General features: G+C 68.2%; 52 protein-coding genes (2 of these 52 cut by a window edge). 30 read left to right on the top strand and 22 right to left on the bottom strand.

The features are described from left to right. The 4 genes in view from tssC to tssE are tightly spaced (at most 56 nt apart) and all read left to right on the top strand, a layout consistent with a single transcriptional unit that may run on beyond the window. A protein-coding gene (tssC, locus tag HWX55_RS14190) for a type VI secretion system contractile sheath large subunit (RefSeq protein WP_244140566.1) crosses the window boundary here: on the top strand, positions 1 to 1,234 show its 3' portion. It extends 110 nt beyond the left edge of the window; the window shows 1,234 of its 1,344 coding nt (coding positions 111-1,344); its start codon lies beyond the left edge, outside the window; the stop codon is at positions 1,232 to 1,234. A gap of 56 nt (positions 1,235 to 1,290) precedes the next feature. Continuing rightward, the gene (gene tssK / locus HWX55_RS14185; RefSeq protein WP_175976130.1) at positions 1,291 to 2,658 is read left to right on the top strand and encodes a type VI secretion system baseplate subunit TssK; all 1,368 of its coding nucleotides are present in this window, start codon (positions 1,291 to 1,293) and stop codon (positions 2,656 to 2,658) included. After that, on the top strand, positions 2,655 to 3,317 hold the full coding sequence (locus HWX55_RS14180) for a DotU/TssL family secretion system protein (protein WP_175976129.1): 663 nt from the start codon (positions 2,655 to 2,657) through the stop codon (positions 3,315 to 3,317). Before tssK ends, HWX55_RS14180 begins: the two co-directional genes overlap by 4 nt. 12 nt (positions 3,318 to 3,329) lie before the next feature. After that, entirely contained in the window at positions 3,330 to 3,761 is a 432-nt protein-coding gene (tssE, locus tag HWX55_RS14175; RefSeq protein WP_175976128.1) for a type VI secretion system baseplate subunit TssE, read from the top strand. Between the two features lie 13 nt (positions 3,762 to 3,774). Here the strand turns inward: tssE and HWX55_RS14170 are convergent, their stop codons facing one another. From HWX55_RS14170 to HWX55_RS14160, 3 genes are all read right to left on the bottom strand, one after another. After that, positions 3,775 to 4,524, bottom strand: a complete 750-nt coding sequence (locus HWX55_RS14170) for an SDR family oxidoreductase (protein WP_175976127.1) — start codon at positions 4,522 to 4,524, stop codon at positions 3,775 to 3,777. A gap of 122 nt (positions 4,525 to 4,646) precedes the next feature. Then, positions 4,647 to 5,564: a LysR family transcriptional regulator gene (locus tag HWX55_RS14165; protein WP_175976126.1), complete on the bottom strand. Its 918-nt coding sequence runs from the start codon at positions 5,562 to 5,564 to the stop codon at positions 4,647 to 4,649. A gap of 144 nt (positions 5,565 to 5,708) precedes the next feature. After that, positions 5,709 to 7,001, bottom strand: a complete 1,293-nt coding sequence (locus HWX55_RS14160; protein WP_175976125.1) for an MFS transporter — start codon at positions 6,999 to 7,001, stop codon at positions 5,709 to 5,711. Between the two features lie 53 nt (positions 7,002 to 7,054). Between HWX55_RS14160 and HWX55_RS14155 the strand changes: the two genes are divergently transcribed. Next, positions 7,055 to 7,204, top strand: a complete 150-nt coding sequence (locus HWX55_RS14155; protein ID WP_175976124.1) for a hypothetical protein — start codon at positions 7,055 to 7,057, stop codon at positions 7,202 to 7,204. A gap of 102 nt (positions 7,205 to 7,306) precedes the next feature. Next, on the top strand, positions 7,307 to 8,212 hold the full coding sequence (locus tag HWX55_RS14150) for a ketopantoate reductase family protein (protein ID WP_175976123.1): 906 nt from the start codon (positions 7,307 to 7,309) through the stop codon (positions 8,210 to 8,212). Between the two features lie 169 nt (positions 8,213 to 8,381). On the opposite strand, the gene HWX55_RS14145 is transcribed toward HWX55_RS14150, so the two are convergent. From HWX55_RS14145 to HWX55_RS14130, 4 genes are all read right to left on the bottom strand, one after another. Then, a complete protein-coding gene (locus HWX55_RS14145) occupies positions 8,382 to 9,845 on the bottom strand; it encodes a catalase (RefSeq protein ID WP_175976122.1) in 1,464 nt (487 codons plus the stop codon). A gap of 210 nt (positions 9,846 to 10,055) precedes the next feature. After that, positions 10,056 to 10,898, bottom strand: coding sequence for an anti-sigma factor (locus tag HWX55_RS14140; RefSeq protein WP_244140565.1), 843 nt, complete (start codon positions 10,896 to 10,898; stop codon positions 10,056 to 10,058). A gap of 20 nt (positions 10,899 to 10,918) precedes the next feature. Next, positions 10,919 to 11,467 (bottom strand): RNA polymerase sigma factor, encoded by a 549-nt coding sequence (locus HWX55_RS14135; RefSeq protein ID WP_175976120.1) that lies wholly within the window; start codon positions 11,465 to 11,467, stop codon positions 10,919 to 10,921. A 216-nt stretch (positions 11,468 to 11,683) separates the two neighbouring features. Then, entirely contained in the window at positions 11,684 to 12,100 is a 417-nt protein-coding gene (locus HWX55_RS14130; protein ID WP_175976119.1) for an organic hydroperoxide resistance protein, read from the bottom strand. Between the two features lie 252 nt (positions 12,101 to 12,352). On the opposite strand from HWX55_RS14130, the gene HWX55_RS14125 reads away from it, so the two are divergent. After that, positions 12,353 to 13,618 (top strand): condensation domain-containing protein, encoded by a 1,266-nt coding sequence (locus HWX55_RS14125; protein ID WP_244140564.1) that lies wholly within the window; start codon positions 12,353 to 12,355, stop codon positions 13,616 to 13,618. Positions 13,619 to 13,651: 33 nt separating this feature from the next. Here HWX55_RS14125 and HWX55_RS14120 read toward each other — a convergent pair whose 3' ends face one another. From HWX55_RS14120 to HWX55_RS14105, 4 genes are all read right to left on the bottom strand, one after another. Then, positions 13,652 to 14,842, bottom strand: coding sequence for an MFS transporter (locus tag HWX55_RS14120; RefSeq protein ID WP_175976118.1), 1,191 nt, complete (start codon positions 14,840 to 14,842; stop codon positions 13,652 to 13,654). Between the two features lie 173 nt (positions 14,843 to 15,015). Next, on the bottom strand, positions 15,016 to 16,092 hold the full coding sequence (locus HWX55_RS14115) for a HAMP domain-containing sensor histidine kinase (protein WP_175976117.1): 1,077 nt from the start codon (positions 16,090 to 16,092) through the stop codon (positions 15,016 to 15,018). 142 nt (positions 16,093 to 16,234) lie between these two features. Beyond that, on the bottom strand, positions 16,235 to 16,618 hold the full coding sequence (locus tag HWX55_RS14110; RefSeq protein ID WP_175976116.1) for a response regulator: 384 nt from the start codon (positions 16,616 to 16,618) through the stop codon (positions 16,235 to 16,237). Positions 16,619 to 16,748: 130 nt separating this feature from the next. Beyond that, positions 16,749 to 17,417: a response regulator gene (locus HWX55_RS14105; RefSeq protein ID WP_050010943.1), complete on the bottom strand. Its 669-nt coding sequence runs from the start codon at positions 17,415 to 17,417 to the stop codon at positions 16,749 to 16,751. Positions 17,418 to 18,001: 584 nt separating this feature from the next. Between HWX55_RS14105 and HWX55_RS14100 the strand changes: the two genes are divergently transcribed. The 3 genes from HWX55_RS14100 to HWX55_RS14090 all read left to right on the top strand — a co-directional run bounded on the left by HWX55_RS14100 (position 18,002) and on the right by HWX55_RS14090 (position 19,505). Then, a complete protein-coding gene (locus tag HWX55_RS14100; protein ID WP_175976115.1) occupies positions 18,002 to 18,232 on the top strand; it encodes a DUF4148 domain-containing protein in 231 nt (76 codons plus the stop codon). Positions 18,233 to 18,342: 110 nt separating this feature from the next. After that, entirely contained in the window at positions 18,343 to 18,888 is a 546-nt protein-coding gene (locus tag HWX55_RS14095) for an RNA polymerase sigma factor (protein WP_050010941.1), read from the top strand. A gap of 185 nt (positions 18,889 to 19,073) precedes the next feature. Then, positions 19,074 to 19,505, top strand: coding sequence for a universal stress protein (locus HWX55_RS14090; RefSeq protein WP_175976114.1), 432 nt, complete (start codon positions 19,074 to 19,076; stop codon positions 19,503 to 19,505). 23 nt (positions 19,506 to 19,528) lie between these two features. Here HWX55_RS14090 and HWX55_RS14085 read toward each other — a convergent pair whose 3' ends face one another. From HWX55_RS14085 to HWX55_RS14075, 3 genes are all read right to left on the bottom strand, one after another. Then, complete coding sequence (locus tag HWX55_RS14085; protein WP_175976113.1) at positions 19,529 to 19,987, bottom strand: DUF3331 domain-containing protein; 459 nt, start codon at positions 19,985 to 19,987, stop codon at positions 19,529 to 19,531. A gap of 106 nt (positions 19,988 to 20,093) precedes the next feature. Then, positions 20,094 to 20,483, bottom strand: a complete 390-nt coding sequence (locus HWX55_RS14080; RefSeq protein ID WP_050010938.1) for a BON domain-containing protein — start codon at positions 20,481 to 20,483, stop codon at positions 20,094 to 20,096. Between the two features lie 338 nt (positions 20,484 to 20,821). Then, positions 20,822 to 22,204, bottom strand: coding sequence for an ATP-binding protein (locus tag HWX55_RS14075; RefSeq protein WP_175976112.1), 1,383 nt, complete (start codon positions 22,202 to 22,204; stop codon positions 20,822 to 20,824). Between the two features lie 332 nt (positions 22,205 to 22,536). Between HWX55_RS14075 and HWX55_RS14070 the strand changes: the two genes are divergently transcribed. The 7 genes from HWX55_RS14070 to HWX55_RS14040 all read left to right on the top strand — a co-directional run bounded on the left by HWX55_RS14070 (position 22,537) and on the right by HWX55_RS14040 (position 30,785). After that, on the top strand, positions 22,537 to 23,214 hold the full coding sequence (locus tag HWX55_RS14070) for a TetR family transcriptional regulator (protein ID WP_050010936.1): 678 nt from the start codon (positions 22,537 to 22,539) through the stop codon (positions 23,212 to 23,214). Positions 23,215 to 23,270: 56 nt separating this feature from the next. Continuing rightward, complete coding sequence (locus tag HWX55_RS14065) at positions 23,271 to 24,125, top strand: FAD binding domain-containing protein (RefSeq protein WP_175976111.1); 855 nt, start codon at positions 23,271 to 23,273, stop codon at positions 24,123 to 24,125. Beyond that, a complete protein-coding gene (locus tag HWX55_RS14060) occupies positions 24,106 to 26,928 on the top strand; it encodes a molybdopterin cofactor-binding domain-containing protein (protein ID WP_175976110.1) in 2,823 nt (940 codons plus the stop codon). The genes HWX55_RS14065 and HWX55_RS14060 overlap by 20 nt, the downstream gene beginning before the upstream one ends. Positions 26,929 to 26,956: 28 nt before the next feature. After that, positions 26,957 to 28,234, top strand: a complete 1,278-nt coding sequence (locus HWX55_RS14055; RefSeq protein WP_175976109.1) for an MFS transporter — start codon at positions 26,957 to 26,959, stop codon at positions 28,232 to 28,234. Positions 28,235 to 28,337: 103 nt separating this feature from the next. Further along, positions 28,338 to 29,807: a PLP-dependent aminotransferase family protein gene (locus tag HWX55_RS14050; RefSeq protein WP_175976108.1), complete on the top strand. Its 1,470-nt coding sequence runs from the start codon at positions 28,338 to 28,340 to the stop codon at positions 29,805 to 29,807. A gap of 110 nt (positions 29,808 to 29,917) precedes the next feature. Further along, positions 29,918 to 30,355 carry a carboxymuconolactone decarboxylase family protein gene (locus HWX55_RS14045; RefSeq protein ID WP_050010931.1) on the top strand — a complete coding sequence of 146 codons (438 nt, stop codon included), beginning with the start codon at positions 29,918 to 29,920 and terminating at the stop codon, positions 30,353 to 30,355. Positions 30,356 to 30,365: 10 nt separating this feature from the next. Further along, the gene (locus HWX55_RS14040) at positions 30,366 to 30,785 is read left to right on the top strand and encodes a cupin domain-containing protein (protein WP_175976107.1); all 420 of its coding nucleotides are present in this window, start codon (positions 30,366 to 30,368) and stop codon (positions 30,783 to 30,785) included. Between the two features lie 110 nt (positions 30,786 to 30,895). Here the strand turns inward: HWX55_RS14040 and HWX55_RS14035 are convergent, their stop codons facing one another. Both HWX55_RS14035 and HWX55_RS14030 read right to left on the bottom strand, forming a co-directional pair. Continuing rightward, positions 30,896 to 32,110, bottom strand: coding sequence for a porin (locus HWX55_RS14035; protein ID WP_050010924.1), 1,215 nt, complete (start codon positions 32,108 to 32,110; stop codon positions 30,896 to 30,898). Positions 32,111 to 32,590: 480 nt separating this feature from the next. Next, the gene (locus HWX55_RS14030) at positions 32,591 to 33,655 is read right to left on the bottom strand and encodes a squalene/phytoene synthase family protein (RefSeq protein ID WP_175976106.1); all 1,065 of its coding nucleotides are present in this window, start codon (positions 33,653 to 33,655) and stop codon (positions 32,591 to 32,593) included. Between the two features lie 369 nt (positions 33,656 to 34,024). On the opposite strand from HWX55_RS14030, the gene HWX55_RS14025 reads away from it, so the two are divergent. Further along, positions 34,025 to 35,170 (top strand): glycerophosphodiester phosphodiesterase, encoded by a 1,146-nt coding sequence (locus HWX55_RS14025; protein ID WP_050010922.1) that lies wholly within the window; start codon positions 34,025 to 34,027, stop codon positions 35,168 to 35,170. Positions 35,171 to 35,239: 69 nt separating this feature from the next. Here the strand turns inward: HWX55_RS14025 and HWX55_RS14020 are convergent, their stop codons facing one another. Together HWX55_RS14020 and HWX55_RS14015 are read right to left on the bottom strand one after the other, a co-directional pair. Next, positions 35,240 to 36,871, bottom strand: coding sequence for a rhodanese-related sulfurtransferase (locus tag HWX55_RS14020; protein ID WP_175976105.1), 1,632 nt, complete (start codon positions 36,869 to 36,871; stop codon positions 35,240 to 35,242). Between the two features lie 118 nt (positions 36,872 to 36,989). Then, positions 36,990 to 37,556, bottom strand: coding sequence for a cysteine dioxygenase (locus tag HWX55_RS14015; RefSeq protein ID WP_006482085.1), 567 nt, complete (start codon positions 37,554 to 37,556; stop codon positions 36,990 to 36,992). A gap of 17 nt (positions 37,557 to 37,573) precedes the next feature. Here HWX55_RS14015 and HWX55_RS14010 point away from each other — a divergent pair, with 17 nt between their 5' ends. Continuing rightward, on the top strand, positions 37,574 to 38,548 hold the full coding sequence (locus HWX55_RS14010; RefSeq protein ID WP_175976104.1) for a LysR family transcriptional regulator: 975 nt from the start codon (positions 37,574 to 37,576) through the stop codon (positions 38,546 to 38,548). Positions 38,549 to 38,618: 70 nt separating this feature from the next. Here HWX55_RS14010 and HWX55_RS14005 read toward each other — a convergent pair whose 3' ends face one another. Continuing rightward, a complete protein-coding gene (locus HWX55_RS14005) occupies positions 38,619 to 39,977 on the bottom strand; it encodes an acyl-CoA dehydrogenase family protein (RefSeq protein WP_175976103.1) in 1,359 nt (452 codons plus the stop codon). A gap of 241 nt (positions 39,978 to 40,218) precedes the next feature. Between HWX55_RS14005 and HWX55_RS14000 the strand changes: the two genes are divergently transcribed. The 8 genes from HWX55_RS14000 (at position 40,219) to HWX55_RS13965 (ending at position 48,347) form a co-directional block, all read left to right on the top strand. Continuing rightward, positions 40,219 to 41,304 carry an LLM class flavin-dependent oxidoreductase gene (locus tag HWX55_RS14000; protein ID WP_050010917.1) on the top strand — a complete coding sequence of 362 codons (1,086 nt, stop codon included), beginning with the start codon at positions 40,219 to 40,221 and terminating at the stop codon, positions 41,302 to 41,304. Between the two features lie 42 nt (positions 41,305 to 41,346). Then, positions 41,347 to 42,186: a class II aldolase/adducin family protein gene (locus HWX55_RS13995; protein ID WP_126366506.1), complete on the top strand. Its 840-nt coding sequence runs from the start codon at positions 41,347 to 41,349 to the stop codon at positions 42,184 to 42,186. Between the two features lie 33 nt (positions 42,187 to 42,219). After that, a complete protein-coding gene (locus tag HWX55_RS13990) occupies positions 42,220 to 43,254 on the top strand; it encodes an ABC transporter substrate-binding protein (protein WP_175976102.1) in 1,035 nt (344 codons plus the stop codon). A 4-nt stretch (positions 43,255 to 43,258) separates the two neighbouring features. Then, on the top strand, positions 43,259 to 44,356 hold the full coding sequence (locus HWX55_RS13985; protein WP_175976181.1) for an ABC transporter permease subunit: 1,098 nt from the start codon (positions 43,259 to 43,261) through the stop codon (positions 44,354 to 44,356). Then, complete coding sequence (locus HWX55_RS13980) at positions 44,350 to 45,171, top strand: ABC transporter ATP-binding protein (protein WP_124554183.1); 822 nt, start codon at positions 44,350 to 44,352, stop codon at positions 45,169 to 45,171. The genes HWX55_RS13985 and HWX55_RS13980 overlap by 7 nt, the downstream gene beginning before the upstream one ends. A 50-nt stretch (positions 45,172 to 45,221) precedes the next feature. Then, a complete protein-coding gene (locus HWX55_RS13975) occupies positions 45,222 to 46,406 on the top strand; it encodes a cytochrome c (RefSeq protein WP_175976101.1) in 1,185 nt (394 codons plus the stop codon). A 33-nt stretch (positions 46,407 to 46,439) separates the two neighbouring features. Then, positions 46,440 to 47,393 (top strand): ABC transporter substrate-binding protein, encoded by a 954-nt coding sequence (locus tag HWX55_RS13970; protein ID WP_175976100.1) that lies wholly within the window; start codon positions 46,440 to 46,442, stop codon positions 47,391 to 47,393. An 87-nt stretch (positions 47,394 to 47,480) separates the two neighbouring features. Further along, complete coding sequence (locus HWX55_RS13965; protein WP_175976099.1) at positions 47,481 to 48,347, top strand: MOSC N-terminal beta barrel domain-containing protein; 867 nt, start codon at positions 47,481 to 47,483, stop codon at positions 48,345 to 48,347. 55 nt (positions 48,348 to 48,402) lie between these two features. Here HWX55_RS13965 and HWX55_RS13960 read toward each other — a convergent pair whose 3' ends face one another. From HWX55_RS13960 to HWX55_RS13950, 3 genes are all read right to left on the bottom strand, one after another. Continuing rightward, complete coding sequence (locus tag HWX55_RS13960; RefSeq protein WP_175976180.1) at positions 48,403 to 49,824, bottom strand: sensor histidine kinase; 1,422 nt, start codon at positions 49,822 to 49,824, stop codon at positions 48,403 to 48,405. A gap of 151 nt (positions 49,825 to 49,975) precedes the next feature. Continuing rightward, positions 49,976 to 50,650, bottom strand: coding sequence for a response regulator (locus tag HWX55_RS13955; RefSeq protein ID WP_089489305.1), 675 nt, complete (start codon positions 50,648 to 50,650; stop codon positions 49,976 to 49,978). Positions 50,651 to 50,775: 125 nt separating this feature from the next. After that, positions 50,776 to 52,017, bottom strand: a complete 1,242-nt coding sequence (locus tag HWX55_RS13950; protein ID WP_175976098.1) for a multidrug effflux MFS transporter — start codon at positions 52,015 to 52,017, stop codon at positions 50,776 to 50,778. A gap of 102 nt (positions 52,018 to 52,119) precedes the next feature. Here HWX55_RS13950 and HWX55_RS13945 point away from each other — a divergent pair, with 102 nt between their 5' ends. The 3 genes from HWX55_RS13945 to HWX55_RS13935 all read left to right on the top strand — a co-directional run. After that, a complete protein-coding gene (locus HWX55_RS13945) occupies positions 52,120 to 53,598 on the top strand; it encodes a PLP-dependent aminotransferase family protein (RefSeq protein ID WP_175976097.1) in 1,479 nt (492 codons plus the stop codon). Positions 53,599 to 53,789: 191 nt separating this feature from the next. Continuing rightward, on the top strand, positions 53,790 to 54,890 hold the full coding sequence (locus tag HWX55_RS13940; RefSeq protein WP_124593296.1) for an ABC transporter substrate-binding protein: 1,101 nt from the start codon (positions 53,790 to 53,792) through the stop codon (positions 54,888 to 54,890). Between the two features lie 113 nt (positions 54,891 to 55,003). Continuing rightward, on the top strand, positions 55,004 to 56,717 hold the 5' portion of the coding sequence (locus tag HWX55_RS13935; RefSeq protein ID WP_089489304.1) for an iron ABC transporter permease. The gene runs 59 nt beyond the window's last position; 1,714 of the gene's 1,773 nt are visible here — the first part of the coding sequence; the start codon lies at positions 55,004 to 55,006; the stop codon falls past the right edge of the window.

The raw sequence follows: 56,717 nt of genomic DNA, 5'->3' as shown, positions 1-56,717 counted from the left end.
TGCCGTCCTGCATCATCCCGCGTTCCAGGCACTCGAATCGACCTGGCGCGGCTTGAAGTTTCTGGTGGATCGCACCGATTTTCGTCAAAACGTCAGCATCGAAGTCCTCGACGTTTCCAAGGAAGCGCTCCATCACGATTTCGACGATGCGCCCGATATCATCCAGAGCGGCTTGTTCAGGCTCACCTATGTCGGCGAGTACGACATGCCGGGCGGGCAGCCCATCGCCGCGATTATCTCGGCGTTCGAATTCGATCATCGCGCACCGGACATCGCGCTATTGCGCAATATCTCGAAAGTGGCTGCGGCGGCCCACATGCCATTTATCGGCGCAGTCTCGCCCGCTTTCTTCGACAAACCGTCGATGGAGGCAGTCACCGGCATCCGCGACCTGCCGACCTGGTTCGAGCGAGCCGAGTATCTGAAATGGAAGAACTTTCGTGAAACCGAAGATGCACGCTACGTCGCGCTGACGATGCCGCGCTTCCTCGTGCGCCTGCCGTACGGACCCGATACGACGCCCGTGCGCGTATTCAACTACACCGAGAACGTGCGGGAAGCCGGGCGAAACGCTTACCTCTGGACAAGCGCGGCCTTCGCGCTCGCAGTCAACATCATGCGCAGCTTTGTGCGTAACGGCTGGTGCGTGCAGATTCGCGGCCCGCAGGCGGGCGGCCTGATCGAGGATATTCCGATGCATCGATACGATCTCGGTGCGGGACGACTCGGCAAGATTTCCACCGAAGCGCTGATCCCCGAAACACGCGAGCACGCGTTTGCCGATATAGGACTGATTCCGCTTTCGACCACCGGAAATCACGATCAAGCGTGCTTTTTTTCCGCACACTCGGCACAGCATCCGCGCGTGTCCGACCCGCGTGGCGCATCGGCGAACAGCCGTATCAATGCCCGCCTCCCGTACGTCTTCCTGCTGTCACGCATCGCTCACTACCTGAAACTGATCCAGCGCGAGAACATCGGTACGACCCGGGACAGCCGATTGCTCGAGCTTGAATTGAACACGTGGGTCAAATCGCTCGTCACGGAAATGACTGATCCCGGCGACGATCTTCAGGCCGCCCACCCGCTGCGTGAAGCAAGCGTCTCCGTCCAGGATATTGAGGACAATCCGGGCTTCTTTCGAATCAAGCTCTTTATCGTTCCGCATTTTCAGGTGGAAGGCGTCGACATCAACCTTTCCCTGATTTCGCAAATGCCGAAGGCGAAACAGTGACATGCGCCCCATGCGCGCTTTCATGCCGCAACTTTAATTTCGAATCAGTCAACAAGATGAAGATAACCAGACCGCTGTGGGCCAAGGGGATTTTCATGACGCCGCAGCACTTCCAGCAGCAGGCGATATGGGAACAATACGCCCACGACCGAATTGCGCGCATCGCGAGTCCCGATGCATGGGGCGTGGTGCGTACGGCGCTGGACGTCCAGGCATTGAGCGTCGATCGTCTGCAGTGCACGGCCCTGTCGTTGCGGCTGCCCGACGGCACGCTGGTCGACACCGAAACCGCCGACTGGCTTCCCGCCTCGCGCAGTCTTGAAGACGTGCCTGCAGCAGTGGAAACGGTGACTGTGCTGGTCGGCCTGGCACTACTGGATGCACAGGGCGGCAACTGCATCGAACCCGGTGAAAAAACGGCACGCCCCCGTCGCGTTACGCGCGAGTACAAACAGGTCGCCGATCTGAACGGGGACGGTCAGGAAGAAATCAGCGTCGAGCGTAACGTGGTGACACTGCTGTTCGACTTCGAGCATGCTGGCGACTACGTGACCTGTGCGATCGCGCGACTCGTTCGCACGCCGCAAGGGCAATTCGAGCCTGACGCGACGTTCGTTCCGCCATGTCTGTTCCTGTCGGCAAGCGATCGGCTCATGCAGCGCGCGCAGCGTCTATCGGACATTCTGTCGGCCAAGAGTGCGAGTCTCGCAGTGCGCCGGAAAGCACGCTCGGATCAAATCGCGGATTTCGCCGTGTCCGATGTTGCGCTGTTTTGGCTGCTCCACAGCGTCAACAGCGCGTGGCCCGAACTCGCCCGCCTCGTCCAGGCGCCCGACCACCATCCCGAACGGCTGTACACGGTTCTCGCGCGGCTCGCGGGTGCACTCCTCGCGTTCTCCACGAAGGAGTCGCTCCAGTCGATTCCACTGTACGATCATCGTGCACCGGAGCCGATGTTCGCCGAACTCGAATCGCTGATTCGGACCTTGCTCGACGCCGTTATTCCGTCGCGAGTCGTACCGATTGCGCTCGAACGGGTGCGCGCGACGACGTGGCTGGGCCGAATCAATGACGAACGACTGACCGAAGGCGCGGAATACTATCTTTCGGTGCAGGCGGCCATGCCCGCGCATGCGCTCGTCGAACATGTACCGCGCCTTTGCAAGGTCGGAGCGCCGGACGAAGTCGAGCAAATCGTCAATTCGGCACTGCGGGGTATTGCATTGCGGTCGATGCCTAGAGTGCCGGCCGCGATTCCGGTCCGGGTCGAAAACCAGTACTTCGCGCTGGACAGCAATGACGACGCGTTCAAGCGGATGATCGACGCGTTCAAGCGGATGATCGACGCGCACGTGTGCCAGATCTATGTACCGGCATCGATTTCGGAGGTATCGCTTGAGCTGTATGCGGTGCTGCCATCATGAGCATGGTGACCGCCGCCACTCATCCTTTACTACCCGTTGCACTACGCGATACGGCGCGCACGGTCACCGCATTGGCCTTGGAATCCATTTCGTTTCAGGCATTGCGCGACCAATGCGACGCGCAGATCGCACAACTGCGATCGGAATTGAATTCGCGCGGCCTTTCGGATGACGTAATCGACGATGCAGTGTATGCACAATGCGCACTGCTCGACGAAGCTGCGTTGAAACACCTCACCGGCACGGCACGCGACGACTGGGAGCGCGAACCGCTTCAGGTGACGCATTTCTCTAGCAACGATGCCGGCGAGGAACTGGTACGCCGTATCCGGCACCGCTTGTGCGACGATCGACCCGCCAACGAGCTGCTCGCGATATTCGCGGCAGTGTTGTCGCTCGGCTTCGTCGGACGGTTTGCGATCAACGGCGATATCGATCGCGTGGAGCTTGTTCGCTCCATCGACGCGCAACTGGGACGCTCACACTCAGACGACGGCAATCACACGCTCGTCGCACCGATCGTCGTGAGCAATGCCGGCGCGCGACCGCCGCGCATTTCTGGGCCAATCTGGGTGGCGATGTCGTGTGTTTCGGCGGGATTCGTCTGGTTTGCGGTCGACCGGTGGTTCATCGCATCGATTGCCCGGCTCATGAATTGAAGGAGAACGACGATGTGGGTAGGCCCTGGGTTGTTCGAGCGAATCACCGGACACTTCGCAGACGGTTCGGCCGTGAGCGATTTCCCCGCGGAAGTACAGGTATTCCTGTCGGTTCGCGACAACATCGAGCGCATTCTGAACAGCCGGCGCGGCTCGCTCACCCATCTTCCGGACTATGGGCTCGATGATCTATCGGGGATATATCGACATCTGCCATCCTCCGAACACAAGCTGCAACGCGCGGTCGAAACGGCGCTGCTCGCCTACGAGCCGCGCCTGAAGAAGGTGGAAATCGAAATTCATCCACCTGAACCGGATATGCTGATCAGCTTCACGATGGCTTGCCATTTGCACCGGGAAGGCCTGGTGCGCTTCGGCACTAATTTCATGCCGGACGGTAAGACGCGCCTGCGGATGTTGCAGGCGGCACACGATCGGTACTGACCCGCCTCACCGCTCAGAGCAACCCCATCCCGCCCGACGCGATGATTTCCGCGCCGACGATGAACGCGGATTCCGGCGCGCTCAGGTGCAGCACCGTCGACGCGATTTCGTCCGGCGTGCCGAACCGGCCGATCGGCACGAGGCCCTTGATCTTGTCGGCCGTCGCGTCGAGCGTCGCCGCATCGAGCCCGAGCTTGCCGTACAGCGGCGTCTGCACGGGCCCGGGGCTCACCACGTTCACGCGCACGCCGTGCGGCAGCAGTTCCGTCGACAGCGTCTTCGCGAACGAATTGACGGCCGCCTTGCTCGCCGCGTACACCGACGAGCCGGGCATCCCGACATGCGCGTTGATCGAGCCGTTGATCACGATCGATGCGCCGCGGTTCAGCAGCGGCACCAGCGACTGGATCTGGAAATACGCGCCCTTCACGTTGGTGTTGAACACGAGATCCCACATCGCTTCGTCGCTGTCGGCGAACGGCGCGAGTTTCGCGACGCCCGCGTTGACGAACACGGCGTCGAGCCGCACGCCGGCGGCGGCGATCGCGTCGGCCAGCGCACGGGCCGACGCGACGCTGCCGGCTTCGTTGCGAATCGCAAGCGCGCCTTCGCCGAGCGTTTGGCGCGCCGCTTCCAGCGTGCCGGCGTCGCGCCCGGTGATGATGACCCGCGCGCCTTCGGCCGCGAATGCGCGGGCGGCCGCCAGGCCGATGCCGCTGTTGCCGCCCGTGACGAGGACCGTCTTTCCTTCGAAGCGTTGCATGATGTTCTCCTGTGAACCGGTGAGTTGACCGTGAACACAGGATGCGCGCGGCGCCGGGCCTTGCCGTACGACCGGCGCGACGAACATGTTCGAAAACATCGAACATGTTGGCGCGAGCGGGTTCAGCCGACGACGTCGATCCCGTCGAGCAGCCGCTGCGCGAGCCGCGGCTCGCGCAATTGCTCCAGCCACCATTGCAGCGCGCGGCCGTCGCGGTCGTCCTGCCATGCGACATACAGCAGGTTCGGCTCGCGCGGGTCGGCTGTCTGTTTCTCGACCAGTTCGCCGCGCGCGAGCAGCGACGCGACGCGCCGGCGCGGCACCCAGCCGACGCCGAGCGCATCGCGCTGCGCAAGGATCTTCGCGCGCATCGACGGCACCGCGAGCACCGCCTGCCCGCCGAGCAGCCCGTACGCGCGGCCGGCCGCGCGCCGCGACGAATCGGCGACGACGACCGATCGGTGCGCACCGATCGCGTCGCGCGTCAGCACCCCGCCCACGGACGCCAGCGGATGGCGCGGCGACACCGCGAACACCCACTCCATCGCGCCGAGTTCGAACCACTTGAGGCCCGGAATCGCCGGCGGCTCGTTGGTCGCGCCGACGACCAGATCCGCGCGGCCGTCGCGCAACGCTTCCCAGGTCCCGCCGAGCACCTCGTGCGTGAAGCGCAGCGACACGCCCGAATCGAGCGCATCGAACGCGCGGATGACCGGCAGCAGCGTATCGAACTCCAGCACCTCGTCGCTGACGATCCACAGCCGGTCCTCCCAGCCGCTCGCGACCTGCCGCACGCGCTGCGTCAGCCGGGCGACGTCGAGCGCCAGCCGCGCCGCCTCGTCGGCCAGCAATTGTCCGGCCGGCGTGAGCTGCAGCCGGTAGCCGCGACGGTCGAACAGCAGCGCGTCGAAGCGCGTTTCGAGCTGGCGCGCCGCGTGCGACACCGTCGACGGCGCCTTGCCGAGCCGCGCGGCGGCCCGCGACAGGCTGCCGGTGGCGCGGATCGCGTCGAGTAGCGCCAGTTCGTCTTCGGACAGCATGAAGTCGCTCCACGGTGAGGATGTCGTGGATCGTAAGGCACTGGCGCGCCGCGGTCCAATCGGGCGATCGCGGCTGCGCCGCCCGCCTGCCGCGAACGGTCGTCACCGCCGGATCTCCCTGTCCCTATTGCTTCGGCGCGCCGCTTACCGTGCCGGCCGCAGCATGATGCCCGTCAGCGCACCCGCCACGCACAGCGCGCCCACGTACAGTTCCGGCGCGTGCGGGTGCGATTTCAGCAGTACCGAGACGAACACCGGCGTGAGACCGCCGAACACCGCATAGGCGACGTTGTACGAGAACGATATCCCGGAAAAGCGCACGGCTGCCGGAAACGCATGGACCATCGCGACCGGAATCGCCGCGACCGCCCCGACGCAGAAACCGCATAGCGCGTAAAGCGGCAACAGCAGCGACGGATCGACGGCAAGTTGCGACGCCATCAGCCAGTACGACGCGCCGAGCATCAGGCAGCCGACGAAGATCGTGCGGCCGGTACCGAACCGTCCCGCGATCGAACCGGCGACGATGCATCCGATCGTCAGGCAGAACGTCGCGGCCGAATTGGCCTGCAGCGCAAGCGCGGGCGCGATGTGAAATTGCCTGGCGACGAGGGTCGGCGTCATCAGGATCACGACGACGATCGCGGCGGTGAGCGTCCACGTGAGGATCATCGATACCAGCACGGCCCGCCCGTGATCGCGCAGGACGGCTTTCAGCGGCACTTCGCGGGTCAGCGACCGGCTCCGCTTCATTTCGACGAAGACGGGCGTCTCGTCGAGCCAGCGTCGCAGCAACGCCGACACAATCCCGAACAGGCCGCCGACGACGAAAGGCAGTCGCCACGCATACGCGCCGATCTCCGCCGGCGAATAACGATGATTGATCGTCGACGCGATCAGCGAGCCAAGCAGGATGCCGAGCGTCAGGCCGCCGGTCAGCAGGCCGCACGCATAGCCGACATGGCGCGGCGGCACGTGTTCGGCCACGAACACCCACGCGCCAGGCACCTCGCCGCCTACCGCCGCCCCTTGCAACAGCCGGCACAGGAGCAGCAGCACGGGCGCGGCAATGCCGATGGACGCATAGGTCGGCAGCAGCCCCATCGCCAACGTCGGCAGCGCCATCATCATCACGCTCAACGTGAACATGCGCTTGCGGCCGACGAGATCGCCGAAGTGCGCGAGCACCACGCCGCCGAGCGGGCGCGCGAGATAACCCGCCGCGAAAATGCCGAACGTCTGCAGCTGGCGCAGCCAGTCGGGAATCGATGGCGGAAAGAACAATTGACCGATGACCGCCGCGAAAAACACGTAAATCACGAAATCGTAGAATTCGAGCGCGCCACCGAGCGCGGCGAGCGCGAGCGTCCGGTGATCGCGGCCGGTCAGCGGGCGATGGGATACAGCCGGAATCTGAAGCGAGTCTGGAAAGTTCATCTGGAGAAAGTCCGGGATCGGGAACCGCGCGCCAACCCGATGACGCGCTACGGATGGACAACACCCAGGCACCCCACGTCATTCCATTGCGCGTCGATTTTCCGCGGCACCCGTTCAAGGCCACGCTCGGCAACCTCCATCTGGCCTGCAGGCGGAGCAATGTCGGGCGCCGTGTCGCGAATCCGGTGCGACGCCGGGAATAAACGGCCGCCGTCGCGTGTTCCATGAGGATGGAGGGCGCACGAGCCTGCCGCTTGCGCGCCTCGCCCCTGCGTGACATGGTCACGCCTTCTCCTGGAGCAATCATGCGTTTTGCGGTTCTGGGCGCCGGCGCGGTCGGCTGCTACTTCGGCGGCATGCTGGCGCTGCACGGCCACGATGTGGTTTTCATTGGTCGTCCGTTGCACGTCGACGCGATTCGCGACCGGGGTCTGCGCGTCCAGACGCGCACGTTCGACCGGCGCGTGCCGGCCGACGCGTCGACCGACATCGACGCCGCGGCATCGGCCGACGTGGTGTTCGTGTGCGTGAAGTCCGGCGATACCGCGGAAGCCGCGCGCACGTTGAGCCGCGTGCTCGCGCCGCAAGCGATCGTGGTCAGTCTGCAGAATGGCGTCGACAACGCGGCCGTGCTGCGCGCGGAGATCGCTGGCCCTGTGATTTGCGCGGCCGTCTATGTCGCCAGCGAGATGGCCGGCCCGGGGCATCTGCTGCACCATGGCCGCGGCGATCTCGCGATCGAAGCGTCGCCGTCGAGCGAACGGCTGGCGCAGGTGCTACGGACAGCGGCCATTCCGACCCGGATCGCCGACGACGTGCACGCGGCCCTCTGGCACAAGTTCATCCTCAATTGCGCGTACAACGCGATTTCCGCGATCGTGCAGTTGCCGCTGGGCGAGATGCCGCATCGCGATGCGTTGCGCGAAACGATGCGTGCCGCCGTCGCCGAGTGCATCGCCGTCGCGGCGGCCGAAGGCGTCCATTTCGCCGACGAGCCGGCCGCGATCGTCGAGCACATCGAAGCGACGATTCCGCCGGGCCAGTATTCGTCGACGGCGCAGGATCTGGCGCGCGGCAGACCCGGCGAGATCGATCACCTGAACGGCGCGGTCGTGCGGCGCGGGCGCGCGGCAGGCATCGACACGCCAGTCAATCGGACGCTCCATCTGCTCGTGAAGATGCTGGAAGCAAAGACGGCCGCGCGTTCGTGACGGGCAGCGTTCGCGCGTGCGTCGCCGACCGCCGCGGCGGGTCGAGCGGCGCCGCGCGGCCGGCGCGGCCACCGGCGACGTGACGTCGGCTGTCGGGGCGTCGAACCGGCCCGCCAGCCGCGTTGCCGCACGCCGGCCACGGCCGAACGCGCAGCGCCGATCCCCGCCGCTATTCGCGTTCGCCAGCCAGTCGCGCGAGCGCCGCGGCGATCCCCGCGCCATAGGCCGGATCGGCCCGCGAGCAGTTGTCGATGTGGCGCTGCCGGATGTCCGCCGACACGCCGGCAAGCTGCCGTGCGGTGGTATCGAACAGGCACTGGCGTTGCCGCGCATCCATCAGCCGGAACAGGTCGCCCGGCTGCTGATAGTGATCATCGTCGACGCGATGATCCCAATGCGCGGCCGCGCCGTTCAGCTCGAGCGGCGGTTCGTCGAGCTGCGGCCGGTCCGACCACGCGCCCTTGCTGTTGGGCCAGTACGACGGCGCCGCGCCGAGATTGCCGTCGGTGCGCATCGCACCATCGCGGTGATAACTGTGGAACGGGCACTTCGGCGCGTTCACCGGGATCTGCGCGAAGTTGACGCCCAGCCGATATCGCTGCGCATCGCCGTACGAAAACAGGCGCGCCTGCAACATCCGGTCCGGTGAGTAGCCGATGCCCGGCACGACGTTCGCCGGCGAAAACGCGGCCTGCTCCGTCTCGGCGAAGAAATTGTCGGGATTGCGGTTGAGCTCGAATTCGCCGACTTCGATCAGCGGAAATTCAGCCTTCGGCCAGACCTTCGTGAGATCGAACGGGTTGAACCGAAACGCTTTCGCCTGCGCGTCGGTCATCACCTGAACGTACAGCGTCCAGCGCGGAAAATTGCCGGCCTCGATGCTGTCGAACAGGTCGCGCTGATGGGTTTCGCGGTCCCGGGCGATCAGCGCTTGCGCCTGCGCGTCGGTCAGGTTCTCGATGCCCTGTTGCGAGCGGTAATGGAACTTCACCCAGGTCCGCTCGTTCTGCGCATTGATCATGCTGTACGTATGGCTGCCGAACCCGTGCATGTGCCGGTACGATCGCGGAATGCCGCGCTCGCTCATGACGATCGTCACCTGGTGCAGCGCCTCGGGCAGCAGCGACCAGAAATCCCAGTTGTTTTCCGCGCTGCGCATGCCGGTGCGCGGGTCGCGCTTGACCGCATGATTGAGGTCGGGAAAGCGCAATGGATCGCGAAAGAAGAACACCGGCGTATTGTTGCCGACCAGATCCCAGTTCCCCTCCTCGGTATAGAACTTCAGCGCGAAGCCGCGGATGTCGCGCTCCGCATCGGCCGCGCCGCGCTCGCCGGCCACCGTCGAGAAGCGCACGAACATCGGCGTCTGCTTGCCGATTTCGGAGAAGAGCTTCGCCTTCGTGTACCGCGAAATGTCGTGCGTCACGGTGAAGGTCCCGTATGCGCCGGCGCCCTTCGCATGCATGCGGCGCTCCGGGATCACCTCTCGATCGAAGTGCGCGAGCTTTTCGATCAGCCAGACGTCCTGCAGCAGCGCGGGACCACGCGCGCCGGCCGTCTGGATGTTGACGTTGTTGCTGACCGGCGCGCCGTTCGCATGGGCAATTTCGCGCGGAATCGAATCCTCTGACATGTCCTGGTTCCCCCAACGGTATGTGATTTCAGTTCATGGGTCGCGCGATCCGCCGTCGGTGCGGGCATCGCGCGTCGTGCAGACGGCCATCCGTCAGGCCGTCCACGGATAGATTGGAAATGAACGACGTATCCGGCGTTTGTCCGGCTTGTATCGGTTTGTACCGGGTTCCGTCGACAGCCGGCTGCACCATGCACGTCGCGCCGGCCGTCACGATCGTTCGCTGTCGGCGATCCGGACGCCGAGCGCGCCGAGGTCCGCATCGTCGGGGGCGCCGATCAGCGCATACGCGATTCCCGAGCGCCGCCAAGTCACGACGTCCATGTTGCCGACCTGCTGACGGTCGGGCACGGTGTCGGGCCGCTCGTCCTTCATCACGCATAGCGCGACGGGCGCGCCTTGGTCGGGCAGATAGACGATCTGCACCAGTGTTTTGCGATTGAAGTTCAGACGCTGGATGCGCTTGAACGTCAGCCCGGCCGAGCGCAGGTCCGGAATCCGTATCCCCAGTCCGTCGTCCCGGCGAATCGTATCGATCGTCTGCGCGGCGGCCGCGAAGTTCGCCGAATCGAATGCAACGGTGTCGCGCGTATAGAGCCGCTGATAATTGACGGCCGCCATGATCCACGGCGACATCCGCGCCCGCGCGACCACCGATGCGGGTGGCGGCGCGAAGCGCAGTACGGCGGCGCTGCAGAACGCGCCCGCGACGAATGCGACCGCGAGCCACGGCGCCATCATGCGAACGCGCGAGCGAACCGGCGTGGACGGCCGCCCGCGTACGCCGGGCTGCGCTGGACCCGATACCCGCCGATGATCGTCGCCGCCGAGCGGCCGCGCCGACGGCGGCGCATGCGCGTGCGTGATGTCGGCGACCGTCCGGATCAGACTCTGCGGCACCGGCAGCCATGGGTGACGCTGAAACGCGCGCTGATAGGGCAACACCGATGCTTCGAGCAAGGCCACCCGCGTCGCGATCTCGACCGACGTTCGGATCGCCCGGTCGACTTCCTCGCGCTGGTGCGACGTGAGCGCTCCGTCCACGTATGCCATGAGCAGGACGTCGTCCATTTTCAAGCCCCCTGATCCTCACTGTTCGCCGCGCTTTTCACGGGTCGTTCGGGTCGATCGGCGAACAGCGCACCGATCGCCTGGCGAGCACGCGACAGCCGGCTCATGATCGTACCGATGGGCACGTCGAGCACGTCGGCCGCTTCGCTATAACTGAGTCCTTCCACGCTCACCAGCAACATCACCGCGCGCTGCGCTTCGGGCAGCTGCTGCACGGCCCTGACGATCTGCGCATCCAGCGCCTGCTGCTCCAGTGTCGGGGCGGCGGGATCGGAGATGGTTTCGAGCAGGTCGTCGTCCCAGTCCATGCCCGAGCGCCGGCGTACGCTGCGCGCGCGAAGCTCGTTGAGCCAGGTGGACTGCACGATCGAGAACATCCAGCTGAGCGGTACCGTTCCGGGCCGCAACTGATGCGCGCGTTCGAGTGCACGCACGCACGCGCACTGCACGAGATCCTCCGCGTCGTGCCGATCGCCGGAGAGGCGCAGCGCGAACGTCCACAGGCGTGGAAGCATCGCGGGCAGCATGGCGGACAGTTCGGCCGCGGTCATCGACGTCGATCTCCGCAACGTGCAAGCTGGCCGACGCGGACGAACGGCCGTATCTGATGTGTATCCATGGGTTTAGGCGAAATTGAACGGGCAACACCCCTACAGCCCACGTAAACAGCTGGACGGCGCAGATATTCCATCCGCGGTCGCGTGTCGCCCGACAGGCCGGATCACAGGGCGCCGGCCGTGCGTCGGCGGCGTGGCGCGCGATGCGCGTCAGATCACCGTGACGACCACGTCGACGTTGCCGCGCGTCGCCTTCGAATACGGGCACGTCTGGTGCGCGGCATCGACCAGCGCCTGCGCGACGTCCGCGTCGACGCCCGGCACGCTGACGTTCAGCCGGGCCTGCAGGAAGTACGCGCCGTCGGCCATGGCCAGATCGATTTCCGCATCGACGTGCGTATCGCGCGGCAGCGCAACCTTCAGCCGTTGCGCGGCCAGCCCCATCGCACCGATGAAACATGCCGACCAGCCCGCGGCCAGCAATTGCTCGGGATTCGTGCCGGGCGCGGCCGAGCCGGCCCCGGCGAGCTTCACGTCGAGGCGGCCGTCGGCACTGCGGGCCGCGCCGTCGCGCCCGCCGGTGGTGCGAGTCTTGCCGGTGTACAGGACTTTGGTTTGCTGGCTCATGATCGGTACCGTGCTGGATAAGGGTGAATGAACGGAGAACGTATTGCGTCGTCGGGATGCATTAGAGCGCGGCCACGTATCGGTCATGTGTCCCGACGCCGGGCTAATGCAACGCCATGTATCCATTCGCGATGCGTACACATTGAGAAACACATCCGCCGCTCCGGCCAACGCCATTGCCGAAACGAAGCGGGAATAGCCCTGCGTCCTCCGGTGTTCTGTTGAGGCAGACAACCCTTCGGGAGTGAAACGGTGCAGAACCCACTGCAGGAAATCGACGATCGTCCGGCACCCGCGCACACGCGCGTGCGGGCACTCGGCAGCACGGAACATCTGTTCTGGTTGCTGGACCAGAATCGGCCGACGCATTTCGCGATGGTCGCGGAGATCGACCGGCGGTTTGCGCCCAGCGCATGGCACGCTGCCTTTCAGGCGCTGCAGCGCCGACATCCGCTGCTGTCCACCTGTATCGCCACCGACGCGCAGCACAATTCGGCGTTCCATTCGGTGCCCGGCGCCGTGGTGCCGTTGCGCGTGATCGAGCACCATGCGACGTCGTGGCAAACCGAAACGGCCCGCGAAATCGCGACGCGCTTCGACTGGGCGACCGCGCCGCTCGTGCGCGCGACACTGTTGCAGCGCGAATCGACGTCGACGCTGATCCTGGTCGCGCATCACTCCGTACTCGACGGCATGGGCGCCGCGTATCTGATCGACGAACTGCTGCGCACGCTGACGGGCAACCCCGCGCCGCCGCTGCCGCTCGTGCAGTCGCTCGAGACGCTGCTCGCGGCCGACCTGAACGGCGCGGCCACCCTGCCCGCGCCGGTTCCGGCGCCGGAGTCGAAGCCGTTCCGTGCGGACACGGCGGAGCTGCCGCACATCGACGCCGTCGCGCTTTCAGCCGAAGCCACGCGCCGCCTCGCCGCGCGCGCCCGGCAAGCGCGCACGACCGTGCATGGCGCGATTGCCGCAGCCGTTCATGAAGCGGGCCGGCGCCTGTCGAGCGACTGGGCCGCGCGCGCGTTGAGGACCGTCACGCCGATCGACGTACGCGCTTTCGCCAGCGAAGCCGGTGTCGCCAACGGCGTGTACATCACGCAGACCGTCACGATCGACGATCACCCGCGCGGGGTCGACTTGTGGACAGCCGCCCGCAAGATCAAGCAGGACCTCGCGCCGTCGCAAACGCGCGCGAGCGTCGCGGCGGAGCTGAAGGCGCTCGATACCGCGATGGCGGCGCGACCGAGCGTCGAACACGCGGCCGGCTTCCTGTCGAACGTGCTGGCCTTCGACGTCCTGCTGTCGAACCTCGGCAATCAACCCATCGCCGCCGCGTACGACGGCGTATCGCTCGACGCGCTGTGGGGTCCGTTCGTGACATCCGGATTCGCCGACGATCAGGTCATCGGCGCGTGCACGATCGACGGCGTCCTGCGGCTCGCGCATACGAGCCATCGCGCGATCCCGGGATTGCTCGGCGAAGTCCGCACGATTCTCGAGGACGCCGCCGGCTGAACGGCGGCGCGGCGCCGCGCCGGTCGCGCGGTTTCAGAACGCCGCGAGCGATACCCGCTTGCGGTGCTCGACGACCGACAGCAGCAACGCCGCCAGCCCGCATGCGGCGATGAGCGTCAGCAGCATCGTCCTGCCCAGGGTGACCAGCACCAGGCTGCCGAGCGCCGGGAATCCGAACGCGCCGACGAAGTACGATGCGACGAACCACGTGAGCACCGCGTGCCGATGCCGCGCCTCGGCGCTGTTGACGGCCTGCGTCTGGACGATCGGATAGATGAGACCGTAGCCGGTGCCCAGCAGCACGGCGCTGGCCGAATGCAGCAGCGCATGGTGCGGCACGGCGAACGTCACCGCGACGCTCAGGATCATGAAGCCGAGCAGGATCTGCGTGGTCGCATCGACGCGCATCCGGATCACGAGCGCGCCGAGCAGCCAGCGGATGACGACCACCGTGGCCGAATACAGCCCGAAGAACGTTCCGGCCTTCACGCCGGTTTCCTGCGCCATCGACATCTGGAACGTCATCAGCCCCGAGAAGACGCTCGAGCCGAGCGCGATGATCGCGATCGGATAGATCGCGTGCGTGCGGGCGATCGCCGCCATCTCGCGGCCCCATCGTGGCCGTACCGGCCGCGCGGCGGACAGCGACGCCGGCGACAGCCGGCCGAAGCATTCGAGCATGACGGCGGCCATCGCGCACAATCCGCCGACGGTGCAGAACACCGTCCCCGTCGTCCAGTGCCAGTTGCGTATCGCGAGCGACGCGACGGCCGGGCCGCCGCCGACGCCCGCCATCTGAAACGACCCGAACCGCAAGAACCAGCGCTCGCGTTCGGTATCCGTGGTGCGCTCGGCAAGCATCATCGGCGCCGCGAGGTAGAACGCGCCCCAGCCGACGCCGACCAGCAGTCCGGGCACGACGCTCAGCGACCCGGTGCGGTCGATCAGCGCAAATCCGACGACGCCCGCGCCGACTACGAGTGCGGCCAGCGCGGCGGTACGGGCGGTGCCGATCGAATGGGCCAGCCATGCGACCAGCGGCAGGCCGATCAATGCGCCGACCATCGCTTCGACCAGCGCGACGCCGGTATCGACGTCGCCGCCGCCCGCCGAACGAAAATGCATCGACAACAGGAACGTCGCGCCGTATCCGCATGCCGTCAACAGCGCACCGAGCAGCACGAACGATGCACCGCGCGCGGACATCGTGTGGGAATCGGCCATCGTGCCTCCTATTGTTTCGAAATTCCGGCCGGCCTGCCGGTCCTTCAGTTGACCGTCGCCATCCAGCGGAATGCGGCGCCCGGCTTCCCGATTGGACGCCCGCCATGTATCCGGCGTATGTCGCCGGCGTATCGAGATGTATCGGCGGAAACGGACGCCCCGCGGCGATGCGTTCATGCAGGCGCGAGCGGCAATATCACCGTCGCCTCGAGGCCGCCGGTGCTGCGATTGTTCAGTTGCAGGTCCCCCTGCATCGCCCGCGTGAGCCGGCGGGCGATCGCGAGCCCCAGCCCCGACCCCGGCGCGCGCCCCGCCGTCTGCGGCGCGCGGTACCAGGGCTTGAACACCGCCTCGAGTTCCGCCGGCACGATACCCGGCCCCGAATCCAGCACGGTCAGCATCACGTGCCGCGCGTCGACGCACACACACAGGCGGACGTCGCCCCCGTAACGCAACGCATTGTCGATCAGGTTGACGAGCACGCGGCGCAGCGCATGCGGGAACGTCACGAGAGGATGCCCGACCCGTCCGTCGAGATCGACGGTCAGGCCCGCGTCGCGATAGCTGTCGACCAGCACACCGAGCATCTCGTCCGCGTCGACACGGCGCGGCGGCTCCGGCACGCTGCATTGAAGTCGGGCGCACGCGAGGCTCGCGTCGACCAGTTCGCTCATCTCGGCAAGATCGCGCTCGATCGCATCGCGCAGCGCACCGTCATCCAGCATCTCGCTGCGCAGCATCATTCGCGTGAGCGGCGTGCGCAGGTCGTGCGCGTAGGCGGCCAGCACGTGCAGCAATTCCGTCATGCGCTCCGCGTGCTGGCGGTGCGCGCCGTTGATCGCGCGTGCGAGCGTCGCGATCGACGGCGCGCCGCGTTCGGCCCACGTATCGGGGAGCGCCTCGATACCTTGCTTGTCGATGGCATCGGCAAGCTCGCGCACGGTCGCATCCAGCCTGAGCATCCGCCGCCACGACCACAGCACGGTCGCGACCAGCGCGAACAGGATCGCCCCGATCGCGGCGATCAGCAGACCGTCGCTGGCCACCGCGCGCAATGGGTTCGCGAACGTCGCGCGTGCGTCGTACATGCCGGCCGCGATCAGTGGCACGCCGGCGACGAGCAGGAGCCGCACCGACCACACGACGAATTCGCGCGGATGCGGGAACACTGCGCGGGCGACGCCGCGCAGGCTGCGCGTGGCCCGCGATTCAAACACAGTCGCTGACGATAAGGTAGGAATGTGCGCCATCTTCGTTCTCCTGTCGCCGTCGCGGCGGACGGTACAGGACAGATGAAAACACGCGCACGGGGGCGTGCACCATCAAACAAGCGGCCATTCACCCCCTACGAAGGTTTAGGTTGCCGCCGCGGCAACCGCAACCGTCAGGCGGTCAGCCGTGCCGGAGCGCGCGGGCGAGCCACCCTTCGAGTTCGCGCGCATCGATCGGTTTTTCGAGGAGACACAGCGCGGCGCTCGCGCGCACGCGCTCGCGCTGGCGGACGGTGGCGAACGCCGTGACGAATATGGTCGGAATGCGCGCGCCGGCGGCTTCGATCCGCGACAGCACGTCGATGCCGTCCATCCCGGGCATCTGGATGTCGCAGATCAGGCAGCGCGTGCGCGCCACCCGGTCGGACGCGAGGAATGCCGGCGCCGACGCGAACTCGCACGCGTCGCCGCCCAGCGCGCGCACGAAGCTTCTCACGGCGGCGCGCACGAACGGATCGTCGTCGACAATCGCTACGAGATCGGTGACTGAGAGTGAAAGAGGCATCCGCGCTTATGGCCAGGGGAACGAGCAGGCTCGCCCCACATACTGCTACACAAGCCGCCAGCATACCGTCACGCCGCCGAACCGCCACCATATCTACGTATGGGTCGGCTTGCTCCCGACGACGCCGTCGCTACCGCGACGGCAATTCGATGCCGAGCGCGGTCATCTTGCGCACCAGTTCCGCGACGGAACGACATTTCATCTTTCGCATCGCCTGGCCGCGATGGATCTTGGCCGTGATCTCGGCGATGCCCATGTTGCCGGCGACCTGCTTGTTCATCAGGCCCGTCGCGACGTGTTGCAGCACCTCCCGCTCCCGCGGCGTCAGCGATTCCCAGCATTCGCGCAGATCGAGCAGCGACTGGCTGGCCTCCAGCCGCTGCGCGTCGCGGTCGAGCGCCGCGACCACCGCATCGATCATTTCCTGGTCATGAAACGGCTTCGTCAGGAAATCCATCGCGCCAGCCTTCATCGCCTTCACCGTCATCGCGATGTCGCCGTGCCCGGTCATGAAGATGATCGGCATCTGCGGGCCGCCATTCTCGACCAGCGACTTCTGGAACGCGATCCCGCTCTGCCCGCGCAATCGCACGTCGAGCACGAGGCAAGACGGCCCCGTCCCCTTCGGCGCCGCGAGAAACGCTTCGGTCGACGCAAACGCGCATACCGCCAGATCGATCGAGCGCAACAGGCTGACGAGCGCGGCACGCACGAATTCGTCGTCGTCGACGACATAGACGACACGGCCGCTCCGATCGTCGGATGAAGTCGCCACGTTCGGCATTCTGATCTCGGGCATTGAAATATTCGCTGGTGAATTTGCTGGAATGGCCGCGTGGCGGCGCGAAGGCATCTCGATGCACGCGGTGCGGCCGCCGCTCGAAGCGGGATGCCCCGTTCGCATCGTGCGGCCGGGCACGTTGCCGCGACGCATGCGGACGATGCCCCAACGATCGCCCACTCTGCCGGCATCAATGAAAACACGCGAACGCGCCAATTATTCCAGTCGCAATTCACCGATGCAACTGCGCGCGCGCCGGCTCGGCCGCTCATCGGCTTGCGCGACCTCGTCGCGGCGCATGACCGCCGGTCGAACATCGGAGGCCGCGCGTAAAACAGCGCCGAACATCGACCGCGCCGACCGCGTCCGTCCGTTGCCGCCACGCGCCGACGCACCCATGAGTATCCGAATGTATCGGGCTTCGGCGCGGATACATGACATTGCAAAACGCTGCGCGCCGGACACACGCGAGATACCTCTCCAGCGCTCAATACACCCACGGCGGAACCTGATACGAACACGACGTCGCGGGCCCATGCAGGCTCCCGACGCCATCAGGTGACGCGAATACGTTCCGTTCCATCCCTCTTCAGGAGCCCCGCATGAACACGTCGAAAATCACGCTCGCATTCGCCGCGCTCGCGCTGACTGCATCCGCCTACGCGGCATCCCCGGCCGACACGGTCGCCGGACATTCCGACGGGCAGGCCGCCAGCCAGTGGGCGCCGCTCGCCCCGATGGCGAAGACCCGCTCGGAAGTCCGCCAGGAGCTGGTGGCGGCGCGACAGAACGGCGAGCTCGACGCGCTGAGGAAACTCTATTCCGGGCATTGAACGGCAGCCCTCGTGTCGCCCCCCGCACAGGCGAGACACCGTCGGCGTCCTCGCCTGCGCCCGGGCCGTCACTGCATTTCGCCCCAGGTAGGGGGCACGCCCGTCTGCCCATGAAGCCAACCGAATTTTCAACGATGCTTCCCGACATGCTGCCGCGTCTGCGGTCGTTCGCGCTGCGTCTGAGCGGGAATCGACACGACGCGGACGAGCTCGTGCAGCGCGCATGCATTCGCGCGCTCGAGCGGGTTCATCAACTGCGGTCCGATACCGCGCCGGTCAGCTGGGTCTTCTCGATCGTCCATTCGATCTGGCTCAACGAGTTGCGGCGACGCAATCGGCGCGACCGCCTGCTGCTCGAGTGCAGCGACGCGCTGCTGGAAACGGTCGCCGATCCGCGCGCAGCGTCGGAGACCGCCGTGGCCGTCCGCCAGATCGTCGACGCCGTCGAACGGTTGCCCGAACCGCAGCGCATCGCGTTGCTGCTCGTCAGCGTCGACGGGCTGAGCTACAGGGAAGCCGCGTACACGCTCGACATCCCGATCGGCACCGTCATGAGCCGGATATCGCGTGCGCGCAAGGCGATCCGCATCGCGCTCGGCGGCGGCGCAGCGCGCACGTCGCGGGACAACTTCACGGGTTCGGCGGCCGGCGGCTGATGCGCGTTGCCGCGGGCAAGTCGATCGACGCGGGTCCGCCTCGCTCGCGGCACGTCGCGGCCATGCACGAACGGCGACGGAATAAACGACGTGCGTGGCGTGTTCAGTGTAGGCAATCGCATCCGCCGCGGGGGATGCGACCGGGCACCTACTACTCGACACGAAATATGTCAGCACTTTCCAGAATGCTACTCGTCTATGACGGCACCGACGAGGCACAGGCCGCGCTCGCGCGATGTGCGGCGCTGTCGCACGCGCTGTCCGCGGCGGTCGACGTCGTCACCGTCGTGGATCCCGTGACCGCGAACGCGCAGACGGCCGGACTGCTCACCGGTCTCGCCCACCATCGCCTCGAGGAATTCGCGCGCGACGCACTTCAGCGCGCGATCGTCACACTCGCGGACGACGGCATCGACGCGCGCGGCTTCGTGCGATTCGGACGCGCGGCCGACGCCGTCGCCGCCCACGCGCTGACCACCCGTCCGGACATGATCGTCGTCGGCCATCGCGCCAGCAGCGGGTTCGCGCGCTGGTGGCGCGAGCGCCCGGTTCACTTCGATCTTGCCGAGCGCCTTCGTGGCGCGGCGCTGATCGTCGTGACGGTGCCGTCCGCGTAGGGCCGCCGCTCGCGCCGCGCGCATCACGCGTCCGGCTCGAGCGCGTCGGGCACCGATACGCCGGCGCATGACTGAATGGTCGCCGCGAGAATCATGCGTTGCCGGTTGGCGGGCAGGCAAACGTCGCTCGAGCGCGGACGGAACACGCGATCGCCGCGCGCGATCGCGCTTCCCGTCAACGCGCAGACCGCCGGCTCGCGTGCGCGGCTGCGGCACCAGATCTGCTCGGTATACCGTCCCGAACGCGAGTCGCTCCATGAAACGGTGATCATGGACGACGACAGGCACTCGATCACCTCGATCGCGTCAAGCGGCGCTTCACGTGCGAGCGTGTCGTCGTCGTCGGACCGGCGCCGGCCGAAGCGGCGCGACTTGTATCGCGTGCGCTGCGCTTGCCGGCAGACATCGCGTTGCTCCAGCGAAGGATCGAGGACATTGATCAACGTGCGAATCATGATGTCCGCTTCAGGCAGGGTCGCCATCATCGTTTCTCCCATCCGGTCGTGTCGGTCGTATCGGTCGTGTGAAGGCGGACGCACGCAAGCGGCCACGGCGGGGCGATTCGCCGGCGGTGCGTCCGGCCGTCGCTCAGGCGCCGCCTTCCGAGCGCAGCGTGATCCGGCTGTTCACCGCCGTGACGCCGCGCACCTTCCGCGCCGCCTCGACCGCCAGATGATCGAGGTCTTCGCTTTCGACCTGGCCGGTCAGCGTCACGCGTCCGGTCGACGCGTTGCCGAACACGACGATCGGCTTCCCTTCAAGCCCCTTCGTATGGGACAGTGCCTTCTGCACCGACCGCGAAAACGTGCGATTGGCCGCACGGACCGCCTTCTTCGACGTGCCGGCCGCCGGCGTCGTCGTGAGCGCGGCATCCGCACCGGCCGTATCGGGTCGTTCGTCCGCGAACGCGCGCAGGTTCATGCCGGCGATCAGGGCGACGGCGAGGCCGCCGGTGACGACGATGTGTCGGAGTTTCATGATGGGTTCCTTGGATGTCTGGTATCGGATCGACAAGCACGTGTGTTCCGGCGACCTGCGTCGTCACGATGCGCACGCATCACGTCCGCGCCGCGTCGCGATTCCGACTCGCTGACGGGTCGGTCGCGCCGTCGTCAACGTGAATCGTGTACCGGTGAAGCGAGCATAAGGTGACGCGTCGGCGTGCTCCATAGCATCTGCAGCTAGCCGCCTGACGCGTCGGCATGAGTCGCCGCATACGTTCGTATAGGCAGCCGGTCCGGTTCGCCCTGCCCCTTCCCGCGACGTGCAGCGGTCGCGCACCGATTCACGCCCCGACACATCGCGACCGTGCCCGCTCACATCGAAGAAACCGGCAGTGTCACCGTGGCCCGCGTGCCGCCGTGCTCGCGCGGCGCAAGTTCCAGCTGCCCGTTGTGCGCTTCAACGATGGACTTGCAGATGGACAGCCCCATGCCCATTCCGTGCGGCTTGGTGGTGAACAGCGGTTCGAACAGGCGCGCGGCCACCTGCGGATCGAAGCCGTCGCCGTTGTCGTCGATCCGGATGCGCACGAGGTTCCGCTCCAATTCGCATGTCAGCACGATGACACGCTCTCCTTCAGGTGTACCGATCATCGATTCCGCGCCGTTCATCAGCAGGCTGATGATGGCCTGCTGCAGCGGCACGCGTTCGCCGCGCATCGGTATCGGCGACGCACATCCGTCGACGCGCAAGTTCACCTTCATCGCGTCCAGCGTGCTTTCGAGTATCTCCGCCGCCTCGCGCAGCGCATCGGCGAGGTCGAACACGGCGAACACGGGCGCCGTGCGCCGTGCCCTGGCGCGCAGCGCACCGATGATGGTCCGCGCACGCACCGTGCACGCGCAGATGTGCGCAAGCATCTCGCGGGCGGCTTCGATGTTCGGCGCGCCGCGGTCGAGCCATTTCAGCCCGGCACGCGCGGACGTGTCGATCGCCGTGACGGGCTGGGCGACCTCGTGCACGATCGACGCCGCAAGCTCTCCGTACGCGGTCAGCCGACTGGTGCGATCCATTTCGGACTGCGTTTCGCGCATCGCGGCTTCGACGCTGCCCACGCGTGCGCGCTGCGCGTCCAGCTCGTCGCGCAGCCGAAGGTTCTCCAGCACGCATCCGGCATGCGGCGCAATGATCTCGACCAGTGCGGCCTTCGCCGGCGTGAACATGCCCGGCAGGTCGCCATGCTCGAGATACAGCGCACCGATCAGTTCACCATTGCACCGTATCGGCACGCAGATCACCGAGCGCGGCTTGCGGCGGCGCACATAGTCGTCCGTTCGCCAATGGTCGGCGGCGCACGCATCGCGCAGCACCAGGCCGTTGCGCAGGTGCACGGCGGCGGCAATGATCGGCACGGGCAGCCGGTCGGCCGGCCGCCGCTCGGTGTGCGGTCCGTTCGCGGCCGTCGCGACGGCCGCTGCCTCCCAGCCGCCGTCGCGCAGCACCGCGATCACGCCCCAGGTTGCCCCCGCCCCCCGCAGCGCCGACTCGAGCAGTGTCGCGACGCGCGTCGCGGGCGAAGCCTCGTGCGCCATCGCGCGCGAGACGTCGCGCAACGCGTGCACGTCGACCGACCGCAGCGATCGAGACACGAGTTCGTCGAAGGCCGGGCCGGCTTCGGCCCCGCCCGGATCGGCGAGCGATTTCCATGGCGTCCGCGCAGCGAGCGTGCTGCAGACATCGTCGAGTTCGTTGTTCATGGGTCTATCTCCTGCTTGCCGGCATCGGCCTCTGCCAACCTGAAATCAACATTTCATGTAGTGAGTACTCCACAAACTAATGGTAGCAGCAGTTTCTCAAAATAAAAATGTGAAGATAGCGTTCACGCCATCTTCATGCGTGCCGATACGTCGACCACACCCCCTTCAACCCATTGAATCAATTACCTATTCACGATTTGTTGCGAACCCGGCGAGAGTTCCGTAGAATCCCGAATTCATGTAGCGTTCCCTGTACGAAAGTTCGAGGAATGCCGCTGTTCCAGGTTTCTTTCAGGCGGCACGACGAGGTTGCCGGCCGCCATAGGAGCGGTATGACTCAAGCAACAAAAGCCAAGACGGTGCGCGGAACCGGTGTCCGGGAGGCAGCGGCACAGGAAACCCGCGACAAGATCCTGCGCGCGGCGACCAAGGTCTTCGCGCGCTACGGCTACGAAGGCGGCAGCGTGGAGCGGATCTCCAGGCTGGCGAAATCCTATGACCGGATGATCTACTACTACTACGGGAGCAAGGAGGGCCTGTTCGTCGCGGTGCTGGAAGGCATCTATCGGCGAATGGACGAGGCGGAGCTCAAGATGGCGCCCGATCCGTCGAATCCCGTGGAAGCGCTCAAGACCGTGATTCGCTTCAAGCTGGACTACTATTGGCGCAATCCCGATTTCATCACGCTGCTCAACACCGAGAACCTGCACCAGGGCAAGCATTTGGCCAGGCTCGAACGCCGGGGCGAATATTCGTCGCATGCGGTGCAGATCGTGGCCAGGATTCTCGAAAACGGCGCCGAACAGGGATTGTTCCGCACGGAGCTGAACGCGCGCGACGTTTTCCTGCTGATCATTTCGGCAGCGTATTTTTATACGTCGAACCGCCACACGTTGTCCGCGTTCCTCGGCGAGGAACTGAATGCGCCGGAGGCCGTGCGCCGATGGGAGGCGTTCGTCATCGACAGCGTGCTGCGGGTCGTTCGCAAGGATCCGCCGATCGGCGATTGAGCGTGTGCCGGCGCCGATGTCGCCCCGCGTGACCATGACGATGCAGACACCTTGAAATGAACTACGTTCGCGCCACTACCCTCGACGAAGCGCTCGGTACGCTTGCGGCGCAGCCGCGGCCGCGCATCGTGTGCGGGGCCACCGACGCATTTGCCGATATCGGGCTCGTGCCGGCGCGCTCGGCATGGCTGGATATCAGCCACGTCGACGCGCTGCGCGGCATCGAGCTGAACGACGGCGTCGCCCGTATCGGTGCGGCTGCCACGTGGGACGCCATCGCGCGCACGGCATGGCTGCCCGTGGCGCTCACGGACGCAGCCGCGTCGATCGGCCCCCGGCAGATTCGCGTGCAGGGCACGATCGGCGGGAACGTGTGCCATGCGTCCGCCGTCGCGGATGGCATCCCCGCGCTGCTGGCGCTCGATGCGAGCGTCGAACTGGCCAGCGTGCGCGGCATGCGCCGCTTGCCGTTGGCCGAATTCCTGCTGGGCAACCGCCGGACCGCGCTGGACGCCGACGAATTGCTGGTGGCGCTGCGGTTTGTGCAACCCCGCGCGCACGCGCGTACGTCGTTCATCAAGTGCACGAATCGCGACGGCGCGGCGATCGCCGTGGTGTCGGCCGCCGCGCAGTTGCGCGTGTGCACCGCGGGGACGATCGAGGCGGCCGCCGTTGCCGTCGGCGGCGCCTCCAACGTTGCGCGCCGGATGCAGGTGCTCGAAAATGCACTGACGGGCCGGCGGCGCGACGAACTGGCCGACGTGCTTGCAATGTCGCCGCTGGACGAGCTGTCCCCGGCCGACGACTGCCGGGCGACCGCCCTGCATCGCCTTCATCTCGCGCGGCTGGCCATCTCGCGCGCTTTCACATGCTGCATCGAGGAGAACGCACGTGGCGCATCCGCAGTCTGACCCGCTTGCCGACGTTCGCGACACCATCGCGGGCGGCGGCCCGGCGATTTCGCCGGAACCGGACTGGTTCGACCTCAACGGCACGCGGCGCCCCCTGCCGGCGGACCGCTCGCAGCGCCTCGTCGACCATCTGCGTGCGGACCTGCGCCAGTTCGGCACCAAGGAAGGCTGCCGTCAGGGCGATTGCGGCAGCTGCACGGTGATCGTCGACGGCGACGCACGCTATGCATGCCTGATCCCGGTCGGACAGATCGCGGGGCGTCGTGTCGTCACCGTCGAAGGCCTTGCCGACGGCACGCGCTGCGGCAGCCGCCTGCAGCAGGCGTTTCTCGCCCATCAGGCGGTGCAATGCGGTTTCTGCACGCCCGGCATGCTCGCCGCGGCGGCGGCGGCCATCGACGCCGGCGAAGTCAGCGACCGCGCCGGTGCGCGGGCCGCGATCGACGGCGTGCTGTGTCGCTGCACCGGCTATCAGAAGATCGTCGACGCGGTGACCGAAGTCGGATGCGGCGCCGCCGCGCGGTGCCGCACGCCCGCGCCGTCCGAAGGGCCGTCCGTCGGCGTCCCGCTCACGCGTCTCGACGGCCCCGAAAAAGTCGACGGCAGCCAGCGATTCGGCGCCGACGACTACCCGGCCGACAGCCTGTTCGTGCGCGCGGTGCGTTGCCCGCATCACCGCGCACGTTTCGCGTTCGGCGACCTCGCCGCATTCGTCGACGCGCATCCGGGCGTGCATCGCGTCCTCACCCACGCCGACGTGCCGGGCATGAATCTGCACGGCGTCGCGACGCCGTACGCGGACCAGCCGGTCCTTCCGGATACCGAAACACGCCACCATCTCGAGGCGGTCGCGCTGGTGGTCGGCGAGCGCGCCGCAATCGCGGCGCTCGACCTCGACCGCTTTCCGGTGCGGTGGGCGCCGCTGACGCCGGTTCTCGCGATCGCCGACGCCGTGCTGGACGACAGTCCGCAGTTGCACGCCGATCGCCCCGGCAACGTGCTGATCGAGGGCGTGGTGCGCCGCGGCGACCCGGAGCGCGCGATACAGGATGCCCGTCACGTCGTCAGCGCAACGTTCCAGTCCAGTTTCGTCGAGCATGCGTACCTCGAGCCGGAAGCCGGCTGGGCGCGACGCGTGGGCAACGTGATCGAAATCCATTCGTCGACGCAGGCGCCGCATCCGCATCGCACCGACCTCGCGCGCATTCTCGGCGTGGCGCCGGAACAGGTGCGCGTCGTGGCGACCGCGGTCGGCGGCGGCTTCGGCGGCAAGCTCGACATGACGGTCCAGCCGCTGCTCGCGATCGCGGCCTGGCATCTCGACCGGCCCGTCGCGATGGCGTTCTCGCGCGAGGAATCGATGGCCACGTCGACCAAGCGCCATCCCGGCCGCATGACGTCCAGCATCGCCGCCGATGCCGATGGGCGGCTGCGCGCGGTGACGTTCGAAGGCGACTACAACACCGGCGCGTTCGCGTCCTGGGGGACGGCCGTCGCGAATCGCGTACCGGTGCATGCGGGCGGCCCGTACGTGATTCCGCACTACGCGGCGCACACACGCGCGATTCATACGCACGTGACGCCGGCCGGCGCTTTCCGCGGCTTCGGCGTGCCGCAAACGACGATGTCGCAGGAACAGCTGATCGACGAGCTAGCGTTCGCGGCGGGCATCGATCCGCTCGAGTTCCGCGCGCTGAACGCGTTGCGCCCGGGCGATACGCTGCCGACCGGGCAAGTGCTCGACGACAGCGTCGGCCTCGTCGCATGCCTCGATGCGCTGCGTCCGGCGTGGCGTGACGCCCATGCGCGGATCGCGACGCTGAATGCGGCGGCGCCCGGCCACATTCGCCATGGCGTCGGCGTCGCGGCGTTCTTCTACGGCTGCGGCAACACCGCATTGCCGAACCCGTCGACCGTTCGCTTCGGCATCCGGCGCGACGGCACGATCGTCCTGCACCAGGGGGCGGTGGATGCCGGCCAGGGCGCGAATACCGTCATTCCGCAAATCGCGGCCGACGCGCTCGGCGTACCGGTCGACCGGCTGCAATTCGTCGGCCCGGATACCGCGCTGTCGCCCGATTGCGGCCGCACGTCGGCGTCGCGGCAGACCTTCATCACCGGTCGCGCGGCCTTCCTGGCCGGCACGGCGCTGCGCCACCGGTTGCTCGCGTTCGCCGGCGCGGCGTCCGATGCGCGGATTTCATCCGATGCGCGCGGCATCGCCGTCGACGGCCATCCGCTGGATCTGCGGACGCTGCCCGTCGATGCGCACGGCTACGTGATCGCGGCCGAGGAGCGCTTCGATCCGCCGACCACGTCGCTCGATGCGTCGGGGCAAGGCACGCCTTATGCAACCTACGCGTTCGGCGCGCAGATGGCGGAGGTCGCGGTGGACTGCGAAAGCGGGCGCGTGCGGGTACTCAAGGTCGTGGCCGCGCACGACGTCGGCAGGATGGTCAATCCGACGCTGCTCGAAGGACAGGTCGAAGGCGCGGTCGCGCAAGGCGTCGGCATGGCGCTGATGGAGAAGTACCACCCCGGCCGATACAACAATCTGCACGACTACGTGATTCCGACCGTGCACGACATGCCCGACGTGCAGTCGATCTTCATCGAGGCGCCGACGGCCGTCGGCCCGTACGGCGCGAAAGGCATCGGCGAGCCGGCGCTCGTGCCGACGGCCGCGGCCATCCTGAACGCGATCCATCACGCGACCGGCGTACGCATCCGCGAAGCGCCGGCCACGCCGGACGTCGTGCGGCGCGCACTCGCGACCGGCAAACGGCCTTCCGCGCTTCGATAGCGCCATTCCTACTTCACGAACAACAACAATGACGACAACGAGAGATGCCGACGAAGCCGCGCTGCGAATCGTGCCGCGCGCGTCGTGGTACGCCGAACTCGATACCGCCGGCAAGCGCGCGTTCAAGGCGGCGTTCGCCGGCTGGGCGACCGATGCGTTCGACTTCATGGTGTTCAGCTTCGTGCTGGCTTCGCTGATCGACCTGTGGGGCCTCGATCGCGGCAAGGCCGGCCTGTTGAGCACCGTGACGCTGATTTTCTCGTCCGTGGGCGGCTGGATCGCCGGCATCCTCGCGGATCGATACGGACGGGTCAAGGTATTGCAGGGGACGATCCTGTGGTTCTCCGTCTGCACGCTGGCAATCGGTTTCGCGCAGAACTTCGAGCAGATCTTCGTGCTGCGTGCGCTGCAAGGGCTCGGCTTCGGCGGCGAATGGGCCGTCGGCGCCGTGCTGATCGGCGAAATCGTCGCACCCGCCCATCGCGGCAAGGCGGTCGGCCTCGTGCAGAGCGGCTGGGCCATCGGCTGGGGCGGCGCGGCGATTCTCTACAGCATCGCGTTTTCGGTCCTTCCCGAGTCGCTGGCCTGGCGCAGCCTGTTCTGGGTCGGTATCGTGCCCGCCCTGCTCGTCCTGTACGTACGCAAGCACGTGCCCGAACCGGAGGTGTTCGTACAGGCGGACGCCGCCCGCAGACAAGGCGCAGGCCGGCCGTCGGTGTGGGCGATCTTCTCGCGCGCGCACGCACGGCGCACGGTGCTGGCCGCACTGCTCTGCACCGGCATCCAGGGCGGCTTCTATGCGATGTCGACGTGGCTGCCGGCCTTTCTCAAGATCGAGCGACACCTGTCGGTGCTCGATACGGGCGCCTATCTGTTCGTGATCGTCGTCGGGTCGTTTTGCGGCTATGTCGTCGGCGCGTATCTTTCCGACTGGTGGGGACGCCGACGCAACTTCATGCTGTTCTCCGCGCTCTCCCTCGTGTCGGTGTGCGCGTACCTGACCGTCCCGCTGTCGAATGCACAGATGCTGTGGCTCGGCTTTCCGCTCGGTTTTTCGTCATGCGGCATCTTCAGCGGCGTCGGCGCGTACCTGACGGAACTGTATCCGTCGACGTTCCGCGCCAATGCGCAAAGCTTCACCTACAACTTCGGACGCGGCATCGGCGCGCTGTTCCCGAGCCTCGTCGGGATGCTGAGCCATTCGCTCGGCCTCGCGCTGGCCATCGCGATCTTTTCCGGCGCAGCCTATGGCGTGGTGCTGCTCGCCGTCCTGCTGCTGCCGGAGACGAAGGCGACGTCGCTTTGAATTCCGGACGTGGCTGCGGCCGCTACCCGCGAACGGCCGCCGCCCGGTCGACTTCCGGTATGCTGATCCACGCGAAATCCCGGGAATCAAGGTAACCACTGCGATGGACATCGCGATCCGCATCGAAGGCCGTCACGACCTGACGGGGCAAATCTTCCGGCAACTGCGCACGGCGATCGTCGACGGGCGGCTCGAAGGCGGCGCGCGGCTGCCGTCGACGCGCGACCTCGCGAAACAGCTCGGCGTGTCGCGCAAGACGACGCTCGACGCGTTCGAGCGCCTCGCCGCCGAGGGCTACCTGACGACGCGCGCGGGCGACGGCACGTTCGTCGCCGGCGGCCTCGCGCGCGTGCCGCATGCCGCGGCGACGTCGGCGCCGTCGATCGTCGACGAGATGCCGTGCATCGACGCGGTCGATGCACGCGCGCTGTGGAACGACCTGCCCGACGCGCTCGCGATGCCCGCGCCGCAGGACGCGCCCGGCTTCGACTTTCGCGGCGGCGTGACCGACAAGACGCTGTTCCCGTTCGACGCGTGGCGGCGCTGCCTGCATCACGCGCTGCGCCAGCAGGCGCGCGGCCCCGGCCAGTACCACGACCCGGCCGGCGATCCGCAGTTGCGCGGCGCGATCGCGCGCTACGTCGGATTCAGCCGCGCGGTCGCCTGCAGCTGGGACGACGTGCTCGTCACGCAAGGCGCGCAACAGGCGCTCGACCTGCTCGCGCGCGTCGTCGTGCGGCCGGGCGACGTCGTCGCGGTCGAGGATCCCGGCTATCCGCCCGCGCGCGCCGCGTTCGCGTCGCTCGGCGCGACGGTGATCGGCGTGCCGGTCGACGCGCAGGGCCTCGTCACGGAACGGCTGCCGGACGACGCGCGGCTCGTCTACGTGACGCCGTCGCACCAGTTCCCGCTCGGCATGCCGATGACGCTCGATCGCCGCGTCGCACTGCTCGAATGGGCGCAGCGCCGCCGCGCGGTGATCATCGAGGACGACTACGACGGCGAATTCCGCTTCGAGGGCCGGCCGGTCGAATCGCTGAAGAGCCTCGACCGCACGGGCCTCGTCGCGTACGTCGGCACGTTCTCGAAGACGATCTTTCCCGAGCTGCGGATCGGCTACGCGATTCCGCCGCGCGCGCTGCGCGGCGCGCTGGCCAAGGCGAAGCAGATCGTCGACTGGCACACGTGCACGCTGACGCAGGCGGCGCTCGCGCGCTTCATGCTCGAAGGCGATTTCGCGCGACACCTGAAGCGCGTGCAGAAGCACTACGACGCGCGTCGCAAGATGCTGATCGCGCACCTGCGCGGCGAACTCGCGCCGTGGTTCGACGCGATCGTGCCGACCGCCGGCATCCATCTCGCCGCGCACCTGAAGCCAGGGCTCGACGAAGCGGCGCTGGTCCGCGCGGCGCACGCGCAGGACATCGGCCTGTACGGGATTTCGGCGTTTCACATGGGCGTGCCGGTGCGCCCGGGGCTGCTGTTCGGCTATGGCGGGATCGACGCGCTGCGCATCGACACGGCGCTCGCGAAGCTGGCCGGCTTGCTGGATGCCGGCATCGCGGGCGGGTGACTACTGGTTACCTGAATTTCCGTGGAATTGGCTATTCAAGCAGGCCAGTGCGGCGCTTAAAGTGGGTCCTGTCGCGCCACCCCGGCGCCCCCAACCGAAAAGGACCCGCCATGCAACCGCGCCTGAACTTCTATGCCGCCAGCCCGAATGCGATCAAGGTGATGCGCAACGCCGAGGAATTCCTCGCGAAGAGCTCGATCGAGAAGCCGCTCGCCGAACTCGTCCGCCTGCGCGCATCGCAGATCAACGGCTGCGCGTTCTGCGTCGACATGCACACGACCGACGCGCGCAAGGGCGGCGAAACCGACCGCCGTCTCGCGACCGTCGTCACGTGGCGCGAAACGCCGTTCTTCACCGAGCGCGAACGCGCGGCGCTGGAATGGACCGAGGCGCTGACGCTGGTGGCCAGCAACCATGTGCCCGACGCCGTCTGGGAAGCCGTGAAGCCGCACTTCACCGACGAGGAGCTGTTCGATCTGTCGATGCTGATCGCGACGATCAACGCGTGGAACCGCTTCGCGATCGCGTTCCGCAAGATGCCCGAGTAAGGAGCCGACGATGATCCGTTCCCCGCTCCATCGCGTCGCGCTGTGCGCCGGGCTCGTGCTCGCCGCGGCGCTGCCGGCCGCCGCTCACGCGCACGACGCCGACGACACCGTGCACGCGATCATGCAGCAGGCCGTGCCCGAATCGCCCGGCAAGCTCGCTGTCGTCGCGACGGTCGACTATGCGCCCGGTCAGGCGTCCGAAGCGCACCGGCATCTCGGCTCGGTGTTCGCCGTCGTGTCGAAAGGCGCAGTGCTGTCGCAGGTGAACGACGGCCCGCTGCGCCGCTATCGCGCTGGCGAAGGCTGGTACGAGCCGCCCGGCTCGCGCCATCAGGTGTCGCGCAACGCGAGCGCGACCGAGCCCGCGCAACTCGTCGTGTTCGGGTTGACAGGCGAGCATCAGCCGCTGAAGTCGCCGATCGATCAGTGATCCGACGCGACGGATCGTGCGTCGGCTCGCGACGTAAACGAAAAAAACCGGCCCGAAGGCCGGTTTTTTCATACCGCATGCCGTGAGCGGCGCTCGCGCGCCGCGCGACATCAGAAGCGGTGGATCAGGCCGACGCCGACGCCGATCTGGTTCTGCTTCGAACCCGCGCCCACGCCGTCGCCGATCGACGTCGTTGCCGCGATGACCGCCGCGCCGTTGAGCGTGTTGCCGCTCGCGTGCTGGTACGCCTCAACCGCGTACAGGCCCGTGCGCTTCGACAGGCTGTAGTACTGCGACAGCGTGACCTGGTGGTACTTGGCCGAGCTCGAGATGCCGTTCGACTCGGTCGCACGCGTGTACGAGTAGCCTGCGGCGAAGTCCCACTGCGGCGATGCCTTCCAGTGCAGCACGGCGCCTGCCGTGTTGAAGATCGCCGTGTTGCGGAACGACGAGCCCACGCCCGGGATGTACTGGACGTTCGAGTACGACGCCGAAATGTCCCACGACGGCGTGAACTGGTAACCGGCCGTCACGGCGACGCGCTGTTGCGACTGTGCCGTCTTGTAGCCGTTGTTGATCGACGACACGGCCTGTTCCGCACCGTTGCCGCTCGTGTCCAGACCGTTCTGGGCGGTCGAGTTCGCGCCCCACACACCGCCGCCGAGCGTCGAGTTATTGATCTTCTGGTAGCCGACCGCGATGCCTGCCGGGCCGTTCAGGTACTGGATCGCCGCGCTCCACGTCGAGCCGCGGTTCGTCGCGCCTGCGACGCCGCCGAACGAGTACGAACCGCCGACCGTGAAGCCGTAGAACTTCGGCGACATGTAGACGAGCGAGTTGTTCGCGCGGTAGCTGGTATCCAGCGAATCGATATCGCCCGGGTGCGCGCCGTAGTAGCCGGTCAGCCAGGTCGTCGGGCTGTACGGCGACAGCAGCGTGTAGTACGCGGTGTACTGGCGGCCGGCCGTCAGCGTACCGTACGTGGAGTTGGTCAGGCCAACCCATGCCTGACGCGTGAAGATGCCGCCCGTCCACTGCGACGAGCCGTTAGCCGTGTTGACGCCGGCTTCCAACTGGAAAATCGCCTTCGTGCCGCCGCCGAGATCTTCGCTGCCCTTCAGGCCGAAGCGGCTGCCTGCCCACACGCCGGTGGACATTTGCACCTTCGAGTGACCGCCCGTGGTCGCACCGACTGCCGACGAGTTGTTCTGCCAGGCGATACCGTTGTCGACGATACCGTACAGGGTCACGCTGCTCTGGGCGTGGGCGGCGGTAGCGGCTGCGAGACCCGCTGCCGTCATGGCAAAAGCGACGCGCTTTTTCATTGATTCTCCGTCCTCAAAGAATGTTTCTTTTCTGGTGTGGTTTTATGACCGACACATGTGCGAGTACATGCCGACGCGATTCTGACGGATTACCGATTGTTTCCCAACATGTGCGGTCGGTCATCGTATGATCGACGCAACGCAGCGGTTCACCAAACGGTTACAAGACAGCCCGAAACGCTTGTGCAGCGGGTGTTTCCGCCGTTTGCCGGTGAAAACCCTAGCTTTACATTTTTACGGGTGCAACACGACCGCCCGATGTCGTCAGACGCCTTCGGCGACAAAACGTCTTACCAATGCGCGTTCGAAGCTGACGCCGCGATTCACGCCGCCGCGCAGGATCGCCGACATTCGTGACACCCACATTTCGAGACACGAAATCATGAAAACGTTTTTAGTCGGCGTGCCGGAAACCGGACGGGTACGGTCCGGCGAACGCGGACCGGGAGGCGATGCCGGCGGGGGGCGCGCCGGCGATCTTCAATGCCGTGGCGCAGGAGCCAGCCGCGCGGACACCGCATCGGCGAGCGCGGACAGGCGCGCGCGAATCGCCGTGTTCGAACCGACCAGCACGAGCGACGCCGCCATGATCCGGTAGATGCGCTTTCTCGGCACCTTGGCCGGCTTCGCCGGATCGAGCCACGCCGCGTGGCCGGCCAGCAGCTCGAGCGTTTCGAGCCCGATCATGATCGGCCACAGGCACGCGAGCCGCAGCCGCACGAAACGGCGCGGGATCGCGAGCGTATACAGGCAGGCGTCGCGATACTGGTCGAGCGCGACGCGCAGCAGGTCGACCAGTACGCCGCGCGCGCGCGCCGACGCCTCGGGCTGCATCAGGTCGGCCACCACGAGCCCGTGCGCGCGCAGCACGTCGTCGGGCAGGTAGCAGCGGCCGATGCGCAGGTCCTTCGCGCAGTCGCGCAGGATGTTGGTCATCTGCAGCGCCTTGCCGAAACGGATGCCCATCTCACGCATGTCCGCCAGATCCCAGCCGCGCGCGGCGCGCGTGTGCATCCCCGTCATGTCGGTCCAGAATTCGCCGACGCAGCCGGCGACGAGATACGTGTAGCGGTCGAGCATGTCGCGCGTCGGCAGCGAGGCGACCTGCCCCGACTGCTCGTCCGGAAACGTGCGCAGGTCGAATTCCATCCCCGCCGTGAGCGTCGCGACGACCTTGCGGATCGACGCGCGATCGGCCTCCGGCTGCGCGCGCAGCAGCGCGAGCATCGGCTCCATCGAGCCGAGCAGCAGGTGTTCGTGCGAATCGGTCTGCATCCGCGTCACGTCGTCGAGCGAACGCGACAGCGCCGCACCGTCGCCGAGCCGCTCGACGTCGTCGCGCAGGTCGGTCAGCAGCGCCGCGCGCCGGTCGGGCGCGACAAGGGCCGTGTCGGCGATCGTGTCGGCCGCGCGCGCCAGCAAATACGCCAGGCCGACCGGGTCGCGCATGCCGTCGGGCAGCACGCGCAGCGTCAGGTAGAAGGAGCGGGAAACGTTCTTCAGCAGCTCGCCGAGCAGATAGGCGGGATCGGTATGGGTCGTCATGGGTCGGGAAAAATCGGCCGGCGCGGGCCCCGGACGCACACGGGCGCCGGGCGCCCGCGCCGGCCCGCGAGTCGCCGCATCGTCGCGTCAGGCGGGCGTCGGCCCCGGTGCGGCGATGCAAAATTCCCGCAAGTTTAGTGCATCCGGCGCGCGGGTTCGCTGTGACGGCTGGAATGCGGTGCGCGCCAGCCTGCCGTCACGCGCGCTACCGTGCACACCGCCGCCCCAAAACGAAACGGAAAGGTCGAAGTAATACATATGTAATGATTCGATGCGACGATCGCGCACCGTTCGACTCCGCAGCCCGGCGCCCTGCCCGGCCGCCGGCGCGAGCGCCCTTTCCCGACTCCGTTTCGAAGGTTCATCGACATGCCCCTCAAGCGCCCGACCTCCCTGCGCTACGTCCCGTTCGCCTGTGCCGCCGCGTTCCTGCTCGCCGCGTGCGGCGGCGACGACGATCTGACGCGCGATCCCACGCAGCCGATTTCCGCGAAGGTCCAGGTGGTCGGCCATCGCGGCGCAAGCGCGCTGCGCCCCGAACACACGCTCGCGTCGTACCGCAAGGCGATCGAGGACGGCGCCGACGTGATCGAACCCGACCTCGTGTCGACCCGCGACGGCGTGCTCGTCGCGCGCCACGAGAACGAGATCTCGGGCACGACGAACGTGTCGACGCTGCCGCAGTTCGCGAGCCGCAAGGCGACCAAGACGATCGACGGCACGCAGTTGACCGGCTGGTTCACCGAGGATTTCACGCTCGCCGAGCTGAAGACGCTGCGGGCGCGCGAACGCATCCCGCAGGTGCGCCCGGCCAACACCGCGTACAACGACCAGTTCGAGATTCCGACGTTCGACGAGATCGTCGCGCTCGCGAAACAGATGTCCGCGCAGACCGGCCGCACGATCCACCTGTATCCGGAAACCAAGCATCCGACCTACTTCCAGTCGATCGGCCTGCCGCTCGAGGATCGCCTCGTCGACGCGCTGCTGAAGGATGCGTACACGTCGCGCACGGCGACCGTCTACATCCAGTCGTTCGAGGTCGCGAACCTGAAGACGATCCGCAACCGGATCAAGTCGAGCCAGCCGAACTGGAAGCTCGTGCAGCTGATGGACGAAGCCGGCCAGCGCCCGTACGACTTCGTGAAGGCAAACGACACGCGCACCTACGGCGACCTGTCGACGCGCGACGGGATGCGCGAGATCGCGACCTATGCGAACGGCGTCGGGCCGTACAAGACGTCGATCATCGCGGTCGCCGCGGACGGCACGCTGCAGCAGCCGACGCCGTACGTGCGCCATGCGCACGAGGCCGGCCTCGTCGTGCATCCGTACACGTTCCGCCCGGAGAACAACTTCCTGCCCGCGTCGCTGAAGGACGGCGGCACGCCGGCCACGCGCAACACGGCCGGCTCGGTGCGCGAGATCCAGGCGTACCTGCGCGCGGGCATCGACGGCTTCTTCACCGACGATCCGGCCGTCGGCCGCACGGCCGTCGATACGTTCAAGCGCTGATACCCGGCGCCGACCCGCTCGCGACCGGGCGCCGCGCACGACGCGCCGCGCCCGGTTGCACCGTATCGCTCAGATCACGTTGAAGTGGTGCGTGCCGTCCCGCTTCAACTGGTCGACCAGCCCGTATTCCCAGTCGAGATATGCCTGCATCGCGGCGGCCGCGTTGTCGGTGCCTTCGTACGGGCGCCGGTAGCGGTCGACGCGCGGCGACGCGAGATGCGTCTCGCCGCTCTCGAGCGGCAGCCCGGCGTCGATCCACGCGGCCGTCCCGCCGGTCAGCACCCGGATCTCGGCCGATGCCGGCAGCAGCGCGCGGGCGTCGTCCGCCGCGAACCGCGCGAGCAAGCTCGATCCGCACGTGAACACGTAGCGCTTCGCGGGCGGAATCGCCGCCAGCGCGTCGCGCAACTGCGCGCGCACGGCAAACCACGCGCCCGGGATATGACGCTTCACGTAGTTCGCGCTGGCCGTCACGTCGACGATCGCGAGTTCGCCCGGCGCGGCTTCCTTCAGCCAGCCGGCGAGCGTCGCGGGCGACACGTCGGCTGCGGGCGGCGTCGCCGGCACGTCGCGCGGCGGCTGACCGCGCTCGGTGAATGCCGCCGTGCCGGCCGGCTCGACGACGCGCACGTCCCAGCCCATCTGCGCGAGCCACGACGCGGTCATGTCCGCGCGCACGCCGTCGTCGTCGGCCAGCACGATCCGCGCGCCGCGCACGGCCGCGTGATGGTCGGTCTCCTGCACGAGCTGGCCGCCCGGCGTGCTCAGGAAGCCCGGCAGGTGGCCGGCTTCGTATTCCTCGGGCGTACGCACGTCGAAGCGGTACAGCGTGCGGCCCGGTTCGTCGAGCGCCGCGACGTCGGCCAGCGCGATACGCGGCACGCCCGCGCGCTCGGCCACCGCGCGGGCGGCCCGACGCGCGTCGGCGCGCTGCGTCGCGTCGATCTCGTCCGGAAAACGCCGCGCCGCGCCGCGCTCGAGCGTCTGGCCGGCCAGCGTCCAGCCGATCGTGCCGTTGCGCAGCGCGGCGACCGGATTCGGCAGCCCCGCGTTGACGAGCGACTGCGTGCCGATGATGCTGCGCGTGCGGCCCGCGCAGTTGACGATCACCTGCGTCCGCGGATCCGGCGCGAGCGCGCGCACGCGCAGCACGAGCTCCGCGCCCGGCACGCTGGTCGACGTCGGGATGTTCATCGTCTGGTACTCGTCGAAACGCCGCGCGTCGACGATCACGACATCGGCTTTCGCGTCGATCAGCGCCTGCACCTCCTGCGCGGACAGCGACGGCGTATGGCGCTCGGCCTCGACCCATTCGCCGAACGACTTGCTCGGCACGTTCACGTCGATGAACAGTTCGCCGCCCGCCGCGACCCAGCCCGCGAGGCCGCCGTCGAGCAGCCGCACGTCGGTGTAGCCGAGCCGCGCGAGCGTCGCGGCCGCGCGCGGCGCGAGATCCTCGCCACCCGCTTCGCCGAACACGACGATCGGCGTGTCGCGGCGCGGAATCCGCGTCCACGCGTCGAGTTCGAGCTTCGACAACGGAAAGTTGGCGGCCCACAGCGGATGGCCCTGCGCGTACGGATCTTCCTCGCGTACGTCGATCAGCGCGATCTCGTCGCGGGCCAGCAGGCGCGCGCGTACGTCCTGGTACGACGCGGCGGGAAAGCGGAAAGTAGAAGTGGAGTCGGCGGATTGCGTCACGATGTCTCGGTGTTGAATATGTTGAAGTCGATGAAGAAAGCGGAACGGAGCAAGCGTGGCCCTGCCCGCGCGCACCCGCAACGGGCCGCGCGAGCGGGCCGGGCGTCAGGCATTCGCGTCAGGCATTCGAATAGCCGGACACGAACGGCTTCACGGTGCCGTCGTCCAGGTACACCGCACGCTCGACCTTGCCGATGTTCGCACCGTACACGTGGATGCTGATCGATACCTGGTCGGCGAACGCGTTGGTCACGCGATGCACGTCGCCGATGCGCGGCGACACGGCCTCGACCTCGCCCGGCTGCAGCCGCACGGCGTCGCCCGCGGGCACCGGCTTGCCGGCCGCGTCGAACCGGTACGGCTGCGAGAACTCGCCGCCGCGCAGCATCCCGATCAACCCCCACACCGTGTGGTCGTGGATCGGCGTCGCCTGGCCGGGCCCCCACACGAAGCTGACGACCGAGAAGCGCTCGTCCGGGTCGAGATGCAGCAGGTACTGCCGGTAACGCTCGGGATCGGGCTGCGCGAACGCGTCGGGCAACCAGTCGTCGTGTTCGACCAGCGCGGCGAGCAGCGCGCCGCCCTCGTCGAGAATGCGCGCCTCGTTCGCGCCGGACGCGAGCAGCGCATCCAGCCCCTCGACGAACGGACGCAGCGGCGTCTGCTGCAACGAAAGCGTACTCATCGGCCGGCTCCTCGAATATGATGCGGAATATGATGGATCGTCATGATGCACCCGAAAGACCATGCAGAACAAACATGAAAATTAGCGATATCGACGCTTTTGCAGCGGTCGTCCGCTGTCAGACCCTGAGCCAGGCCGCGGCCGAGCTCGGGATGACGCAGCCCGCGATCACGCGGCGCGTCCAGAATCTCGAGGAAGCGCTCGGCGTGACGCTGCTCGACCGCAACACGAAGCCGCCGCGCCCGACCGACATCGGCCGGCAGGTGTTCGAGCAGTGTCGCGCGATCCTGCGCGAGGTCGACGCGCTGCGCGAACTGGCGGCCGGCGAGCAGCCACCGGCCGGTGAATTCCGGATCGGGCTCACACAAGGGCTCGGCGAGCTGATGCTGCCGGCGCTCATCGCGGAGCTCGCCGCGCAGTGGCCCGCGCTCGCGACGCAGGTCACGACCGCATGGGGCGGCCTGCTCGTCGAACGCGTCGCCCGCCGCGAACTCGATGCGGCGCTGGTCTTCCTCGCCCGCGAAATGGTGCTGCCGGCGCAGGTCGAGGGTGAACGGTTGCTGGCCACGCGGCTCGTCGCGGTCGGCCGCAAGGGCGACTGGCCGCGACGCAGCTACCGGCTTGCCGATTGCCACGCGCGCGGCTGGGTGCTCAATCCGGACGGCTGCGGCTTTCGTGCGGGCCTGCGGCGCGCGCTCGACGCGCAGGGCCTGCCGATGCCGGTCACGCTCGATGCGTACGGACGCGACCTGCAACTGCAGAGCGTCGCGAACGGCTTCGGCCTCGGGCTGATGCCGCTGCCGCTCGTCGAAGGCAGCCCGCTGCGCGACGCGCTCGATATCGTCCCACTCGCCGATTTCAAGCCGCAGATCGACCTGTGGCTGCTGCGCCGGCACGATGCGGCGCGCCTCGACGCGCCGCTGGCGGCCGTCGCCGCGCATGCGCGCACGGCGTTCGCGCTGCCCGAGCAATCGGACGACAAGGCCGCTTGACGTCGCTGCGGCCGCCGCGCAGCGCCTGCCTCCCGCCGCGCCATTTCCGGGCGCGGCAACCCGGCCCGGCTCACGCATCGCGTCGACCGGTTTCGATCCCGTTGCGTGACGTTGCGTCCGCCGCCGCGTTCGTCTGCCCGCGCGTCGTCGCATCGAGCACCGCCCGCCCCGCCGCCACCGCGATCGCGTCGTCCTGCGGCGTATGCACGCGGCTGCACAGCACGTCGCGATAGTGGCGTTCGAGCGGATTCGCGCGGCTCAGCCCGTGATTGCCCGACAGCTTCAGCGCCTGCTCGACCGTCCGGATCGCGTGCTCGGTCACGGTGCGCTTGACGAGGCCGCTGGTCGTCAGCGACGGCGCGTTGCCTGCGTCGGTGCGCGCGATGTGATCGTCGAGCAGCACGCGATTCGTATGCAGCCAGCCCTCGATTTCACCGACCGCCTCCTGCACGCGCGGCAGCGTCGCGAGCGGCGCGCCGAGCCCGCTGGGCGCACGCGTCGTCGCGAACTCGACCAGCCAGTCGCGCGACGCGCGCGCCACCGCGTCGTACAGGCTGCCGAGCAGCGCGACCATCCACGCCTGCTGATCGGCCTGCGCATCGGCATCCGCGTGCGCGGCAGCCGACACGGCCCATGCGTCCGGCGCGCGCACGTCGACCGCGTGATCGGCCGGCAGCGGCACGTCGTCGAACACGACCTCGTGGCTGCCCGACGCGCGCAGGCCGACGTGATTCCAGCTTTCGATCACGCGGATGCGGTCGCCGTCGGTCTCCGGGTCGCGCGGCACGAGAAACACGCCGACGCGCGGCGTCGGCTCGTCGGTCCGCGCCCACACGGCCAGCCAGCGCAGCGCCGGGATGCCGGTGCTGTAGAGCTTGTGGCCCGACAGCCGCCAGCCGTCGCCATCGCGGCGTGCGATAGTGTCCGGCAGCCCGCCGCGCGACGGCGAACCGAGCGCGGGCTCGACGCGCAGCGCGTTGATCAGCGCGCCGTGCGCGACCGCGCTGTCGAACACCGCGCGTCGCACCTGCGCCGGCCAGCGGTTGTCGGCGCGGCCGAGCGCGCGATGCTGCAGATACGTCATCGTCAGCACCAGCGCGGTCGCCGGGTCGGCCCGCGCGACGGCGGCGACGATCCGGCTCGCCCGCGCCAGCGTCGCCCCGGCGCCGCCGTGCTCGCGCGGCACGACCTGCGCGATCAGCCCGGCACGATGCAGCCGTGCGAAGTTCTCGTGCGGAAAGCGGCCGTCGACGTCGTTGCGAGCCGCATCGGCGGCGAGCTCGGGGGCGAGACGCTCGAGCAGCGCGGCGACGCGCGCGTCGCTCGTCTCGTCGGCGTCCGCATCGGCGACGACGTCAGCGTCGTCGACAGGCAGAAGGCGCAGCGAAGGTTGCGGTGGCGGCGAGGAAGCGGCAAGGCTGGCGGACATCGAAACGGATTCCCTGGGTAGGTCGAACACGGCGGCGAAAGCGCGGCGGCAAATACAGCGCGAACGCGCGCCCGATCATTCACGAGCCCATAGCGTATGCGCAACGCATACGGCCCCAAACCATGCAAATCTGATATTCAAATCGGGATTGATTATTTCCATTCCGCATGATCCCGGCGTTAACCTGCGCTCCATTCCTGCCCGGCCGTGCGCCGGGACGTCCCTGTACCGGAGACCCCAGATGAGCGTCGAATTCATCGGCATGATCCAGAGCCAGAAGCAGTCGGAAATCCACCCGGCGTCCGGCCCCGTGGTCGATCCCGACTATGTGCGCGACTTTGCCCGCGCCCACGAAACGGCCGGCTTCGACCGGATTCTCGTGCCGCATCACTCGACCGGCCCGTCGGCGACGCTGACGATCGCGTTCGCGGCGGCCGCGACCGAGCGCATCCATTTCATGCTCGCGCATCGCCCGGGCTTCACCGCGCCGACGCTCGCCGCCCGGCAGATCGCGACGCTCGACCAGTTCAGCCGCGGCCGGCTCGCCGTCCACTTCATCTCCGGCGGCTCGGACAGCGAACAGCAGCGCGACGGCGATTTCCTCGATCACGACGCACGCTATGCGCGCACCGACGAATACCTCGGCATCCTGCGGCGGATCTGGACCGAAGCGCAGCCGTTCGATCACGACGGCGCGCATTACCGCTTCAAGCAGGGTTTCTCGGAAGTGAAGCCGGTCCAGCAGCCGCACGTGCCGATCTACTTCGGCGGCGCATCGGAAGCCGCGCTCGCGGTGGCCGGCAAGCACGCGGACGTCTACGCGCTGTGGGGCGAATCGCTCGACCAGGTGCGCGACCTGACGACGCGCGTCCGCGCCGAAGCCGCGAAACACGGCCGCCAGGTGCGCTTCTCCGTGTCGTTCCGCCCGATCCTCGCGGCGACCGAGGACGAAGCGTGGGCGCGTGCGCACCGCATCCTCGACGAGACGCGCCGGCTGCGCGAAGCGGCCGGACTCGGCGCCGGCGGCCCGCAGCAGAGCGAAGGCGCGCGCCGCCTGCTCGCCGCGGCCGAGCGCGGCTCGCGCGTCGACAAGCGGCTGTGGACCGAGATCGCGAAGCTCACCGGCGCGCGCTCGAATTCGACGGCGCTCGTCGGCACGCCCGAACAGGTCGCCGACGCGCTGCTCGACTACTACGACCTCGGCGTGACGACGTTCCTGATCCGCGGCTTCGATCCGCTGGAAGACGCGATCGATTACGGCCGCGAACTGATTCCGCGCGTGCGCAGCGCCGTCGCCGCACGCGACGCGGCGCGCCGCGCCGCCTGAGCCTAACGGCGTCAACGGAGCCCACTGGAGCCATACGCGATCATGTCCGCCGTCCTGTCCTCGCCCCACCGTACCGCATCGGGCCTCGTGCTCGCCGATACGCCGCGCCAGCACTTCTGGTTCGATCCGCCCGCGCCGCGCGTCGACGTCGCCGCCGAGCGCCGCCACCGGCAGGAGCGGCTCGCGGCCGCGTTCCGCCTGTTCGCGCGCTTCGGCTTCGCGGCGGGCCTCGCCGGCCACATCACCGCACGCGATCCGGAGCTGCCCGACCATTTCTGGGTGAACCCGCTCGGCGTGCATTTCTCGCAGATCAAGGTGTCCGACCTACTGCTCGTCAACGCGCGCGGCGAAACCGCGATCGGCACGCGGCCGCTGAACAAGGCCGCGTTCGCGATCCATGCGGCAATCCACGAAGCCCATCCGCACGTCGTCGCCGCCGCGCACACGCATTCGACCTACGGCAAGGCCTGGTCGACGCTCGGCCGCCCGCTCGATCCGCTCACGCAGGACGCGTGCGTGTTCTATGAAGACCACGCGCTGTTCGACGACTTCACGGGGATGGTCGTCGACACCAGCGAAGGCGCGCGGATCGCCGATGCGCTCGCGAAGCCGGACGGCACCACGCACAAGGGCGTGATCCTGAAGAACCACGGGATCCTGACGGCCGGCCCGACGGTCGAGGCCGCCGCGTGGTGGTACATCGCGCTCGACAACGTCGCGCACACGCAGTTGCTGGCCGAAGCGGCCGGCACGCCGCAACCGATCGATCATGCGACCGCGCGCCATACGCACGGCCAGATCGGCGGCCCCGACGGCGCGCTGCATGCGTTCGACAGCCTGTTCGCGCGCGTCGTCGCCGACGAACCCGACCTGCTCGACTGAGCAGCCTGACCGTACGACCGGAGACCAGACAACATGACCCAAACCACCGCACCCGCCCCCCACGACGCGCACGACGACCAACGCCGCCGCCTGCTGCGCGCGGCCGGCGCAGCCGCGCTCGCCGTGCCGGCGATCACGCTCGGCCGCAACGCGTGGTCCGCGCCGCCGCTGAAGAAGCTCACGTTCGCGTGGAACCAGAACGCGTTCTGCCTGACGCCGATCGTCGTCGCGCAGGAGCGCGGCTTCTTCGAGAAGAACGGGCTGAAGGTCGAGCTGATCAACTACAGCGGCTCGACCGATCAACTGCTCGAATCGATCGCGACCGGCAAGGCCGATGCGGCGGTCGGGATGATCCACCGCTGGCTGAAGCCGCTCGAAGCCGGCTTCGACGTGAAGATCATCGGCAGCTCGCACGGCGGCTGCGTGCGGCTGCTCGGCGCGAAGGCCGCAGGCGTCACGACGCTGCAGGCGCTGAAGGGCAAGACGGTCGGCGTCAGCGATCTGGCCGCGCCCGGCAAGCACTTCTTCTCGATCCTGCTCGCGAAGAACGGCATCGATCCCGAGCGCGACATCACGTGGCGGCAGTATCCGGCCGACCTGCTCGGCGTCGCGGTCGACAAGGGCGAAATCCACGCGATCGCCGACGGCGACCCGAATCTCTATCTGCTCGAAAAGCGCAGCAACGGCGCGTACACCGAACTCGCGACCAACCTGTCCGGCGAATACGCGCGCAAGGTGTGCTGCGTGATAGGCGCGCGCGGCGACCTCGTGCGCAACGACCGGCCGTCGGCCGCCGCGCTCGCGCGCTCGATCGTGCAGGCTACCGAATACACGCACGACAACCCGAACGAAGCCGCAAAGGTGTTCGCAAAGTATTCGCCGAAGATCAGCCCCGAGGATCTGCGCAAGCTGTACGCGACGCTCACCTACACGCATCACCCGACCAGCGTCGACCTGCAGCAGGAAATCGCGTTCTATGCGGACGATTTCCGGCGCATCAGCGTGCTGAAGAAGAGCACGGACCCGCAGCGCTTCGCGCAGCAGGTCTATGCGAACGTACTGGGGTAACGCGATGTCGACGATCGAACACGCTTCCGCCGCACGCGCCGTATCGGCTCCGGCCACCGACGCTGCCAGCGCTACCGCTACCGCGCGCGCAGCCTGCACGACTTGCGAAGCCACGCTCGCCGCAGAAGCCCGGCGCGCGCGCACCTGGCCGACCGGCATCGCCGCCGCGCTGGCGTGGGCCGCGCTCGGCGCGCTCACGCAACTGTGGCCGAACCGGATCGTCGGCTTCAGCGACTGGGCGTACACCGACACGTTCGGCACGGCCGCGTGGACGATCGCCGCGCTGCTGCTCGTCGCCGCGACGCTCGGCCATCTCGTCGCGGCGACCCGCACGCGGCTCGCGCGCGTGCGACCGGCCGGCCCGTGGCTCGTCGCGCTGCCGCTCGTGCTCGCCGCGTGGGAAATCGTCACCGCGAAAACCGGCTGGCTGCCGACGCCGTTCTTCGCGCCGCCGCAGGCACTGATCGAGGTCTACGTCGACGACTGGCCGCGCCTCGCCGGCAGCGCCGGCAACACGCTGAAGCTGCTCGCGCTCGGGTTCGCGTACGGCGTCACGGTGGGCTTCGCGGTCGGCGTGTCGATCGGCTGGTCGCGCCGGATCGGCTACTGGGTGCATCCGGTGCTGCGCGTGCTCGGCCCCGTGCCGGCCACCGCGCTGCTGCCGCTCACGTTCTACTTCTTCCCGTCGAGCTATTCGGCCGCGGCGTTCCTGATCGCGCTCGCCACCGGGTTCCCGGTCGCCGTGCTGACGTGGTCGGGCGTCGCGAGCGTGAACAAGCAGTACTACGACGTCGCGCGCACGCTCGGCGCGAACGCGCGCTTCCTCGTGCTGCGCGTCGCGATTCCGGCCGCGCTGCCGCACGTGTTCGTCGGCATCTTCATGGGGCTGAGCGCGTCGTTCACGGTGCTGGTCGTCGCCGAGATGATGGGCGTCAAGTCGGGGCTCGGCTGGTATCTGAGCTGGGCGCAGGGCTGGGCGTCGTACGTGAACATGTATGCGGCGCTGATCGTGATGGCGCTGCTGTTTTCCGGGCTGATCGCGCTGCTGTTCGCGGTGCGCGACCGTGTGCTCGCGTGGCAGAAAGGAACCGTCAAATGGTAAGCGCCGCCGTACTCGAATCGTCCGCTGCCACTGTCGCGGCACCCGCCGTCACGTCGCCCCGCGGCGCACGCATCGACATCCGCCGCGTGAGCCATGCGTTCGACGGCCCCGGCGGCGCGCTGCCGGTGCTCGACGACGTGTCGCTGTCGGTCGCGGCCGGCGAATTCGTCGCGCTGCTCGGCCCGAGCGGTTGCGGGAAATCGACGCTGCTGCGGCTCGTCGCGGGGCTCGACGCCGCGCGGCAAGGAACGATCGCGCAGGACGGCACGCCGATCGAGCGCCCCGATCCGTCGCGCATCGTCGTGTTCCAGGACCCGACGCTGTACCCGTGGCGGCGCGTGCGCGCGAACGTCGCGCTCGGCCTCGAAGCGCGCGGTGTCGCGCGCACCGCGCAGCATCGCGTCGACGATGCGCTCGCGCGCGTCGGGCTGCAGGAGTTCGCGAACGTGTTTCCGCATCAGTTGTCCGGCGGGATGGCGCAGCGCGTCGCACTCGCCCGCGCGCTCGTCAACGATCCGCGCTTGCTGATCCTCGACGAACCGCTCGGCAAGCTCGATTCGCTGACGCGGCTCACGATGCAGGCCGAGTTGACCGCGCTGTGGCAACGCGACGGTTTCTCCGCGCTGCTCGTCACGCACGACGTGGAAGAAGCGTTGTTCCTCGCGCAGCGCGTGATCGTGTTCGGGCCGCGCCCGGCACGGATCGTCGCCGAACTGCGCGTCGACCTGCCCTACCCGCGCCATCGCGGCGACCCGCGCCTCGCCGCATTGCGTCACGACGCGCTGCGGCATCTCGGGCTCGATGCGAGCTGGTAGATGCCGGATGCCGTTCGACGTTTGACCGCGGTACGCCGGAGACGCGCGCGATGAACGCGCCGCCGTTCGCCGACTGGGCCATCGCGTTCCTGCAACTGCTGTATCGCGCGCAGATCGCGTTGGCGCGGGTGCTGCACGCGCTCGGCCTGACCGGCGACGCGGGGAGCCAGGCCGCGTGGCCGTGGGCACGCCGCATCGCGCTCGAAACACTGCGCATCGACGCGGGACTCACGCGGCAGCTCGCGTTCGCCTGTGGCGTGACGGCGCTGGCCGTCGTGCTCGCCTGCACCGCGCTGGCTTCGCGCAAGCGGCGTGTCGCGTGGGCCATCGCCGCGCTCGCCGTCGCGTGGTTCGCGCCGTGGCCGCCCGCTTCGCTGTGGCTCGCGCCTGCCGTGCCGACGAGCTTCCAGCGCGATCCCGCGCCGTTTTCCGTATCGAACGTGATGCGCGGCGCGCACCTGTATACGCAACATTGCGCGGCCTGCCACGGCGCGGACGGACGCGGCGAAGGGCCGCTCGCGGCCACGCTCGCGCACTGGCCGCCGACCTTCGCCGGCACGCTGCTCGCGCGTCGCCTCGACGGCGAACTGTTCTGGCGCGTGCGCCACGGCACGCAGGACCAGCACGGCGCAGCGACGATGCCCGGCTTCGCGGCGACGCTCGGCCCGCAGGACACATGGGCCGTGCTCGATTACCTGAAAGCGCTGGCCGCCGGCAGCGGCGCGCAGGCGGAAGGCGCGTGGCCGGTGCCGGTCCCGCTGCCGGCACTCGACGTGCGCTGCGGCGACGCCGCGCCTCAGGTGCTCGAGCGCTGGCGCGAAGGCCAGCGCGTGCGCGTCGTCGCGCTCGCGCCGGGTGCGACGCCACCGCCGGAAGACGCGCGCTGGCAGACCTTGCTCGTCACCGAGCGCGGCGCGCCCGTGCCAACGTCAGCCGGCGCGCGCGCGAACTGCGTCGCGACGACGGCCGATGCGTGGCGCGCATTCGCGACGATTGCCGGCGTCGCGCCCGACGCGCTCGGCGGCACGCAACTGCTTGCGGATCGGCGCGGCTGGCTGCGGGCACGTGCGTTGCCGGGCAGCGCCGGCTGGTCGGATGCCGACCTGCTGTGCCGCTCGGATGCGGCGGTCCGGCCGGCCGCCGCGCGCGCGACAAGCGGCGACGCATTGACCGCGCTGCTGCTGCGCGTCGATCAGGAACCCGTGCGCGACGTACAGGCCGGGCTCCCGCATTGAACCCACGAATCCTTCCTTCGACAGAACTTCACGATGAATCCGACCCGACGCCACTTCCTCGCGCAGGCGAGCGCCCTTGCCACGATCGTCGCCGCGCCGGCCGCCGTGCGCGCGCAATCGGGCGCCCGCCCGCTGCTGCGCGCCGGCGACCAGAAAGGCGGGCTGCGCGCGCTGCTCGAAGCGGCCGGCGAACTGAACGGCCTCGCATACGACATCGCGTGGACCGAATTCCCGGCCGCCGCGCCGCTCGCGGAAGCGCTGAACGCGGCCGCCGTCGACTGCGGGCCGATCGGCGACGCGCCGGTGATCTTCGCGCTCGCGTCGGGCGCCCGTATCAAGGTGATCGGCGCGAACCGTTCCGATCCGTACGGCACGGCCGTGCTCGTGCAACCCGACGCCGCGCTGAAAGGCGCGGCCGACCTGAAAGGCAAGCGCATCGGCACCACGCGCGGCTCGATCGGCCATTTCGTCACGCTGAAGGCGCTCGACGCGGCCGGCCTGCCGCCCGACGCCGTGTCGTTCCGCTTCCTGCCGCCGGCCGACACGATGCTGGCGCTCGCCACCGGCTCGATCGACGCGTGGGCGACCTGGGAGCCCTATACGGCGCTCGCCGAAACGAGCGGCCGCGCACGCGTGCTGGTCAACGGCCGCGGGCTGTGGTCGGGCCTCAGCTATCTTGCGGCGACCGACGCGGCGATCGCATCGAAGCGCGACGTGCTGCACGATTTCCTGCGGCGCGTCGTGCGCGCGCAGGCCTGGTCGTACCGGCACGTCGACGCGTATTCGGCCGCGCTCGCGCGCATCATCGGCATTCCGCCGGCCGCCGCGAAGCTGCAGTTCGAGCGCCGCGGCACGCGCTGGCAGCCGATCGACGCAGCGGTGATCGCCAAACAGCAGCGCACGGCCGACTTCTACCTGAAGGCCGGGCTGTTGCGCCAGCCGCTCGACGTGCGCACGACCTTCGACACGGGCTTCCCGCTCGCGTGACGGGCGGGGGCCGCGCGCGGCTGCGCAAACGGCTCAGGCATGATCTGGCACAATCGCGATTCGACCATCCCGCCTTCAGCCAGCGTCATGCCAGCCATCACCGAACTCTTCGTCTACCCGATCAAATCCTGCGCCGGCATCGCGCTGCCGCGTGCGCAACTGCTCGAAACGGGCCTCGCGTACGACCGCCACTGGCTGATCACCGATCCGCACGGGCAGATGCTGACGCAACGTACGCACCCGCGCCTCGCGCTGATCCGCCCGACGCTCGACAGCGACGCGCTCGTGCTGAACGCGCCGGGCATGCCGGCCATCCGCACGCCGCTGGATGGCGACGCGACGCCCGCCACGCCAAAGATGGCCGCGACCGTGTGGCGCGACACCGTCGACGCGATCGACACGGGCGCCGACACGGCCGCGTGGCTCACCGAATTCCTCGGCACGCCGACGAAGCTCGCGCGCTTCGGCCCCGACGCGCGCCGCGGCTGCAACCGCCAATGGACCGGCGACATCGATACGCATACGCAATTCTCGGACGCCTATCCGCTGCTCGTGATCGGTCAGTCGTCGCTCGACGACCTGAATGCGCGGCTCGCCGCGAAAGGCGCGCCGGCGATCCCGATGAACCGCTTCCGTCCGAACATCGTCGTGTCGGATCTCGACGCGTACGAAGAGGATTTCGTCGAGCACCTCGACACCGACGGCGACACGCCGGTGCGGCTGCGGCTCGTGAAGCTGTGCACGCGCTGCCCGGTGCCGACGATCGACCAGGCCACCGGCACGCCCGATCCCGCATGGCCGCACGAGCCGACCGACACGATGCAGACCTATCGCGCGAACCCGAATTACGACGGCGCGCTGACGTTCGGCATCAATGCGATCGTCGTCGAAGGCGCGGGCGCGTGGCTCGAAGTCGGGCAGCCGGTCGAAGCGGAGATCGGGTTCGGCGACTGAGCCGCAGCCGGACAGCGCCGCCCGTCCCCTTCCCGTGCCGTATCGTCGCGCGCCATCACGCGGCGCGCGGCATCGCGTCGCTCGCCGCCGCCGGCAGCCGGATCGTCACGATCAGCCCGCCGCCCGCCGCATCGGTCAGCATCACGCTGCCCTGATGCACGCGCGCGATCTCCCGCACGATCGACAGCCCGAGCCCCGTGCCTTCGACCGTCTGCGTCTTGCTGCCGCGATGGAAGCGCTCGAACACCGCGTCGCGTTCGTCGGCCGGAATGCCCGGCCCGTTGTCGATCACGTCGAGCCGCGCCTGTTCGCCGTCGCGCGACACGCGCACCGTGATCACCGCATGGTCGCCCGCATAACGAATCGCGTTGTCGATCAGATTGCCGATCATCTCGCCGAGCAGGTCGGACTGCCCGAGCACGTCGACGTCGGCCTCGTGCTCGAAGCCGAGATCGATGTCGCGCGCGCGTGCGACGGGCGACCAGTCCAGCGTCACGCTGCGCGCGAGCCGATGCAGCGCGACCGGCTTGTGCGCGACCGCATGACCGCTGTCCGAATCGAGCCGCGACAGCGACAGCAGTTGCTGGACGATCTTCGCGGCCTGCCGCACCGCGCCGTTCGCGCGCCGCAGGTGCACGTTCGCGCGCGGCTGCTCGTCGGGCCGCAACGCGAGTTCGACGCCCGCCTGCACGGCCGCGAGCGGCGTCTTCAGCTGATGGGCCGCATCGGCGAAGAAGCGCCGCCGCGCCACCTGCATCCGCTGCGTGCGGCCGATGTACTGGTTGATCGAGTCGACGAGCGGCGCGAGTTCGCTCGGCATCGCGCCCGTGTCGAGCGGCGTCGTGTCGTCCTCGCTGCGCGCGGCGACCGTCGCCGACAGCCGGTTCAGCGGCCGCAGCCCGCGCCCGACGCCGAGCCACACGATCCCGAGCGCCAGCACGACGAGCAACCCTTCCTGCAGCAGCGACCCGATCAGGATCTCGCGCGCGAGCGCCTGACGCGCCTCGATCGTCTCGCCGACCATCACCCACACGATGCGCGACTGCGCGGTCGGCACGTCGTGCACGGGAATACGCAACGCGGCCATCCGCAATTGCTCGCCGCGATACACGACGTCGTAGTAGCGCGTGACGAACAGTGCGCCGTCGCCCGCGTCGCGGCCATGGGGCAGCGGTAGATCGGGATAGCCGGTGACCGTGCGGCCGTTGTCCTCGCGGATCAGGTAGTAGATCTTGCCGCCGTCGCTCGATTCGAGCATTTCGAGCGCGAGATACGGCAGGTCGACCTCGATCTCGCCGGCGTTGAGCCGCACGCCTTCGCGAATCGACTTCAACGACGACGACAGCGTGCGGTCGAACGCGACGTGCGCGGCGCTCATCGCGCGCTGGTACGTGAGCCACGAGTCGAGCGCGAGCAGGCCGAGCAGCGGTAGCAGCAGCCACAGCGCGACCTGCGCGCGCAGGTTCGGGCGGGTCATCATGCCGCGCGCCGGGCCATCCCGACGGGCATAGCGGGGCATTCGCGGGACATCGCCCTGCGCCCGCGCAGGAGGCCGGCGTCGCGAAGCCGGACGGGGACGGCATGCGCCTCCTCGGGGGCCAGTGAATGACGGTGAGCGTGAAGGCGGATCACTCGTCCGCCTTCGCTTCGAGCAGATAGCCCAACCCGCGCAGCGTGACGATCGCGACGCCCGAGTTCTCCAGCTTCTTGCGCAGCCGGTACACGTAGATCTCGATCGCATCGGCATTCACCGATTCGTCGAGCCCGAAGATCTTCTCCGACAGCGTGTCCTTGTTGATCGCGCGGCCGTTGCGCAGGATCAGCACCTCGAGCACCGAGCGCTCGCGCGGCGTGAGCGACAGCGGCTCGCCCGCGAGATGAAAGCCGCGGTCGATACTGTCGTACGAAAGCGGCCCGCATTCGACGCGCGAATGTTCGTGACCGAGGCTGCGCCGGATCAGCGCGCGGGCGCGCGCCTCCAGTTCGGTCAGCTCGAACGGCTTCGCGAGATAGTCGTCGGCGCCGAGATCGAGCCCTTTCACGCGATCCTCGACCGACCCATGCGCGGTGAGGATCAGCACCGGCACCGGATTGCGACGGGCGCGCAGCCGCCGCAGCACCTCCAGCCCGTCGAGCTTCGGCAGCCCGAGATCGAGGATCACCAGCGCGTAATCCTGCGTGCGCAGCACGTGGTCCGCCGCCTCGCCGTCGGCCATGTGATCGACCGCGAAGCGCGCGGCGCTCAGCGCGTCGTTCAGCGACTGGGCCAGGTTCGGGTTGTCTTCGACGAGCAGCACGCGCATGGGGATTCCGGTAAGGTCAGCGACAGCCCGCTACATTACATGATCCTTTCCGTCTCCACGCCTCGCGCAAACACGGGTTGCGCGGGTGTTGCGAACCGGTCGCGCGCGGCGCCGGCGGCTGCCGTTCAGCGCTCGGCAGCCGGACGGTTGCGCGCGGCGATGCGCGCATCGCCGGTCACGCGCCGCTCGCGAAAACCGGCCACCACCGCGACGAACGCGATACTCGCGGCGGCCGTGACGACGATCATCGGGCGCGCGGTGCCGTCCGACAGCCACGCCAGCACGCCGCCGCACGCGGCCGTGATCGCCATCTGGATAAAGAAGAACAGCCCCGACGCCGTGCCGGCGATCCTCGTGTACGGCTGCATCACCGCGAACTGGCAGGCCGGAATCGCGATCCCGACCGAGATCATCACGATGAACATCGGTGCGACGAGGGCCGTCACCGAAGTCGGGGCGATCGCGCCGCCGATCCCCAGCACGGCGGCGCCGACCAGATTGACGGCCGCCGCCGCCGCGATGACCGAGTCGGCTGACCAGCGCGCGCTGATCCGCGCGAACATATTCGAACCGACCAGATAGCCGAGCACGGTCACGCCGAAGATCGCCGCATAGACCGCCCCGGACACGCCGATGTGCCGCTGGAACAGCGTCGACGATTCCGCGATGAACGGATAGTACGTGCAGTAAGCGAAGCTGATCGCGAGCGAATAGCGCAGGAAGCGCCGCTCGCGCAGCAGGCCCGCGTAGGTCCGCAGCAGTCCCCAGCCGGCGCCGGCTGGCGGCCGCGCATCGCGGTCGCGCGTCTCGGGCAGGTAGCGCAGCACCATCGCGGTCGCGACCACCCCACCCGCCGCCAGCCAGCCGAACACCCCGCGCCAGCCGAGCCACTCGGCGATCGCGCTGCCGGCCAGCGGCGCGACCACCGGCGACAGCGCCATGCCGGCCGAAATATGGCCGAGCATCGTGGCCTGCGTCGCGGCCGGAAAGCGCTCGCGCACGATCACGCGGCCGATCACGGTGCCGCTGCAGCCGCCGAGCGCCTGGAACATGCGCGCGGCGATCAGCGCAGGGATGCTCGTCGACCCTGCGCATGCGACGCTCGCCACGACGTACACGCACAGGCCGCCGAGCAGCACCGGACGTCGGCCGTAGCGGTCGGACAGCGGCCCCGACACCAGCATCGACAGCGCATAGCCGACCATGTACAGGGTCAGCGTGAGCTGCAACTGTGAGTCGGTGCCGTGCAGCGCGTCCGCCATCGCGGGCAGCGACGGCAGGTACGCATCGATCGTGACGCGCGGCAGGCACACCACGAGCATCAGCAGGAACAGCCAGCCCCATCGGGGTAATGAGCGCGTCTTCATGCGGTGAGTCCGTTTCGGTCAGGATGGGTGAGGTCGACAGCAATCTAAGGCGAAAGTGATATAAGCTGAAGGACCATTAAATCGACCATTGACTGGACCACTATGCCGCGAGGCAAAGCCGCGATTCCGCTCGACCTGCCGCGCCCCGCCGGGCTGTCGGGCGGCAGCCCGCAGTCGAAGCAGGAATGCATCGCCGACACGATTCGCGACGCGATCCTGAAGCGCCTGCTGTCCGCCGACAGCCCGCTGCCATCGAGCAGGACGCTGGCCGCGCGCTGGGACGTCGCGCGCGGCACCGTCGAAGCGGCATACGACATCCTGTGCGCCGAGGGCTACATCGCCCGCACGCAGGGGTCCGGTACGCGGGTCTGCGCGGTGGTGCCGGACAGCTATCTGCGCGCGGCCGCGCAGTCCCGCGACGGCGGCCCGCTCCACGCCGCCGCATCGCCGGCGCCGGCCGCCGCGGCTGAACCCGAGCACGGCGTGCGTCCGGGCGTCCCGTTCGTCGCGCGGCTCGCCGATCCCGCCCTGCTGCCGATGCAGCAATGGAAGAAGGCGCTCGGTGCCAGCTTGCTCGCCGCGACGGCCGACGAGCTCGGCGCGACGCCGGCCCAGGGCGTCGACAGCCTGCGCGCCGAAATCGCCGCGTACCTGCGCGAATACCGCGGCATCCCGTGCGAGGCCGGCGACATCGTCATCACGACCGGCATCCGCCACGCGATCGACCTCGTCGCGCGCACGCTGCTCGCGCCCGGCTCAACGGTGCTGATGGAGGACCCTGGCTATGCGTCGGCGTGGCAGATCTTCACGCTCGCGGGCGCGACCGTGATCGACGTGCCGGTCGATCGGGAAGGCATCGACACCGCGTCGCTGGACCGCCATCCCGATGCGCGCGCCGCCTACGTGACGCCGGCCCATCAGGCGCCGCTCGGCGTCACGATGTCGGTGTCGCGTCGGCTCGAACTGCTCGACTGGGCACAGCGCCACCGCACGTGGATCATCGAGGACGACTACGACGGCGAATTCAGCTACCAGACCGCCCCGCTGCCCGCGCTGAAATCGCTCGATGCGTGCGATCGCGTGATCTACTGCGGGTCGTTCAACAAGACGCTGTTTTCGGGGCTGCGCATCGGCTTCATGATCGTGCCGGCGGCACTGCGGCCGGCGCTGTCCGCCGTGTGGCACGCGACCGCGCGCTCGGTCGGCGTCGCGCCGCAGCTGGCGCTCGCCCGCTTCATCGGCCACGGCGATTTCGCGAAGCACCTGCGCGCCGCCCGCCACGCATACCGTCAGCGGCGCGACATCGTGCTCGACCAGTTGGCGAAGCATGCGGGCGGCCGATACACGGTGTCCGGCGAGCATGCGGGCTTTCATTTCGTGTTGTGGCTGCCGCCCGGCAGCGATGACGCTGCGTACGTCTCGCAAGCCCGCGCGGTCGGCATCGAGTTGCAGCCGATCCGCGGCTTCTGTCGAAGCGCCCGGTGCGAAGCGGGCGTCGTCGTCGGGTATGCGGCGCTGACGGCCGCGCACGCGCGGCATGGCGGCCGCCTCCTCGGACAACTGCTGGCCGCGTCCGCGTAGCCGGCAGCCCCGCTCCCTTCCGTTTCCAGCCCTGCCGCGCGCCGCGAAACCCGCGGCGGCCGCCGCGTCGACCTCGGGAAATCCATGACACGAATGGCGCGATTGTGAACGGAAATGAAAGCGGGCTGAAAGTGCCTCGCACTTAACATCCGCGTCACTCGAACAACATCGACGCATCACTGGAGGAAGACATGCCGTTTGCACCGAAGCACCTCGCCGCCGCGCTGGCGGTCGTTCTGGGCGCTGCCGCCGGCAGCGCCGCCGCGCAGGTTCCGGCCGGCTACCCGGGGAACTACCAAGGCGTGATCGACGCCGCGAAGAAGGAAGGCAAGCTGATCGTCTACTCGACGACCGACACGGGCCTCGTACGTCCGCTGATCAAGGACTTCGAAAGCCTGTACGGCGTGAAGGTCGAGTACAACGACATGAACAGCACCGAGCTGTACAACCGCTACATCAGCGAGAACGCGGCGAGCAGCACCAGCGCCGACGTGCTGTGGAGCTCGGCGATGGATCTGCAGGTCAAGCTCGTCAACGACGGCCTGATGGCGTCCTACGATTCGCCGGAAAGCCCGAACGTGCCGCAATGGGCGCAATACCAGAAGCAGGCGTACGGCACGACGTTCGAGCCGCTCGCAATCGTCTACAACAAGCGCCTGATCCCCGAAAACGAAGTGCCGAAGACGCGCGCCGAGCTGATCAAGCTGCTCACCACGCAGGCCGACAAGTTCAAGGGCAAGGTCACGACCTACGACATCGAGAAATCGGGCGTCGGCTTCAACTACCTGACCCAGGACGCGCACGTGAACGAGAAGGTCACGTGGGAGCTGGTAAACGCGATCGGCGCGACCGGCCCGAAGCTGCAGTCGAGCACGGGCGCGATGATGGAGCGCATCTCGTCGGGCGAGAACCTGATCGGCTACAACATCATCGGTTCGTATGCGTACGCGAAGGCGAAGAAGGACAAGTCGATCGGCTACGTGTTTCCGAAGGACTACACACAGGTCGTGAGCCGCCTCGCCACCGTGTCGAAGAAGGCGAAGAACCCGAACGCCGCGAAGCTGTGGGTCGACTACCTGCTGTCCAAGCGCGGCCAGACGCTGATCGCGAACCAGGCGAACCTGTACGCGATCCGCGCGGACGTGACCGGCGAGACGTCGGCCGCGAGCCTCACGAAGGAACTCGGCGATTCGCTGAAGCCGATCCAGATCGGCACCGGCCTGCTCGTCTATCTCGACCAGTCGAAGCGCCTCGCGTTCCTGAAGCAATGGCAGCAGGCGATCAAGCGCTGATGCGCTGATCGGCTTCGGCTGACCCACGCCGCCCGCCGCCCGTCGCGCGGGCGGCCCCTTCTCCTCACCGACTTCCTTGAGGCGGCCATCCGGATGGCCGCAGGGGCGAACTCATGCTTTCAACCAGCACACGCGGCACGGCACCGGCCGTTCCGCCCGCCGCCGGCCCGCGCGACGCCGTTCCCGCGCTGCCGGTCAGCCGCCTGCAGCCGCTCGCCGGCATGCTGCGCTGGATCGTCGTCGCGGTACTGACCGTCGCGGTCGCGCTGCCGCTCGGCTTCATCCTGTTCCAGAGCCTGCTGTCCGCGCCGTTCTTCGACGCGAACAAGACGCTCGGCATCGACGGCTTCCGCTTCATCTTCAGCGATCCCGACTTCTGGTCGGCCGTGAAGAACTCGTTCATCATCGCCGGCGGGATGCTGTTCATCTCGATTCCGCTCGGCGGCATCCTCGCGTTCCTGATGGTGCGCACCGACCTGCCCGGCCGCCGCTGGCTCGAACCGCTGCTGCTCACGCCGGTGTTCGTGTCGCCGATGGTGCTCGCATTCGGCTACGTGGTCGCGGCCGGCCCGGTCGGCTTTTACTCGGTGTGGTTCAAGGAACTATTCGGGGTGCAGAACGTGCCCTGGAACGTGTATTCGATCTTCGCGATCACGGTGATCGTCGGCCTCACGCACGTGCCGCACGTGTACCTGTATTCGTCGGCCGCGCTGCGCAATCTCGGCTCGGACGTCGAGGAAGCCGCGCGCGTGACGGGCGCCCGTCCGTTCCGCGTCGCACTCGACGTGAGCCTGCCGATGACGATGCCCGCGCTGCTGTTCGCCGGCGTGCTGGTGTTCTTCCTCGGCTTCGAGGTGTTCGGACTGCCGCTCGTGCTCGGCGACCCGGAAGGCCACCTCGTGCTCGCGACCTACCTGTACAAGCTGACCAACAAGCTCGGCGTGCCGTCGTATCACCTGATGGCCGCGGTCGCCGTGTGCATCGTCGCGATCACGTTCCCGCTCGTGCTGCTGCAGCGCCGCCTGCTGAAGACCGCGAGCCGCTTCGTCACCGTGAAGGGCAAGGCCGGCCGCGCGACGGTGCTGCCGCTCGGCGTGTGGCGCTGGGTCGCGCTCGCGATCGTCGCGCTGTGGCTGATGCTGACCGTGATCGTGCCGATCTCGGGCATCGTACTGCGCGCGTTCGTGACCAACTGGGGCGAAGGCGTCGCGCTCGCCGAAGTGCTGACGCTGTCGAACTTCATCGAGCTGTTCGAGCAGGACAACCTGGTGCGCGCGATCGTCAACACGCTCGGCATCGGCGTGATCGGCGGCGCGCTCGCGATCGGCTTCTACTCGCTCGTCGCGTTCGCCGGCCACCGCCGCCCCGACTGGGCGACCAGGCTGCTCGACTACCTCGTGCTGCTGCCGCGCGCGGTGCCGGGCCTGCTCGCCGGTCTCGCGTTCCTGTGGATCTTCCTGTTCGTGCCGGGCCTGCGCGAGTTGAAGAACTCGATGTGGAGCATCTGGATCGCGTACACGGTCGTGTGGCTCGCGTACGGGATGCGGCTGATCCAGAGCGCGCTGCTGCAGGTCGGCCCCGAACTCGAGGAAGCCGGCCGCAGCGTCGGCGCGACGCGCAGCCGCGTGTCGCTCGACGTGACGCTGCCGCTCGTGCGCTTCGGCCTGCTCGCCGCGTGGCTGCTGATCTTCATGATCTTCGAGCGCGAATACTCGACCGCCGTCTACCTGCTGTCGCCCGGCACCGAAGTGATCGGCGCGCTGCTCGTGTCGCTGTGGGCGACCGGCGCCGTCGACCAGGTCGCCGCGCTCTCTGTCATCAACATCG

The sequence above is a fragment of the Burkholderia sp. BCC1047 genome (assembly GCF_902833155.1).
Taxonomy (GTDB): domain Bacteria; phylum Pseudomonadota; class Gammaproteobacteria; order Burkholderiales; family Burkholderiaceae; genus Burkholderia; species Burkholderia sola.
This window is presented reverse-complemented; position numbering and strand designations above follow the sequence as displayed.

Excerpts from the sequence above, each read along its gene's own strand:
- HWX55_RS14165 (WP_175976126.1), bottom strand. The coding sequence starts at position 5,564 with ATGCTGTCCGAAGACGAACTGGCGCTACTCGACGCGATCCGCGCCACC.
- HWX55_RS14065 (WP_175976111.1), top strand. The coding sequence starts at position 23,271 with ATGAACTACGTTCGCGCCACTACCCTCGACGAAGCGCTCGGTACGCTT.
- HWX55_RS14090 (WP_175976114.1), top strand. The coding sequence starts at position 19,074 with ATGCTACTCGTCTATGACGGCACCGACGAGGCACAGGCCGCGCTCGCG.
- HWX55_RS14040 (WP_175976107.1), top strand. The coding sequence starts at position 30,366 with ATGATCCGTTCCCCGCTCCATCGCGTCGCGCTGTGCGCCGGGCTCGTG.
- HWX55_RS14035 (WP_050010924.1), bottom strand. The coding sequence starts at position 32,110 with ATGAAAAAGCGCGTCGCTTTTGCCATGACGGCAGCGGGTCTCGCAGCC.
- HWX55_RS14005 (WP_175976103.1), bottom strand. The coding sequence starts at position 39,977 with ATGTCCGCCAGCCTTGCCGCTTCCTCGCCGCCACCGCAACCTTCGCTG.
- HWX55_RS14110 (WP_175976116.1), bottom strand. The coding sequence starts at position 16,618 with ATGCCTCTTTCACTCTCAGTCACCGATCTCGTAGCGATTGTCGACGAC.
- HWX55_RS14045 (WP_050010931.1), top strand. The coding sequence starts at position 29,918 with ATGCAACCGCGCCTGAACTTCTATGCCGCCAGCCCGAATGCGATCAAG.
- tssK (WP_175976130.1), top strand. The coding sequence starts at position 1,291 with ATGAAGATAACCAGACCGCTGTGGGCCAAGGGGATTTTCATGACGCCG.
- tssE (WP_175976128.1), top strand. The coding sequence starts at position 3,330 with ATGTGGGTAGGCCCTGGGTTGTTCGAGCGAATCACCGGACACTTCGCA.
- HWX55_RS13990 (WP_175976102.1), top strand. The coding sequence starts at position 42,220 with ATGACCCAAACCACCGCACCCGCCCCCCACGACGCGCACGACGACCAA.
- HWX55_RS13985 (WP_175976181.1), top strand. The coding sequence starts at position 43,259 with ATGTCGACGATCGAACACGCTTCCGCCGCACGCGCCGTATCGGCTCCG.
- HWX55_RS13995 (WP_126366506.1), top strand. The coding sequence starts at position 41,347 with ATGTCCGCCGTCCTGTCCTCGCCCCACCGTACCGCATCGGGCCTCGTG.
- HWX55_RS14180 (WP_175976129.1), top strand. The coding sequence starts at position 2,655 with ATGAGCATGGTGACCGCCGCCACTCATCCTTTACTACCCGTTGCACTA.
- HWX55_RS13970 (WP_175976100.1), top strand. The coding sequence starts at position 46,440 with ATGAATCCGACCCGACGCCACTTCCTCGCGCAGGCGAGCGCCCTTGCC.
- HWX55_RS14140 (WP_244140565.1), bottom strand. The coding sequence starts at position 10,898 with ATGGCATACGTGGACGGAGCGCTCACGTCGCACCAGCGCGAGGAAGTC.
- HWX55_RS14050 (WP_175976108.1), top strand. The coding sequence starts at position 28,338 with ATGGACATCGCGATCCGCATCGAAGGCCGTCACGACCTGACGGGGCAA.
- HWX55_RS14160 (WP_175976125.1), bottom strand. The coding sequence starts at position 7,001 with ATGAACTTTCCAGACTCGCTTCAGATTCCGGCTGTATCCCATCGCCCG.
- HWX55_RS14145 (WP_175976122.1), bottom strand. The coding sequence starts at position 9,845 with ATGTCAGAGGATTCGATTCCGCGCGAAATTGCCCATGCGAACGGCGCG.
- HWX55_RS14010 (WP_175976104.1), top strand. The coding sequence starts at position 37,574 with ATGATGCGGAATATGATGGATCGTCATGATGCACCCGAAAGACCATGC.
- HWX55_RS14095 (WP_050010941.1), top strand. The coding sequence starts at position 18,343 with ATGAAGCCAACCGAATTTTCAACGATGCTTCCCGACATGCTGCCGCGT.
- HWX55_RS13980 (WP_124554183.1), top strand. The coding sequence starts at position 44,350 with ATGGTAAGCGCCGCCGTACTCGAATCGTCCGCTGCCACTGTCGCGGCA.
- HWX55_RS13945 (WP_175976097.1), top strand. The coding sequence starts at position 52,120 with ATGCCGCGAGGCAAAGCCGCGATTCCGCTCGACCTGCCGCGCCCCGCC.
- HWX55_RS13950 (WP_175976098.1), bottom strand. The coding sequence starts at position 52,017 with ATGAAGACGCGCTCATTACCCCGATGGGGCTGGCTGTTCCTGCTGATG.
- HWX55_RS14070 (WP_050010936.1), top strand. The coding sequence starts at position 22,537 with ATGACTCAAGCAACAAAAGCCAAGACGGTGCGCGGAACCGGTGTCCGG.
- HWX55_RS13960 (WP_175976180.1), bottom strand. The coding sequence starts at position 49,824 with ATGACCCGCCCGAACCTGCGCGCGCAGGTCGCGCTGTGGCTGCTGCTA.
- HWX55_RS14085 (WP_175976113.1), bottom strand. The coding sequence starts at position 19,987 with ATGGCGACCCTGCCTGAAGCGGACATCATGATTCGCACGTTGATCAAT.
- HWX55_RS13965 (WP_175976099.1), top strand. The coding sequence starts at position 47,481 with ATGCCAGCCATCACCGAACTCTTCGTCTACCCGATCAAATCCTGCGCC.
- HWX55_RS14115 (WP_175976117.1), bottom strand. The coding sequence starts at position 16,092 with ATGGCGCACATTCCTACCTTATCGTCAGCGACTGTGTTTGAATCGCGG.
- HWX55_RS14075 (WP_175976112.1), bottom strand. The coding sequence starts at position 22,204 with ATGAACAACGAACTCGACGATGTCTGCAGCACGCTCGCTGCGCGGACG.
- HWX55_RS14000 (WP_050010917.1), top strand. The coding sequence starts at position 40,219 with ATGAGCGTCGAATTCATCGGCATGATCCAGAGCCAGAAGCAGTCGGAA.
- HWX55_RS14155 (WP_175976124.1), top strand. The coding sequence starts at position 7,055 with ATGGACAACACCCAGGCACCCCACGTCATTCCATTGCGCGTCGATTTT.
- HWX55_RS14130 (WP_175976119.1), bottom strand. The coding sequence starts at position 12,100 with ATGAGCCAGCAAACCAAAGTCCTGTACACCGGCAAGACTCGCACCACC.
- HWX55_RS13940 (WP_124593296.1), top strand. The coding sequence starts at position 53,790 with ATGCCGTTTGCACCGAAGCACCTCGCCGCCGCGCTGGCGGTCGTTCTG.
- HWX55_RS14055 (WP_175976109.1), top strand. The coding sequence starts at position 26,957 with ATGACGACAACGAGAGATGCCGACGAAGCCGCGCTGCGAATCGTGCCG.
- HWX55_RS14080 (WP_050010938.1), bottom strand. The coding sequence starts at position 20,483 with ATGAAACTCCGACACATCGTCGTCACCGGCGGCCTCGCCGTCGCCCTG.
- HWX55_RS14015 (WP_006482085.1), bottom strand. The coding sequence starts at position 37,556 with ATGAGTACGCTTTCGTTGCAGCAGACGCCGCTGCGTCCGTTCGTCGAG.
- HWX55_RS14135 (WP_175976120.1), bottom strand. The coding sequence starts at position 11,467 with ATGACCGCGGCCGAACTGTCCGCCATGCTGCCCGCGATGCTTCCACGC.
- HWX55_RS14105 (WP_050010943.1), bottom strand. The coding sequence starts at position 17,417 with ATGCCCGAGATCAGAATGCCGAACGTGGCGACTTCATCCGACGATCGG.
- HWX55_RS14170 (WP_175976127.1), bottom strand. The coding sequence starts at position 4,524 with ATGCAACGCTTCGAAGGAAAGACGGTCCTCGTCACGGGCGGCAACAGC.
- HWX55_RS14025 (WP_050010922.1), top strand. The coding sequence starts at position 34,025 with ATGCCCCTCAAGCGCCCGACCTCCCTGCGCTACGTCCCGTTCGCCTGT.
- HWX55_RS14100 (WP_175976115.1), top strand. The coding sequence starts at position 18,002 with ATGAACACGTCGAAAATCACGCTCGCATTCGCCGCGCTCGCGCTGACT.
- HWX55_RS14120 (WP_175976118.1), bottom strand. The coding sequence starts at position 14,842 with ATGGCCGATTCCCACACGATGTCCGCGCGCGGTGCATCGTTCGTGCTG.
- HWX55_RS14030 (WP_175976106.1), bottom strand. The coding sequence starts at position 33,655 with ATGACGACCCATACCGATCCCGCCTATCTGCTCGGCGAGCTGCTGAAG.
- HWX55_RS14150 (WP_175976123.1), top strand. The coding sequence starts at position 7,307 with ATGCGTTTTGCGGTTCTGGGCGCCGGCGCGGTCGGCTGCTACTTCGGC.
- HWX55_RS13955 (WP_089489305.1), bottom strand. The coding sequence starts at position 50,650 with ATGCGCGTGCTGCTCGTCGAAGACAACCCGAACCTGGCCCAGTCGCTG.
- HWX55_RS13975 (WP_175976101.1), top strand. The coding sequence starts at position 45,222 with ATGAACGCGCCGCCGTTCGCCGACTGGGCCATCGCGTTCCTGCAACTG.